A 56,235-nucleotide genomic window follows, 5' to 3' on the forward strand; every position below is an offset into this window, starting at 1 on the left:
GCCACACGCACCACCCGCGCCCCGGCCTGATAGGCATTTTTCAGGTCGTGCAGAGTTCCGATACCAGGGAGCAGTAAAGTGGCGATTTTCGCCCGGCTGACCGACTCCGCCGCCGCTTCAATCCACTGCAGATCGCTGTAGGCGCCGAAGCCGTAATTGAAGCTCGAACCTTGCAGGCCGTCGCCGTGGGCCACCTCAATAGAATCCACTCCTGCGCTATCCAGCGCCTGGGCAATCTGGCGCACATTGTCGAGCGAGTATTGATGGCGAATCGCGTGCATCCCGTCGCGCAGGGTCACGTCTGAGATATAGATTTTTTTGCCGTTCATGCTGCTTCTCCCGCCGCGTCGTTCATTGACTGGGCCATTTTTTCCGCCGTCGCCAGCGCAGCCGAGGTCATAATATCGAGGTTACCCGCGTAGGCAGGCAGATAGTGCGCCGCCCCTTCAACCTCGAGGTAAACCGCCGTTTTCAGACCGGAGAAGCGGCCAATGCCCGGCAGGTTGACCGGCTTATCTTCGGGAATCACCTCAAACTGCACCTGCTGTTTCAGGCGATATCCCGGGACATAGGCCTGCACCGCGGCCGCCATCTCCGCAATCGACGCGGCAATTTCCTGCTGCGACGCCGCTTCGCTCAGGAGATATACAGTATCGCGCATCATCAGCGGCGGCTCCGCCGGGTTCAGTACGATAATCGCTTTACCTTTTGCCGCGCCGCCGACTTTCTCTATAGCCTGCGAGGTGGTTTCAGTGAATTCGTCGATGTTAGCGCGTGTTCCCGGACCGGCAGATTTACTGGCAATCGAGGCGACGATTTCCGCATAGTGCACTTTGGCCACCCGCGATACCGCCGCCACCATCGGGATAGTCGCCTGGCCGCCGCAGGTCACCATATTGACATTACCCTCGGCAAGATTGGCCTCAAGATTGACCACCGGCACGCAGTACGGGCCGATGGCCGCCGGCGTCAGGTCGATCATGCGGATCTCCGGTTTGGCTTCCCGCAACGCGGCGTCGTTTTTCACGTGCGCCCCGGCGCTGGTGGCGTCAAATACAATATCGATATCGGCAAACTCCGCCATCTGCATCAGGCCGCCGACGCCCTCATGAGTGGTGGCGACGCCCATGCGCCGGGCGCGGGCCAGACCGTCGGATTCAGGGTCGATACCGACCATCACCGCCATCTCCAGATGTTGGCCGTGGCGCAGAATTTTGATCATTAAATCGGTGCCGATATTACCGGAGCCGATAATGGCGACTTTGCGTTTACTCATCACTGCTTCCCTCTTCGGCGGCAAACGTTGCCGCTACTGAACCTAAACCATCAATGTGGGCGGCAAAGCGATCGCCGGCGTTAATCGCCACCATCGGGCCTAACGCCCCGGTCAGCACAATATCGCCCGCCCGCAGCGGCTCGCCGAGGCTGGCCATTTTGCGCGCCAGCCACACCGCCGCATTGAGCGGATGGCCAAGACATTCGCTGCCGTGCCCGCTGGACACCTCTTCTTCGTTACGGGTCATACGCATAGCGCAATTTTTCAGATCCAGTCCGGCCGGACGCCGCGCCGGACTGCCCAGGACATAAACGCCGCAGGAGGCGTTATCGGCGACCGTATCGACAAAACCAATCGACCAGTCGCGGATACGGCTGCCGACCACTTCCAGCGCGGGCAACACCCAGTCGATAGCGGCGTACAGCTCATCAAAGGTGGTATCGGCATGCGGCAGGTCGTGTTTAAGCACCAGGGCGATTTCGGCTTCCACTTTCGGCTGCAGCACCCGGGAGAACGGCACAGCGGCGTTATCGCCGTAGCACATGTCGGCAAACAGGGTGCCGAAGTCCGGCTGGTCAACGCCCAGCTGCTGCTGCACTTTAGGATGGGTCAGCCCCACCTTGCGCCCCACCACCCGCCGTCCGTTCGCCACGTGGTGCTGGACGTTAATCCGCTGGATGGCGTAGGCTGCCTCCGCATTATCGGTGCCGAGGAGATCGCGCAGCGGTTCAATGGCCCGCCCCTGGACTTCGGCATCGCGCAGTCGTTGCGCCAGCTGTTCGAGAGATAGCGTTGTCATCACGGCTCCTTATTTGCGCGCCAGAAAATCCAGCACCAGCTGGTTGAAATTGTCGGCATGTTCCCACTGCGCCCAATGGCCGCAGTCACGATAGATATGCAGTTCAGAACCGTTAATTCCGGCCAGCAGGCGCAGGCCGGCGTCCATCGGGACAAAGCGGTCGTTGCGCCCCCAGACGATCAGGGTTTGGGCGCGGATTTCGCCGAGACGCGGGCTAAAATCCGGGAACTGCTTCGGGTTGGCTTCCAGACTTTTGACGAAATTATCCAGATGTTCCCGGCGCGACAGCATATTGTTGAGACGCGCGTCGAACAGGGCGTCGGTCAGATCGCGAGTATCGAAAACAAAGATGTTCATCATCTTTTTCAGGTTTTCGATGGTCGGTTCGCGATACAGGCCGTTCAGTAGCTTGATGCCTTCCGTCGGCATTGGCGTAAACAGACTCATGCCGCCGGTTCCGCCGCCCATCAGCACCAGCTTGCCCACCCGTTCCGGCCAGCTCAGGGTGAAGGCCACCGCACTGTGACCGCCCATGGAGTTGCCCAGCAGATGCACCTGGCTGATATCCAGCCGATCAATGACGCTTTTCAATACTCGGGCGTTCAGGTCGGAACGCGAGCCGCGATTGACAATCGAGTCGCTCTTCCCCCAGCCGGGGCAGTCCAGCAGAATCACCCGATAGCCCGCCTCAACCAGCGGATCGATATTGCGGCTAAAGTTGGCCCAGCCGGTGGCGCCGGGGCCGGAGCCGTGCAACAGGACCACGGTTTCATCTCCCTGGCCGCAGTCGTTAAAATGAATGCGTAGTGTTTCTCCGCCTTCTTCCACGTTGAGGAAACGGCTGGTGGCGGCTTCGGTTTGCGGTTGGTAGCTCATCATATTCTCCCGTTAATTCAGTTCTGCGCGGTGGCGCTCAGCGAGCCAAATCCGGCTATCCACTCGGGGATGGGTCGGTAATAGCGGCCTTCGCAGCGCCAGCTGCCAAATGCGGATAGCGCGGCAAAGGCGGCCACCCAGGTTTTAATTTCGTGCGTCGATTTGCCGGCCATTGCCGACAGCTCTTCGTTACTGACGGCATCCAGCTCCATCAGCCGTCCCTGCTCCAGCAGGCTCATAAAACGGTTGTCCCAGACGGGGTTGAGCGGATAGAGCGAGTTCTGGTCTTCGATAAACTGTTTCGCCGCGCTGATGACCCGCTGCTGGCGCAGTTCCCGCTCGACCGGCGGCAACTGTTTGCCGCTGCCCAGCAGCCGATCGCGCATATGGGCATCGGCCTTCGCCAGCTCCGGCACCGGAGGCTGATGCGACAGCCCGCCGGAGCCGAGGATTAATACTCGTTTGTTGAGGGTGGTCAGGAAGCGGCCGACGGCTTCGCCCAGCATGCGGGTGCGCTGAAAGCCCGGCAGCGGCGATGCGACACCGTTGATAAACACCGGCAGAACCGGCAGCGTATCCAGCCCGCCGAGCAGGAACTCCAGCGGTTGCGCAAAGCCGTGATCCACCTGCATGCAGTAAGAGACCGCCAGATCGATCCCCTCCTTCATCACCGCGTGGGCGCAGGCTTCCGCCAACGCCGTCGGCACCGGCAGGACGCCGCTGGCGCTGCTGAAATCACCGATAGAAGTCGCGCCGATGCCTAAACAGAACGGCGGCATCACATCGTAGAAAAAACCGTTGTAATGATCGGGGGCAAACAGCACCACCAGCTCCGGGGCGAAGGCGGCAATCCGCGCCCGGGCGTCGGCAATGGTGCCGTTAACCTCGTCCAGCACCGCCTGTGCCGGGTCAACATAGCCCACCAGCGGCGTATGCGAGAGACAATGAAGATACGCGTTCATATCAAGCCACCTGTTCAATCGTTGTTGTGGTCTGCACGGAGGCCAGCTGCATCTTGCTCGCCAGCGCGTCAAGCTTTTGACCCAGGGTTTGCGGGATTGCCACAGCGGCGACGAAGCGGTCCGGACGCACTACGGCAATCGCGGTATCGTGCTGCGCAAACCAGCTTTTCAGACGGTTTTGCGTATCGCCGACGCGGATAACGCCCGCAAAATTGTCCTGCTGGCGATGAATCTGTACCTCCGGCACGACCTGGATAAATCGCACGCCGACGGCGCGCCACTGGGCTATCTGCCCGGCATTCAGCCCCCATTGTGGGTTGCAGCCCCAGGCGAGAATGGCGACATTCGCGCCAATGACCTCATCAAGCAGCGTGACCGTACCGCTCTCCAGGGTGACTTTGGGCTGAATAAACATTTTCCCCACCGGCGAGTTTTTGCTTTCCCCCTCCAGCAGCAGGGCGCCGGCACGGTATTGCGGCATCGGCTTGAAACGCATCTCGAGGAAGTAGCGTTTGACCGGCGGCAGATAGTTGAGCAGCCACGAAATTCCGTCGCGCACCGCGCCATGCCAGCGTTTCGCCGGCGCCAGCACATTGCCGGCGGTGACCGAGAGATCGATCATCGCTTTAGCATGATCGCGCCGTTCCTGCTGGTAGCTGTCCAGCAGCGCCTCACCGGCTTTGCCGTTCACCACCAGCGCCAGTTTCCAGGCAAGGTTAAATGCATCGCGCATGCCGCTGTTGTACCCCTGCCCCTGCCAGACCGGCATGATGTGGGCGGCATCGCCCGCCAGCAGCACGCGATCGACGCGAAAGCGTTCGGCGATACGCGCGTTATGGGTATAGACGCGCTGGCGAATCAGCTCGACGTTGTCCGGATCCGGCAGCACCTTGCTCAATAGCTGGCGCATCTTGTGCGGCTCGCTGAGCTGGGCTTCGGTTTCGCCGGGCATCACCATAAATTCAAAACGCCTTACGCCGTGCGGCAACGCGGCGGAGACGTACGGACGCACCGGGTCGCAGCACAGATAGACGTGCGGCGTCGCCAGCGGATCATTGGCGATATCGATAACAATCCATTGATTCGGCGCGGTTTTACCTTCGAAGGGAATATTCAGCGTACGGCGAATAAAGCTGGCTCCGCCGTCGCAGGCGACCAGCCAGTCGGCCTGTAACGTTTCGCGTTCGCCCGCCGGTCCCTTCAGATGCAAGGTCACCGCATCCGAAGACTGGCTAAAGGCTTCAACTTCGCGAGAAAACAGGCAGCGCACATGGGGAAAACGCTGCAATCCTTCATACATGACGGCATCCACCTGCGGCTGAATAAACGCGTTACGCCGCGGCCAGCCAAACTCATCGGTCATCGGCTGGATATCGGCGAAACAGCGCCCTTTCGGCGTCAGAAAACGCATCGCGTGCCACGGCGTGGTATGCGGGAGAACATGGTCCACCAGCCCGATGCCCTGCATCGCGCGCAGCGATTCATCGTCGATGCCGATAGCCCGCGGGTAATCAATCAGCGCCTCGAGTTTTTCGACAACCAGTACGCTGACGCCCATCTGACCAAGGTAGTTGGCCATCATCAGGCCGACCGGGCCCGCGCCGGCGATCGCGACCTGGGCGGTATGCTGTACAGCGGGTTGAATATCCGGATTCGATGTTGTCATTTCAGAACCTCACGACTCAGACACCGTGCCTGCGTCGCAAACTGACGCCCGGCACTTTGTTAAATAGATGTAAATACATTTTTATAGTGAGGTCAGTATAGGGTCGGCCGGATGCGCTACAATCAAAACATCACCGGATGTGCACCAGGTGCACATCATTGTTTATCTGGATATTAATTGAGGAAATATGCGCGAAAGCAGGCAGGCAGATTACAAAACGGTCCGCGGATTGAGTCGGGGATTATTGTTACTTAATTTGTTAAATAAATTCGATGGCGGGGCCACGGTCGGCACGCTGGCTGAGTTTAGCGGCCTGCATCGCACCACCGTCAGACGACTGCTGGAGACCTTGCAGGAGGAGGGTTACGTTCGCCGCAGTCAATCCGATGACAGCTTTCGTTTAACCCTCAAAATCCGTCAGCTGAGTGAAGGATTTCGTGACGAACATTGGATTTCTGCCCTCGCCACCCCGCTACTGGGGGAGCTGTTGCGCGAAGTGCTGTGGCCGACGGATATCTCCACCCTGGATGTTGACGCCATGGTGGTCCGTGAAACCACGCACCGCTTCAGCCGCCTGTCGTTTCATCGCGCGATGGTCGGCCGTCGGCTCCCGCTGCTGCTGACCGCCTCGGGGCTCACCTGGCTGGCCTTCGCCCCAGATCATGAGCGCCAGGCGATGATCGAGATCCTCGCGGCGCGCCCGGAAGAGGAGTATCAGCTGGCGCGAGAGCCGGAAAAGCTGGCGGCAATACTTGAGCGCACACGACGTCAGGGCTACGGCGAAAACTTTCGCGGCTGGCAGCAGGAGGAGAAAATCGCCTCCATCGCCGTACCGATCCGCTGCCAGCAGCGGGTTATCGGCTGCCTGAACCTGGTTTATATGGCGAAGGCGATGAGTCTTGAGCAAGCGGCGCAGAAATATCTGGCACCGTTGCAAAAAGTCGCCGCGCAGATCGAGTCGCGAATGACCGAAGAAGCGGTTTTTTACGAGTAAACTTGTCCTGAATGGGTAGACCGGCCGGTAAGAATTGCTTCCGCTAACGCTATATATTTTAATATACGACGATTCTTCTCACCTAACCGAGTCCACTCATGTCAAAACGACCCCGTTTGTTACCGGGGCTGACGCTGGTCAGCGCCTGCCTGTTTGCCGGTCATGCTTTTGCCGACCGTACCGTCACCGACCAGCTTGGCCGCGAGGTGACGCTTCCTGACCACATTACCCGCGCCGTCGTTCTCCAGCATCAAACCCTAAACCTGCTGGTGCAGCTTAATGCCAATGACGAGATTGTTGGCGTGATGAGCAGCTGGAAAAAGCAGCTTGGCCCTGCTTTCGCCCGCTTTATGCCGGGGATTGAACAACTGCCAACGCCGGGAGATTTAACCCAGGTCAATATCGAGAGCCTGCTGGCGCTGCATCCGCAGGTGGTGTTTGTCGCCAACTATGCGCCGCAGGCGATGATTCAACAGATTCAGAACGCCGGGATCCCGGTGGTGGCTATTTCGTTACGCCAGGATGCCGCGGGTGAAAAAAACAAAATGAACCCGTCGATGGCCGATGAAGAGCAGGCCTATAACGAAGGGTTAAAGCAGGGTATTCGCCTGATTGGTGCGGTGGTCGATCGCAAAGATCAGGCGGAAACGCTCATTCGCACCGCCTTCGCCGCGCGCAAAGAGGCCAACGCGCCGGTCGCCGATATCCCCGACAATCAGCGGGTGCGCGTCTATATGGCCAATCCAGACCTCAATACCTACGGCTCCGGCAAATACACCGGCCTGATGATGAAACATGCCGGCGCGCTGAACGTCGCGGCGGCCACGGTCAAGGGCGCGCGTCAGGTTTCACTGGAGCAGGTTTTACAGTGGAATCCGCAGGTGATCTTTGTCCAGGACCGCTATCCGCAGGTGGTCAAACAGATCGAATCCGACCCGCAGTGGCAAGGGATTGACGCGGTAAAAAATCACCGCGTCTGGCTGATGCCAGAGTATGCCAAAGCCTGGGGTTACCCGATGCCGGAAGCGCTGGCCCTCGGCGAGCTGTGGATGGCCAAAAAGCTTTATCCTTCCCGCTATAACGGCGTGGATGTTGATAGCAAAGCGCAGGAGTACTACCAGCGGTTTTATCGCGTGAAGTGGACGCCGGATGCTCAGTAATCGTCACCCGGCGCTGTTGCAAGGCGGGCTGGCGCTGGCAACCTTGCTGATTGCTGTCGCCTCGCTGTGCGCCGGCCAGTATCACCTGAGCCTCAGCGACGTATTCAGCCAGCTGGGACATCTGTCGCCCGCAGACGGCGTGGCCGGGCAAATTGTCTGGTCGGTGCGCCTGCCGCGCGTCATCATGGCGCTGCTGGCCGGCGGCGCGCTCGGACTGTGCGGCGCCACGCTGCAGGGCGTGTTCCAGAACCCGCTGGTAGACCCCCATATCATTGGCGTCACCTCCGGTTCCGCGTTTGGCGGCACGCTGGCCATCCTGCTGGGGCTGGACACCGTACTGATGATGACCTCCACCTTCGGTTTCGGCCTGCTGGCCTTAATGCTGGTATACCTGATTGCCGCGCTGCAAGGGCGGGAAAACACGCTGGTGCTGATTCTTTCCGGGATTATTCTCAGCGGCTTTTTCGCCGCTCTCGTCAGCCTGATGCAATATCTGGCCGATACCGAAGAGACGCTGCCGAATATCGTCTTCTGGCTGCTGGGCAGCTTCGCCACCGCCAGCTGGCACAAAGTGGCGATCATGGCGCTGCCGATTCTCGTCAGCACCACGCTCCTGATCGCGCTGCGCTGGCGAATCAACCTGCTGGCGCTGGAGGAGAGAGACGCGCGCGGTCTCGGCGTCTCGGTCACCGGGCTGCGCCGCGGCGTGCTGCTATGCTGCGCGGTGCTGGTGGCCGCACAGGTGGCGGTCAGCGGCAGCATCGCCTGGGTGGGACTGGTGATCCCGCATCTGGCACGGCTGCTGGTCGGCGCCGACCACCGCCGTCTGCTGCCCACCGCCTTCTGGCTCGGCGGCGGATTAATGATCGTGGTCGACGATCTGGCCCGCTCGCTGACCCAGGCAGAGATACCCGTCGGGATCATTACCGCGTTGCTCGGCGCCCCGCTGTTTACCTGGCTACTGATCCACTCACGTCGTCGGGGGATGGTCTGATGAACATGTCGCTTCGGCTGGCGGAACTGCGCTACGGCCACCGTCAGCCGCTCTTCCGGCCGCTCAGCCTGCAGTGCCTGCCCGGTGAAATCTGGGCGGTGCTCGGTGCCAACGGGCGCGGGAAAAGCACCCTGCTCGACACCCTCACCGGCGTGCTGCCGCCGCTTGGCGGGAGTTTCCACAGTGAAGGCGGGATAGCGATTGTGCCGCAATCGTTCCGCCCGGCGTTCAACTGGCAAGTGCGGGAGGTGGTGTTGATGGGCCGCGCCCGGCAAGTCAGTCTGTTTGCCCAACCGGCCGTTGACGATGAACTCCGGGTTGAGGAGGCGTTACGCCAGCTGAGCATCGCCGACCTCGCGGGCCGCGCGTTTCGTTCGCTCTCCGGCGGCCAGCAGCAGCTGGTGCTGATTGCCCGCGCGCTGGTGGGTGCCAGCCAGAATATCCTTCTGGATGAGCCCTGCTCGGCGCTGGACCTGTCCAACCAGCAGGTGGTGCTGCAGCTCATCAGCGACCTGGCCCATCGCCAGTCGCGCACCGTGATCTTCACCACCCACGACCCCACCCATGCCCTGCAGGTCGCCAGCCATACGCTGCTGCTACTGCCGGACGGCGAGTGGCTGGCGGGACGCTCCGGGGAAGTGCTTAGCGAGCCGCATCTGCAGCGCGCCTACGGCCTGGCGGTGCGTAAAATTGATTACCCCGGCTCAGACTCACCGCTGCTGGCGCCGCAGTTTACGATTCGGCGTTAGCCGGTAAAAAACCCGCGGCCTGCAGATACTGCTGCCCTTCTGCGCCGAGGATAAAGCGGCACAGACGCTGCGCCCCGGCGCTCTCGTCGAGCGTCGTCAGCTGATAATCAGCCTGGATATTCCACGGCGCCGGAATCGTTACCGTCCGCAGATCGTCGGCCATCGTCATCTGGCTGGCGTAATGGGCATAGCCAATAAACAGGTCGGTTAACCCTTCGCGGATAAGCCAGGCTCCCGCCGTCTCGCCCGGCGGGACGCTGAGCGACTGCCGTCCCCCGACCAGCTGCTGCGCGCGGGCCATCATGGCGCTGCCGCAGCCAGGGAAGCGGGCTTCAATGCGCTCAAACAGCTGCCAGGTATAGTCGCCGGACGGGTCGCAGCCCGGCGTCGATGTCGCCAGACGCAGCTGCGGGTTAGTGAGGAGCGCCAGCCAGTCGGCGCGGTCATCGCAGGCGGCGCGACGGGCGGTCAGCATCAGCTGGTTGCGGGCGAACGAATAACATTCTCCCGCCCGCCCGGCCTGGCGCAGCGCCTGGGGATGCTGACGATTGGCAGAGGCGAATACCGAACACGCCGCCCCGCCTTCAATACGCTCGCGCAGTAAACCTGCAGGACCAAAATGGGCCTCGACCCGAATACCGCTTTGCTGATGGAAACCTGCCAGCAGCGGGATAAAAGCCCCTTTCAGGCTCCCCGCCGCCAGCAGAACGACTGCGTTGGTCATCATGATGGCTCGCTAAATGCCCGGAAACAGAGCGATATATTAACCGGGCCGCCAGCGATTCAGTAGCGAATTTCCGCCAGTTCGCGCAGCTGTTCCGGGGTCGCTACCGGCAGGTTGAAGAAACGCAGATAGGCCGGGATCATTTCAAACAACATGTCGGTACCGCGCTGAACCGGACAGTCGCGCGCCTGGGCGGCCTGCAGCAGCGGCGTAAAGGCCTGGGTCATCACCACTTCCCCTACCCAGGTACCGGGCGTCAACCGCTGAGGATCGAGCGGCAGCGGGTCCCCCGCCTTCATGCCCAGCGGCGTGGCGTTCACCACCAGATCGTGCCCCTGCGGGTCACGCTGCATCAGGCTGATATCCAGCAGCGGATAGTGTTGCAGCAGACGAAGCGCCAGCGCATGCGCAGCATCGGCGTGGCTATCGTAGAGCGTCAGGGCGCGTACCCCCGCCGCTGCCAGCGAAGCCGCGATCGCCGACCCCACGCCGCCGCAGCCGACCACCAGCGCCCGTGCCCCCTCTGGCTGAAAGCCTTTACGCCGGATACCGAGCACGAAACCATCGCCATCGAACATATCGCCGCTCAGAGTGCCGTCGGCCTCGCGGCGAATGGCGTTGCAGGCGCCGGCAATGGTCGCCGTGGGGCTGAGGCGATGCACCAGCCCGCAGGTGGCAATCTTGTGCGGCATCGTGACCAGCGCACCGATAATATTGGTCAGCGTAAACAGCGCCGGAACCACCGTCGCCAGCGCCTCCGGCTTCACGCCCGTGGGCACCACTTTGACATCCACCTGCTGTCGGTCGAACCACGGGTTGTAGATCATCGGCGCCTTAAAACCACCGGTCGGATAACCCAGATGCGCGATCAGCTGCGTATTACCACTAATTATCATCCCCTGCTCCTTTACTGCGATAGCTCGATGCGTTTGACATCGCCCAGAATAAACAGATACGCCACGACGCCGAGCAGCGCCGCGCCGCCGATATAGATCAGCGCATAGAAGAAGTCGCCGAAGGCCGCGACGATAAAGCCAATCACCAGCGGCGTGAGGATCCCCGCGAAATTAGCGCAGAAGTTAAACAGGCCGCCGGTCAGGCCGCCCAGCCCTTTCGGCGCGATATCGGAGATCAACGTCCAGCCCAGACCGACCATTCCCTGACCAAAGAAGGCGAATGACATCACCAGAATCACCGCCAGATCGCTGCTCAGCCAGTTGGCGGAAATAATGCTGCTGGCCATCAGCAGACCGGCAACGATCGGCAGCTTACGCGCGAGGTTGGCCGAGCCGGTGGCCTTCAGCAGTTTGTCGGAGATCCAGCCGCCGAACATCACGCCGCCGGCGGCGGCAAGGAACGGCAGAATGGCAAAGATCCCCACCTTCAACCACGGCATATGGCGCGCGGTGGCCAGATAGGTCGGGAACCAGGTGAGGAAAAACACCAGTACCGTATTCCCGGCAAACTGACCGATGCTGGCGCCGAGAATCTGCCGTTTCCCCAGCAGTTGACGCACCAGCGGCCAGCTGAAAGCCGTCTGCTGGTCGCTCGCCGTCACCAGACCGCCGCCGTTGACAATATGATCTCGCTCCTGCTGGCTGAGGCGTTTGTCTTCATGCGGTTCGCGGTAGCAGCGCCACCACACCAGCGCAAACAGCACCCCGACCGCGCCGACGCTGATAAACAGCGCTCGCCAGCCGAAACTGCCCATGATCCAGAACAGCAGCGGTGAGAAGCAGGCCAGCCCGAGGTACTCCCCGACGGTATAGACCGCCGTTGCCTTGGCCCTCTCCTGCTGCGGGAACCAGGCGCTGACCACCCGACTGTTCACCGGGAAACAGGGCGCCTCGCTGACCCCCAGCCCAAAGCGGCACAGCAACAGGGTTTTCAGCCCTATCGCCATGCCGTGAAACAACGTAAACAGCGACCACAGCGTCAGCGACAGGAAGTAAGTCACTTTATTGCCGAAACGGTCGAGGAACAGGCCGCCGGGAATTTGCGCCAGCGCGTAGGTCCAGGCGAAGGCGGAAAACACGATCCCCATGACCGCCGCATCAATCCCCAGTTCGGAAGTTAAACTGGGGGCCGCGATGCCCAACACCGTCCGATCGAGGTAGTTAATCATCGTGCCGATAGCCAGCAGCGTGAGGATCCCCATTCGCCGCCGGGAGCGCGGCACGGCGGTCGCGGCTTGCGCCGCTGCCGTGTGATTCTGGCTGTACGCGTTCATAGTCGTTTTCCTGTCATAGGGTGCAGATGAATGTTGTTATTGTATTGACGATGTTGTGCTCAACGAACCATTTGATACATCACTAGCTGTATTGCATTGCCGACAGGCGAACGGCGGCATTTGCCGCACCGTACAGGGCATAGCCATCGCGTCTTTCGGTCAATTCGAAGAAAAAGCGCCCTGCCGAGAACGGGCGGGTATAAAGGTGGAGGAACTCCCCGCCGCGCGGATCGCGGTCATAGAGAATGTGCAGACGTTGCAGCGTCGCGACATCCACCGCCTCGCCATAGCGCGCCAACAGGTCATCATAGTAATTAGCCGGAATCGGCAGCGCCTGACGGGAGACCTGCGGCAGGGCGTCGAGGGTCTCCGGCAGGTGATGGCAGGCAAACGCCGCGTGCTGCAAGCCCGCCCCCTGATAGCAGGCCACCGACCGGGCAATCTGGGTGGCGCGGCTCTGGGAGATATTCAAGGCCAGGCGAATATTGCCCTGCGGGCTGTGAACCGCCAGGCTGCGCACCAGACCATACGGATCCGGCAGCGTCTGTTCATGTTCGAGGGTGAAACCAAAGACGGTGCGGAAAAAGATAATCCAGTTATCGCGACTTTCCGCCTCCATTCCCAGCGCCAGATGATCGATGCCGCGGTAGTCATCGCGCAGCGCCGGCGCGTCATGCAGATGAAAATCGCGGGCGTAGATATCGTCACCGGCTTCGATTAAATAGATCAGGCTGCCGTCGGGGGCGCAAATCGCCGGAATCGGGCTTTCATTTGGCCCGGCATCCCCTTGCCAGGTGGCGTAACCATAGGCGCGGGCGCGCTCAACAATCGCCGCGCTGCGGCTGACGCGCAGCGCCATTGCACACAGCGAGACCCCGTGGCGCTGGTGAAAATGGTCGGCCCAGCTGTGCGGCTGGGAGTTGACAATCGCTCTTGCCCCGCCGTTACGCCACAGCGCCACCTGTTTCGAACGGTGGCTGCCTTCCTGACAGAACCCCAGCTGCGACAGGCGCTGGCCGAGAGCCTGCGCTTCCGCTGGGCTGGCGGCAAATTCGATAAATTCCAGGCCGAGATAGTCCGGCACTGTCGCAGCGTGAAACAGCGACGCATCGCTGTCCTCCAGCCGCCGGCGGGTCTGCTCTTCCAGCCATTGCAGCGAGCGGTAGCCATCTTTCGCCGTTGCGCCGTTCGGCGACGCGCGGAAGCCATCATTGAAAATTTCCAGCGACCACGGGCCGCGGTAGCCGCAGCGGGTCAGATCACAGGCAAAGTCCACCAGCGGCAGCTCACCCTGCCCCGGGAAACAGCGGAAATGGCGACTCCATTCGAGGACATCCATCTTCATCAGCGGCGCATCCGCCAACTGCAGGAAGGTGATTTTGTCCACCGGGACTTCAGGCAACCGCTGCAGGTTGTCGCCGCGGGCCAGAATATGAAAGCTGTCCAGAACGATCCCCAATGCCGGGCTGTTCACGCTTTTCACCCGTTCCCAGGCCTGATACCAGCGGTTGACGTGCGTTCCCCAGGCCAGTGCTTCATAGCCGATGACGATCTTTTCCTGCTCCGCCAGCGCCGCCAGCGCGGCGAGATCCGCCACCTGCAGCGCAACATCTGCGGAACAGTCCGGCTGCACATTGCTGCACAGGAGCAGTGTGTCGCAGCCCAGCTCATGCATCAGGGCGAATTTGCGCTTCGCCCGCGCCATATTCGCCGCAAACTGGCTGCGGCTGGCACCTTCAAAATCGCGAAAGGGTTGAAAAAGCGTGATTTTTAGCCCTAAATCAGCCGCCAGATTGCGAATATCCGCCGGCGTGCCGGTATAATAAAGCAGATCGTTTTCAAAGATTTCGACGCCTTGATAACCCGCAGCCGCAATAGCATGGAGCTTTTCGGGCAAGGTGCCGGAAATCGAAACGGTAGCAATAGAGCGCAGCATAGGTCCTCGTGTCATCAACAGACGTGAGTCCTGAATATGTATCATTTGGTTCATTTGCGCCATACACGGTTGCTAATTTGTGATCATTATGTGTATTTTTTGTCTCTCAGAAAAAAGGAGTGGTTATGTCTGTCGTGGCTCATGATGAAGCACAGTCCCTGAAGGAGCGGATTTTCACCGCCGCGATCGTCGTCTTTGCCGAACACGGGCTGTCCGGGGCGCGCATGGAACAAATTGCCACCGAGGCGCAGACAACTAAACGCATGGTGGTTTACTACTTTAAGACGAAGGAGCAGCTGTACCAGGAGGTACTGCAGCATGTCTACGCGCGCATTCGCGAGACTGAACAGCAGCTCGGGCTGGAACAGCTTCCGCCGGTCGAAGCGCTGGTTCAGCTGGTGCGCTGGAGCGTGCGTTATCACGCCACCCATGCGAACTTTATGCGGGTGATTTGTATGGAGAATATGCAGCGCGGGAAGTGGTTACAGTCGTCAGGGCAGCTTAAGCCGCTGAATCGAACCGCCCTGTCGATTCTGGAGGATATTCTGCAGCGCGGGCAGCAGCAGGGAATTTTTCAGGAGGGTCTGCAGGCGCGGGATGTCCATCGCCTGATCAGCAGCTTTAGCTTTTATCAGGTGTCGAACTTTTACACCTTCAACAGTCTCTTCCTCGACGACCCTTTGCCGGCTATCGACGATGAAGAGATGGTCGCCCACCACTGCGATATCGCGGTGAAAGCGGTCGTGCGTTTCGTGATTTCCTGAGCCTGCGCGATCCGCGCGCCGGGAAGGTTAATCGTGTCCGGATAAGGCGTGGATCACCTTCGCCATCGCTTCTTTGGTCAGTTCAGAACGGGCGATTTTCGGGTTAGCCAGCGAGGTCCGTACCACCCCGGCGATCACGATATGTTTTGGTTCCTGGCCGAGATCGCGCATTTCAAGCACCACTTTCCCTACCACCCGGCACATTTCCTGGTACAACTCGTCGTCTTTGGCTTTATTTCCCATTCTTGTCGACTCACAAATTATCATTATCAATCAAATTATTATTGATATGTTTTCGTGATAAATCAAACCAGCGCACTTTTTTTGCGCCAGTGCGCTGTTTCCAGCGGCTAACCGCGAGCAAATCCGCGAAATAGCGGCGTTGATTTTTGTCGGCTGGTGAAAAAATGTGTTGCGGAGAAGATTTAGATTAGTTTGAGTTTTGTTACATTTTTATGGGAAAGAATGAAACGTCGTTTTCATTTTCTTTTTTTGTTCCAGCGTCGTATAATGCCCACCGATTCTTTCTTGAATGGTTTCAGCACATTGGACTGCACAACTAAACGCATAAAATACTGCCTCTTTTCATGGGCTGAACCGCCAGCACACTTTCTTCTGCACGCTCTTTTGTTGTCACCTATTCTTAGAGCGTGGCATAGCAACTTTCGCAATACAGGTTTGACTCCACGGCCGTGCGCCCACGGAGCGAGATTTCCATATCCTTCACAACTTAAAGACTAAAACTTTCATGAAAAAGACCAAAATTGTTTGCACCATCGGTCCGAAAACCGAATCCGAAGAGATGCTGTCCAAAATGCTGGACGCGGGCATGAACGTCATGCGTCTGAACTTCTCTCACGGTGACTATGCTGAACACGGTCAACGCATCAAGAACCTGCGTAACGTGCTGAGCAAAACCGGTAAGACCGCGGCTATCCTGCTGGACACCAAAGGCCCGGAAATTCGCACCATCAAGCTGGAAGGCGGCAATGACGTCTCCCTGAAAGCCGGTCAGACTTTCACCTTCACTACCGATAAATCCGTCGTCGGCAACAACGAAATCGTCGCCGTGACCTATGAAGGTTTCACTACCGACCTGTCCGTCGGCAACACCGTTCTGGTCGACGATGGTCTGATCGGCATGGAAGTGACTGCCATTGAAGGTAAGAACGTCATCTGTAAAGTGCTGAACAACGGCGACCTGGGCGAAAACAAAGGCGTTAACCTGCCGGGTGTTTCTATTGCCCTGCCGGCGCTGGCGGAGAAAGATAAGCAGGACCTGATCTTCGGTTGCGAGCAAGGCGTTGATTTTGTTGCTGCTTCCTTTATCCGTAAGCGTTCTGACGTCGTCGAAATCCGCGAGCATCTGAAAGCGCACGGCGGCGAAAACATCCAGATCATCTCCAAAATTGAAAACCAGGAAGGCCTGAACAACTTCGACGAGATCCTCGAAGCGTCTGACGGCATCATGGTTGCTCGTGGCGACATGGGCGTTGAAATCCCGGTTGAAGAAGTTATCTTCGCCCAGAAAATGATCATCGAAAAATGTATCCGCGCGCGTAAAGTGGTTATCACCGCCACCCAGATGCTGGATTCCATGATCAAAAACCCGCGTCCGACCCGCGCAGAAGCCGGTGACGTTGCGAACGCCATCCTCGACGGTACCGATGCGGTTATGCTGTCTGGCGAATCCGCCAAAGGGAAATACCCGCTGGAAGCGGTCACCATCATGGCTACCATCTGCGAACGTACCGACCGCGTGATGACCAGCCGTCTGGAATTCAACAACGACAACCGTAAACTGCGCATCACCGAAGCCGTGTGCCGTGGTGCGGTAGAAACGGCAGAAAAACTGGAAGCTCCGCTGATTGTTGTCGCGACCCAGGGCGGTAAATCTGCGCGCGCCGTGCGTAAATACTTCCCGGACGCCACCATTCTGGCGCTGACCACCAACGAAACCACGGCTCGTCAGCTGGTGCTGACCAAAGGCGTGGTGCCGCAGCTGGTTGACCAGCTCTCCTCTACCGATGATTTCTACATCCTGGGTAAAGAACTGGCGCTGCAGAGCGGCCTGGCGCGTAAAGGCGACGTGGTTGTTATGGTCTCTGGTGCGCTGGTCCCGAGCGGAACCACCAATACAGCCTCCGTACACGTGCTGTAATAATTTACAGGTTAATTCGTTTTTTAAAGGCGCCTCTTCGAGGCGCTTTTTTTTTATTCAATCACTAGCTACTCTTAATAAAAATGCAAATCGGAATTTACTATTTAATAAGAGATTATCTAAGATGAATCCGATGGAAGCGTGCTGTTTTCACAAAGATTTTTAAACTAATCTGCCAAATTCGATGTTTCTTTGAGCGAACGATCAAAAATAAGCGTATTACCGTAAAAAAATATTCTCATCCCAAAAAAGTTTGTGTAATACTTGTAACGCTACATGGAGATTAACTCAATCTAGAGGGTATTAATAATGAATCGTACTAAACTGGTACTGGGCGCGGTAATCCTGGGTTCTACTCTGCTGGCTGGTTGCTCCAGCAATGCTAAAATCGATCAGCTGTCTTCTGACGTTCAGACTCTGAACGCTAAAGTTGACCAGCTGAGCAACGACGTGAACGCAATGCGTTCTGACGTCCAGGCTGCTAAAGACGACGCAGCACGCGCTAACCAGCGTCTGGACAACCAGGCTACTAAATACCGTAAGTAATAGTACCTGTGTAATAAAAATGGCGCACATTGTGCGCCATTTTTTTTGTCCTCTCTCCCCTTCCGCCTCGCGCTACTGCACTCTTTTCGCTTCGTCCATCGCGCCATTCTGCACAGACATCGTCGATAGCGCTGCGCCGCTCGCCGCCTCATTGCCCGTGGAGACGACCACCGGATAGCCCGCACGTCGGGACAGCGCTTTCTTAAGCTGCGCATCGTCTACGGTCTTATCTCCGGCAAACTGATGGAAGGCCGCTGGCAGCGTGTGCGGGATCGTACGGGTGTCGCCCGCTTCATCCTGCGTCAGAGGCCGATGCACTTCGACATAGCGTTTACCGTCCGGCTCAATCGCAAATTTCACCGGCTGGTTGATAACGCGAACCGGCGTCCCCGTTTTGACCTGACTAAACAGCGCCTGGATGTCCGCGGCGTTCATGCGCATACAGCCCGAGCTGACCCGCAGGCCAACGCTATCCGGCGCGCTGGTACCGTGGATAAGGTACTCGCCGTTGCCGTACGCCAGACGCAGCGCATAGCGCCCTAACGGGTTGTTCGGCCCGGCCGGCACCACGGGCGGCAGCTTGATGCCCTTCTCCAGCGAACGCGCGCGGATGCCCGCTGTCGGCGTCCAGGTCGGATTGGGGATCTTCTGCCCGACGCGCGTGGTCATCTCCGGCGTCTCCAGCCCTTGCTGACCAATACCCAGCGGATAAACCTGAACCTGGTTCTGTCCCGGCGGGAAGTAGTACAGCCGCAGTTCCGCCAGGTTCACAACGATACCTTCCCGGGGCACATCCGGCAGCAGCATCTGTGAAGGAATTAATACCTGAGTCCCGGGTTTCGGCTCCACCGGTGCGAGGGTGTCGTTAGCTTCGAGAATCAGCATCGCCGCCGTGTCGAAATGGCGGGCAATCGCCTGCAGATTGCGATCCCCTTCCTGTACCGTCCACCATTGATTCTGGCCAATGAGCCTACTGTTCGCCGGGGGAAGTGGGTAATCTACCGCCCAGGCGCCGTGTGAGACGCTAAGGGCTGTCAGAAGCGCTACGGTGATAAGAGATGCGCGTTTCATACTGAGATTCCTTCTTTCGCTGATAAAACGCCAGGATCTGCCGTCGGGCCGGCATCATCTCCGGCCTGACGTAACAGAATGAAATCTACCTGTTTATTCTAGCTAAGATTTGCGGCTTTCGCGCGAATTGCGCGAATCATGGCTTCCAGGCCCTGAGATCGCGAAGGGGTAAGATGCTGGGTCAGCGCCATTTTTTCAAACCACGGCCGTACGTCAAAGTCGGTGATATCCTTGGCCGTCATCTGGTCGTAGAGGATAAAGACCACGGCAATCAGCCCTTTGACAATCGCCGCATCGCTATCGCCGCGCAGCGACAGCCCTCCGTTTTCGCCTTGTTCTACCACGATCCACACCTGGCTCTGGCAGCCCTGAATGATGTTTTGCGCGGTATGCTCTTCGGCGCTCAGCGGCGCCAGCCGCTGGCCGAGTTCGATAATATAGAGGTACTTCTCTTCCCAGTTCGCGCAACGACTAAAGTTGCGCAGCAGTTTGTCTTTATCCGGTAATGCCGCCATGATTGCTTCCTTTAGCCCAATAGCGTGTGGATGCGCTGCAGTCCTGCGACCAGGCGATCCACCTCTTCCGTGGTATTGTACATCGCCAACGAAGCCCGACACATGGCCGGTACGTTGTAAAACGCCATTAGCGGCATCGCGCAATGGTGGCCGGTGCGGATGGCAATACCGTAATTATCCAGGAAGCTGCCCACGTCGTAGGCATGATGTGCGCCAAGGTTAAAAGCAATCACCCCCAGGCGCTCGTCAGGGCCATAGAGGGTCAAATCCGGCACCGCCTTCAGCGCCTGCAAAGCGTAGCGCATGAGCGTCTGTTCATATTCGCCAATGTGCGCCAGCCCCAGCGCGCTGACATACTCCAGCGCGGCGCCAAAGCCGATAATCCCGCCGGTATTGGGCGTGCCCGCCTCGAAGCGCCACGGCGCTTTCGCCCAGGTCGTCCCTTCGGTCAGACTGACGGTGGCAATCATCGACCCGCCCCCTTCCCACGGCGGCATCTCCTGCAGCAACGCCTCTTTGACATACAGAATGCCAATCCCGGTCGGGCCGTACAGCTTGTGGCCGGAGAAAACATAAAAATCGCAGTCCAGCGCCTGCACATCCACCGCGTGGTGCATCACCGCCTGCGCCCCGTCCACCAGCACTTTCGCTCCATACTGGCGGGCGAGCGGAATCAAGGCCGCCAGCGGGTTCTCCGTCCCCAGCACGTTGGAGACCTGGGTAATGGCCAGCAGGCGGGTCCGCTCATCAAACAGCGCCGGAATGGCATCCAGCTGCAGGGTGCCGTCCGGAGTGAGCGGGATAACCCGCAGCTCGGCGCCCACCCGGGCACAGAGCATCTGCCAGGGGACGATGTTCGCGTGGTGCTCCATGGCGCTGATGATGATGTTATCGCCGGCGCCGACGTTGGCGTTCCCCCAGCTATTGGCCACCAGATTGATCCCTTCGGTGGTCCCCCGGACGAAGACCAGCTCTTCCGCTGAGCGGGCATTCAGGAACCTCGCCGCCTGCTGACGTACCTGTTCCATCCGCGCCGTCGCCTCTGCGCTCAGCGTATGGATACCGCGATGGACGGCGGCATAGCCGTGGCGATAAAACTCCGCCTCGGCGCGAATCACCGCCTCTGGTTTTTGCGCGCTGGCGGCGCTGTCGAGATAGACCAGCGGCTGACCGTTGACCTCCCGGCTAAGCAACGGAAAATCCGCGCGTATCCGTTCAACAGAAAATGTCATGCTTTTTCTCCCGGTAGACGTTGGCCAATACGCGCCAGAATCTGCGCCCTGAGCGTCTCATCGCCAATCGCCTCCGTCAGCTCGGCGGCGAAAGCGTACAGGATCATATGCTGCGCCGCCCGGTAGGGAATGCCGCGAGAACGAAGATAGAACAGCTGTTCGTTGTCGATGCGCCCGATGGTGGCGCCGTGGCTACACTTGACGTCGTCGGCATAAATTTCCAGCTGCGGCCTGGTGTCCACTTCAGCCAGGCGCCCCAGCAGCAAATTATTGTTGGTCATCTGACCGTCGGTTTTAATTGCGTGCTTCGCGACATTAATCAGACCGTTAAACACCGCCCGCCCTTTATCGCTGACGATGGTCTTATGCAGCTGGCGGCTATTACAGTAGCCAACGCGATGATCGAGCCAGGTTCGGCTGTCGCAGACCTCATTGTTGACTGGCATCGCCAGGGAGTTGATCCGTAGGGTGCTGTTCTCCCCCAGCAGCTGGGTACTGGTGCGGTGATGCAATACCGCGCCGCCAAGCAGGAAGCTACTGCTGAAGGCCGAAGCGTCGCGGCCCAGCGCGAGATCGTTGTGGGCAAAGTGGTTGCTCTGCGCATTTTCGAACGCCAGTTTGATATGCTGCAGATGGGCATTATCCGCCACCGACATCGTCAGACGCGCGCCGGTAAAGTGGCGCTGTTCATCCAGGCTCAGATAGTGCTCGATAATCGTCGCCTCGGCGCCGCTCTCCAGCTCAAGATGATGGCGATAGTGCGCGGTGTTCAGGTCGTCGCCCGTTCCTCCACGCGTCACATGCATCAGCAGCAGCGGCTTAGCGGGCCGCTGATGGCGTTTTACGCGGATTCGCGTCACCGTCTGAGCAAGGCTCTCCGTGAGATGCAGGAACACTTCCGGCTGCACCGCGTCAGGCAATCCCTGACGATCGTCCGCCACGCTGACGTCGTAGCCGCTGCCGGCCAGGTTGTCGCTTAACGTCTCGCTGAACTGCCCGTCGATGAACACCAGCCGCCAGGCATCCACCGACAGCGCCCGTTGATCGCGCTCTGTTGCCGTTAAGGTACCCGGCGGAAGCGCGACAAATGTGCCTTTGTTCAGTGTATCCAGCGGCGTATATTTCCAGTCTTCATGTTTGCGCGTCGGCAAACCGAGGCGCAGGACCTGCTGGAGATGCCGACGGGCTTCAGGCGTTCGCCGTTCCCCCAGCGCCTCAAACAGATGATGCCACTGCTGCAGCGCGTTACTGCTGTTCGGTAAGCCAGCCATAGCCCTGCTCCTCCAGTTGTTTGACCAGGGTAAAATCGCCGGATTTGACGATTCTCCCCTGATAGAGCACGTGGACGTAATCAGGCTTGATATAGTCGAGAATACGCTGATAGTGGGTGACGATAATAAATGCGCGCTTGCCGTCGCGCAGCGCGTTGACGCCGTCAGAGACGATCTTCAGGGCGTCAATATCCAGCCCGGAATCCGATTCATCAAGAATGCACAGGTCCGGCTCCAGCACGGCCATTTGCAGGATATCGTTGCGCTTCTTTTCACCGCCGGAGAAGCCCACGTTCACCGAACGGGTCAGCAAATCCTCCGGCATCTTCAGCAGCTTAATTTTCTCTTCCATCAGATCCTGGAAATCGAAACGGTCTAACTCTTCCTGGCCGCGATAGTCGCGCACCGAATTCAGCGCGGTCTGCAGGAAGAACTGGTTGCTGACGCCGGGAATCTCTACCGGGTACTGGAAGGCCATAAAAATGCCTTCACCGGCGCGGTCTTCCGGCGCCAGGCTGAGCAAATCTTTGCCTTTGAACTCCACGCTACCGCCGACGACCTCATAGTCCTCGCGCCCGGCAAGCGTTGCAGAAAGCGTGCTTTTGCCGGAGCCGTTCGGCCCCATAATGGCGTGCACTTCGCCAGGGCGGATTTCCAGATTCAATCCGCGCAGGATCTCTTTGTCTTCAACGGCGACCTGCAAGTTTTTGATACTTAACATCTCATTTCCCTTAATTCGTAAAGCCTGGCGCTTAGCCGACGCTGTGTTCCAGACTGATAGCCAGCAGTTTTTGCGCTTCGACGGCAAACTCCAGCGGCAGCTCCGAGAAGACATCTTTACAGAAGCCGTTGACGATCATCGAGATGGCATTGTCTTCGCTGATGCCGCGCTGCAGGCAGTAGAACAACTGGTCTTCGCCGATCCGCGAAGTGGTGGCTTCGTGCTCCAGCTGCGCGCTGTCGTTGCGACACTCCACGTACGGGAAAGTGTGCGCCCCGCAGTCCGGCCCAATCAGCATCGAGTCACATTGGGTGAAGTTACGCGCGTTAGTAGCCGTCGGCATAATTTTGACCAGCCCACGGTAGCTGTTCTGGCTTTTCCCGGCGGAGATCCCTTTCGAGATAATCGTCGAGCGGGTGTTTTTGCCGATGTGGATCATCTTGGTGCCGGTGTCTGCCTGCTGGTGCCCGCTGGTCAGCGCCACGGAGAAAAATTCGCCGATGGAGTTATCGCCGCGCAGAATGCAGCTCGGATACTTCCAGGTGATGGCGGACCCCGTTTCTGACTGCGTCCATGACATCTTGCTGTTTTCACCTTCGCACAGCGCGCGTTTGGTGACGAAATTCAAAATCCCGCCGGTGTTGTTATCTCCGGGGAACCAGTTCTGCACCGTGGAATATTTCACTTCGGCATCTTTGTGAATAATCACCTCGACCACCGCCGCATGCAGCTGATAGCTGTCGCGCACCGGGGCAGAACACCCTTCGATATAGCTGACATAGCTGCCTTCATCGGCCACCAGAATGGTACGTTCGAACTGGCCGGTTTTTTCCGCATTAATGCGGAAATAGGTCGACAGCTCCATCGGGCAGCGCACTCCTTTTGGCACGTAGATAAAGGTACCGTCAGAAGCTACCGCCGCGTTGAGGGCGGCAAAAAAGTTGTCATTCCCCGGCACCACGGTGCCAAGATATTGCTTCACCAGCTCCGGGTGGTCGTGGATCGCTTCACCAAACGAACAGAAAATAATCCCCTGCTCCGCCAGTTTTTCCCGGTAGGTTGTCGCTACCGAGACGGAGTCGAAAATCGCATCAACCGCGACTTCACGCCCTTCGCGTACCGGCACGCCCAGCAGGTTAAAGGCCTCTTCGACTTCCTGAGTCAGATAGGCGCCGGGGCCGGTTTGCTGCACCGCACCAGGCTCAGAAGCGCAGGTGTCGTCGCAGTTACCGCAGGACGGCGCCGAGTAATAGCTGTAATCCTGGTAGTTGAGCTTTTCATAATGCGCTTTCAACCAGTGCGGCTCCTCCATCTCCAGCCAGGCGTGATATGCCTTTAGCCGGAATTCGAGCATCCACTCGGGCTCGTTGCGGCGGGCGGAAATGGCGCGCACCACCTCTTCGTTGATGCCTTTCGCCAGCTCATCGGTCTTTAAGCGGGTAAAAAAGCCTTCTTTATAATTGAGCGGCCCGTCGGACCAGGTTTTGACATCGTCAGTTGCTTCAGTATTACGAGACATAGTTACTCCGCCTGAACCCCAAAGCTTTCGCCGCAGCCACATTCGTGCTGTGCTTTCGGGTTATGAAACTTAAAGATTTCATTTAATCCTTCCCGAACATAATCCAGCTCCGTCCCATCGATAAACGGCATAGCCTGCAGCGGTGCCCAGAGTTTCGCCCCGTCGCGCTCAAACAGCAGGTCGTCTTCTGCCGGCTCGGCAATCAACTCGAGTACGTAACCAAACCCGGCGCAGCCGCTGGTTTTGATCCCCAGACGCAACCCCTGCTTATCGGGCTGTTGACTCACCAGATCGCGAATATGGGCGGCTGCCGTTGGGGTCATCATCAGACCCCGCCAGCTAAATTCATCGGGATTGAAGGTTCCTGTATCTAATTCCATCGCTCTACCTCATTGGTTAGCGCCATAAGGGCATACGACCATGTTAATGATAACGATTATCACTTCAACCCAGCCGGAGAAGGGATATTCCCCTTGCGAACCCTTTTATCTCGCTTTTTATAAGCATAGACCCTCCCCCGCAGGTTATCAGGTGACTATTTTGTAATTTAATATATTGATAAATAATAAGTTATTTAGTGTTTTGCGGAGGTATGGCGGGCAATGGGAAAGGTGCATCGGAAATACCTATTTTTGAAATCGAAAAGAGTCCATTCAGCATCCGTAGCACTTACTGTCAAATCAATAGCTTGTTATTTGTACCGGACGACGACAAGGCGCTATCGGATCTACCCCTTTAGCATTATCTATAACCATCCTTCTGGATGGCTATTTGTTATCCGGTAAAGCGAAGCGGTTATCATGTTAAATTCGGACAAAAACCAGGAATAAAGGTTTTTTCTCTACTGGTAAATTGATGTACAATTCCCGCCTAAATTTCCTACAGTTTTCGGCCCTGTGTCGGAGGCACTGCTTACCTGGAGTTTGTCCGTACAGGATGATAGATATCAGTATTATGTCGATGTGCATGGTGGTACTGCTGGTGATGAGCGTACTGCTGAACTAAGCCAGCCACAAACCCTGCCTGCCACGCCGGAGCTTCACATTCGTTATGAAATGAGGAGTTTTGGAGGATTCGCCCGCCGTGGGATTGTTCGTCAATGACCTTGCCTCTAAGATTCCAGCCACATTCCAACGAGGTAACGAAGATGAAAGGAACAATCATTGCTCTGTTAGCCACCGCGTCAATTGTCGCGGCCAGCGCATTTGCGGCAGATAAAAATGACGGCCCTGCTCCCGCCGGTAATAGTGCCGGACAGCCGGTGATGGACATGCCGCAAGGGCGTGGTCCAATGCCTATGCCTCTGCCGCCATTCCCGCCGAGAAAACCGGTATTATTCTCTGCAACGGTTGCCACCGATAACCCGGTTGAGACCATTAATAAACTGACCGCACTGATCCCGACAGGTAGCGCAAAACATTATGAAGTGCGCGTGGAAGTCGTTCCCGCTCCCGATATGCCCTGAGTTATCCTGGGGTCATATACCGGTAGCCTTGAGCGGCTGATGTCAGCCTCATAAAAAAAGCTGCCAGTGAACGTGGCAGCTTTTATTTTGCGTCTTCTTTCGTGCTCAATATCTATATCCTCACCACCGACGGCAATGAGGATGCGGGTATGATGACGGTATATTAACTCTTAATCTTTCTGTAGATAAACAGTACCACTAATGCACCAATTACCGCCACGACAAAGCTGCCAAAATTAAAGCCGTCGACCTTGCCGAAGCCAAAGAACGTACTGATCCAACCACCTACAACCGCACCAATGACACCCAGAACGATAGTGACGATAAACCCGCCGCCGTCTTTGCCTGGCATAATCCACTTAGCCAAAATACCGGCAATAAGACCAAAAATGATCCAGGAAATGATACCCATAGTTAACTCCGTCCTCTTGGTTACACATAAGTATTTCGTACTTAAAATAGTAGCATAAGTAGCGTGAACAATTCATGAATTATATTTTTAGCGCCGATAGCTTGCTGTATAAGCCGCGATGGTCTACATATCATGATGTCGATGCTAATGCACAAAGGAGTTAACAATGGGCTATTACGTTATTAAAAAATCCGAGAAAAGCGTTTCCCAGCCATGGTATTTCCTGCTAAAAGCGGATAACCATGAAACCATCGCCACCAGTGAAATGTATTCCTCGAAGGAGGCGGCGAAAAAAGGAATTGCCTCGGTGCAGAAGAATGGTCCCAGCGAAACGATTAAGGATGAAACACAATAAAATCTGCTGAATATATGGGGGAAATATATTCCCCCATATATTTGGACAAGTAGAATCTCAGCCCGCGGTAGCTATCTCAGACTACCGCCGTGGTCAGGCGCGAAGAGCAGCACAGGCGCCCCTGTTCATCGAAGATTTCAATCTGCCACACCTGATGGCGCGATCCGACATGCAGCGCTTTACAGACGCCTCTGACCCGGCCACCGCGCACCGAGCGAATGTGGTTGGCATTGACCTCCAGCCCTACCACCTTTTGCTCGCCTTCACTGCACAAATAGCCGGCAACCGAGCCCAGCGTTTCCGCCAGTACCACCGATGCTCCACCATGTAGCAGACCAAACGGCTGGTGCGTGCGGCTATCCACCGGCATGGTGGCTTCGATGGTCTCATCGGTGAAGCTATCAAAATGAATATCCAGCAGCCCGACCATATTGCCTTCGCCCATGCGGTTAAGCTGTTCCAGCGTTGTCTGACGTTTCCAAATCATCCAATAATCTCCAGCAGCGCCTGCAGCGGATGACGAACACCGCTGCCTTCAATGCGCTTCACCTGACTGCGACAGGAATATCCGGTCACCAGGCACCGGTTGCGCGGTAAACGCTGGATCGCCTGTTGCCAGGAAAGCGCGTAGATATCCAGCGAGTTGGCGTGGTTTTTTACCTCATGACCGTAGGTTCCGGCCATCCCACAACAGCCCACGCTGACGTTTTCCAGTTTCGCGCCAAAGCGCGCAAAAATCTCGGCCCACTGCTTCGGCGCCGCGGGCAGCGCCGTGACTTCCGTACAGTGACCAAACAGATACCACGCTTCGCCACCATTCTCCTGCTCGCGAGCTTCCGGCAACGCCTGTGGCAGCCACTCGTGCACCAGCATCACGCGGAAATCGCCGCGTTTGTCCCCCAGAACCTGGTTGTACTCATCGCGATAGCACAGCACCAGCGCCGGATCGACGCCAACCATCGGCATCCCCAGCTGCGCCACACGGTTGAGAAAATCTGCGGTTTTCTGCGCCGTACGCGCAAAGCGCGTGAGGAACCCTTTGATATGCTGCGCCTTGCCGTTTGGCGAGAACGGCAGCAGTACCGGCTGGTAGCCCACTTTTTCAACCAGGCGCACAAAATCGGCCACCACCTGCGCGTCGTAATAGCTGGTGAACGGATCCTGCACCACCAGCACCATTTTGACTTTCTGCTCAGCGCTGAGCGTTTCCAGCTGCTCCAGCGTCATGTTTGCCGAGCGATGTCCCACCATCCTCTGCTTCAGCGACGGCGTCGAGAGCAGCGGCAGATCCACCATCCCGATGTGCTTCTCTGACAGCTTGCGCATCCACGGCTGGTTAATAAAGAAGTTAAACGTCTTCGGCGCCTGAGCCATCAGCGGCGCATAGGATTCCACCGTTGCCACCAGATGATCGCGAACCGGCCGCAAATAGCGGCTGTGGTAAAGCTGCAGGAAGCGCGAGCGGAATTCCGGCACATCGATTTTAATCGGGCATTGGGTAGAGCACGCTTTACAGGCCAGACAGCCGGACATCGCCTCTTTGACCTCATGGGAGAAGTCATATTCCCCCTTGCGCGCGTGCCAGCTGTTGCGGGTCCGCGCCACCAGCGTACGCAGGCTGGCGCGTTTTTCCGGCAGATCTTTTTCCAGCTGATTGGGATCGATGCCGCGATCCGCCAGCAGGCGCAGCCACTCGCGCACCAGCGTTGCGCGCCCTTTCGGCGAGTGGATACGATGATTGCTGACCTTCATCGACGGGCACATCGGGCTTTTAACATCAAAGTTAAAGCACAGGCCGTTACCGTTACACTCCATCGCGCCACGCCATGCGCTGCGCACCGCAATCGGAATCTGCCGATCCCAGGTGCCGCGCTTCACGGCATCCACTTTCATCATCGGCGCATCTACGCCTTCCGGCGGACAGATTTTCCCCGGATTAAGACGGTTGTGCGGATCGAACGCCGCTTTGACTTTTCGCAGCTCGCCATAAAGTTCTTCGCCAAAGAATGCCGGACTGTACTCGGCGCGGAAGCCTTTGCCGTGTTCCCCCCACAGCAGGCCGCCATATTTGGCGGTCAGCGCCACGACCTCGTCGGAAATTTGTTTCATCAGCACTTCTTGCTGCGGATCGCACATATCCAGCGCCGGACGCACGTGCAGAACGCCGGCGTCTACGTGGCCAAACATGCCGTAGCTCAGGCCGTGGCTGTCGAGCAGCGCACGAAACTCAACGATGTAATCGGCCAGATGTTCCGGCGGCACGCAGGTATCTTCCGCAAAGGGAATCGGCTTGGCGGCACCTTTGGCATTCCCCAGCAGCCCCACCGCTTTTTTACGCATCGCGTAGATGCGCTCAACGCCGTCCAGTTCGTTACAGACCTGCCAACCGATGACGCCCGCTTCGCTGGCGGCAATCAGCTCATCAAGGCGCTGACACAGCGTGGTCACCTGGTTGTCGATAAGCGCCGCGTCATCGCCGGCAAATTCGACGATATTCAGCCCCAGCATCTCTTTATCCGGGACATCGGTAATCAGCTCACTGACCGAATGCCAGACGATATCTTCGCGCGCCAGGTTAAGGACTTTTGAATCGACGGTTTCCACCGACAGCGCTTTCGCCTCGACCATAAACGGCGCGTTGCGCAGCGCGGAATCAAACGAATCGTATTTGATATTCACCAGACGGCGAACTTTCGGCAGACGGGTAATATCGAGACGCGCTTCGGTGATAAAGGCCAGCGTCCCTTCCGAACCGGTGAGAATACGGGTCAGATCGAACTCGCTCATGTCATCATTAAAGACGTGGCGCAGATCATATCCGGTCAGGAAGCGGTTAAGTTTTGGAAATTTATCGATAATGAGCTGACGTTGCGCTTTGCAACGCTGATATACCGTTCGGTAAATCCGCCCAATCGCCGACTGTTCCCGGCTCAGTGTCTCCGCCAGAGCGACGGGCATCGCCTGGGTATCGAGAATATCGCCGCCCATCAGCACCGAACGAACGCCGAGAACATGGTCTGAAGTTTTGCCATAAACCAATGACCCCTGGCCGGAGGCATCGGTATTGATCATCCCGCCCAGAGTGGCGCGGTTGCTGGTGGAAAGCTCCGGGGCAAAAAAGTAACCGTACGGCTTAAGATACTGGTTCAGCTGATCTTTAATTACGCCTGCTTCGACACGAACCCATCCCTCTTCCGGGTTGATTTCGAGTATGCGGTTCATATGGCGGGACATATCGACGATGATTCCCGCATTCAGCGACTGGCCGTTGGTGCCGGTGCCGCCCCCGCGCGGGGTAAAGACCAGCGATTTGAAGCGATCTTCGGCGGCAAGCCGCGCCAGCAGGACGACATCGGCCGTCGAGCGGGGAAATAAAATGGCATCCGGCAACAGTTGATAAACGCTGTTATCTGTCGCCATCGTTAGCCTGTCGGCATAGCTAGTGGCGGTATCGCCGGTAAATCCTTGTTGCTCCAGTACCTGCAAAAAAGTCAATACCAGTTGAACGACGCCTGGTGCTTGAGAAATTTGTGGGATCATAATGCTTGACCCTGCCTGACTATGTTGTGTTGTAGTGATGTCATCCTTCAGACTGCCTCTTGTTGGCGCATTTGCTGCCGAATCCTTGCGTGAAGCTGACCCTTGCGGGCAATGTAAACCACGTCCACCACGGCGGGCAAAAATAGCCTGAGAGCCGGGAGTCTGTCGCCGACTCGATGCATCCGGATGATTTTGTCTATGGATAACTAAACGATTGCGTGGCGCAGTCAACTTTTTATCACATTTTTTTCATATGCGCCCACGAGATTTATGTGCAAAATCAGGCCCGTGAAATTATTGATATTATTATCAGTATATGGATTTACGCGGCGTCAGCATTTTGACGCGACTGGAAAGGTAAAATTTCTCTATGATTAACGATCGCCAACCCCGGGATATACCGCAAATACTGCTGTCGGTACTGTTCTTATCCCTGATAATTATCTCCTGCCTGTGGGTGGTGCAACCCTTTATTCTGTCCTTCGCCTGGGCTGGCACCGTCGTCATCGCCACCTGGCCCGTTCTGCTGCGTCTGCAGCGTTTGCTGTTCGGTAAACGCGCCCTCGCCGTGCTGGTCATGACCGTGCTGCTGTTTTTACTGTTCGTCATCCCGATTGCGCTGCTGGTGAATAGCCTGGTAGATAACAGCATTCCGCTGATAAAACTTATCTCCACCGGGAATGTCACGCTGCCGGATTTCGCCTGGCTCAATAGCGTTCCGCTGATTGGCGACAAGCTCTACGCGGCCTGGCACGGTCTGCTGGATATGGGCGGTGCGGCCATTATGGCCAAAATCCGTCCCTATATCGGCACCACCACGACCTGGTTCGTCGGTCAGGCGGCGCATATCGGCAAACTGCTGGTCTATTGCGGGCTGATGCTGTTGTTCAGCGCCCTGCTGTACTGGCAGGGTGAGAAAGTCGCCTACGGATTCCGTTACTTCGCAACGCGTCTGGCGGCAAAACGCGGCGATGCGGCGGTCCTGCTGGCCGGTCAGGCCATTCGCGCCGTGGCGCTGGGCGTGGTGGTGACTGCGCTGGTTCAGGCGGTGTTCGGAGGGATTGGTCTGGCGATTAGCGGCGTCCCTTACGCCGCGCTGCTGACCGTGGTCATGATCTTCACCTGTCTGGTACAGCTGGGGCCATTGCTTGTCTTGATCCCCTCGATTATCTGGCTCTACTGGAGCGGAGATACCACCTGGGGCACGGTGCTGCTGGTATGGAGCTGCGTGGTGGGGACCATGGATAACGTTATCCGCCCGGTGCTGATTCGTATGGGCGCCGACCTGCCGATGATCCTGATTCTCTCCGGCGTTATCGGCGGGCTGATCGCCTTCGGAATGATTGGCCTGTTTATCGGCCCGGTGCTGCTCGCCGTCTCCTGGCGCCTGTTTGATGCCTGGCTGCAGGAGGTGCCGCCGCCGCCGAAAGATCCCGCTCAGGTACTGGCGGAACTTGAAGCGTTAAACGTCAGTAATATCAACAGCGAAAAGTAAAAAATTAAGGCGGGGAAACCCGCCTTAATCATAAGAAAAACTGATAAAAATAATACCGTTCTCCCCCACTATTCCCTCTCTCATGTTACGCAATCGACATATTCTTCACAGCTGTTTAACTATTGAGATGAATCCGATCGACGCCAAAAAAGGCTGTGTCTACTATTAGGGCACGGTTATAGATCAACACCTTGATTTATAAGCATGGAAATCCCCTGAGTGAAACAACGAATTGCTGTGTGTAGTCTTTGCCCATCTCCCACGATGGGCTTTTTTTTTTACCTGGTTCCGCTAGCTGCCCGCTATTTTTTCTTGTTTGCCCATACGGCTGTCAATAGCGGTCGCCAGACGCTGAAAATAAAAAAATCCCCGCCATTGCTGACGGGGATTGGGGGAATGTAAAGCGAGGGCTTACTTATTCAGTTCAGCCAGACCAAGCCAGGTCTGCACCACGGTATCCGGGTTCAGAGACAGACTATCAATCCCTTCTTCCATCAGCCATGCGGCAAAATCTTCGTGGTCAGAAGGCCCCTGGCCGCAAATACCGACGTATTTACCCTGCTTCTTCGCCGCGCGAATCGCCATCGACAGCAGCGCTTTCACCGCGTCATTACGTTCATCAAACAGCTCAGAAACCACGCCGGAGTCACGATCGAGGCCAAGCGTCAGCTGAGTCATATCGTTTGAACCGATAGAGAAGCCGTCAAAGTACTCGAGGAACTGTTCGGCCAGCAGCGCATTCGATGGAATTTCACACATCATAATGATTTTCAGACCTTTTTCGCCACGCTTGAGTCCCTGGCGCGCCAGCTCTTCTACCACCGCTTTCGCCTGGGCGACGGTGCGGACAAACGGCACCATGATTTCGACGTTGCTCAGCCCCATCTCATTGCGCACGCGCTTCACCGCTTCGCACTCCAGCGCGAAGCAATCGCGGAAGCTGTCTGAGACGTAGCGACCGGCACCGCGGAAGCCGAGCATCGGGTTCTCCTCTTCCGGCTCATAACGCTCGCCGCCCACCAGGTTGGCGTATTCGTTAGATTTGAAGTCGGACAGACGCACGATTACCCGCTTCGGATAGAACGCCGCGCCGAGAGTCGCAATCCCTTCGGTCAGACGACCGACGTAAAACTCTCTCGGGGAATCGTAACCTTTCATCAACTCGCGGATTTCGTTCTGCAGCGCCGGCTCCTGGTCGTCAAACTCCAGCAGCGCGCGCGGGTGAACGCCAATCATACGGTTGATGATGAACTCCAGACGCGCCAGACCAACGCCTTCGTTCGGCAGACAAGCGAAATCAAATGCGCGATCCGGGTTACCGACGTTCATCATGATTTTCAGCGGCAGATCGGGCATTTCCCCCACGCTTGAGCTCTTAATGCTGAAATCCAGCAGCTCGGCGTAGACGTAGCCGGTATCGCCTTCGGCACAGGAGACGGTTACATTCTGGTTTTCCTGAATGCGATCGGTCGCGTCACCGCAGCCAACGACCGCCGGAATCCCCAGCTCGCGGGCAATAATCGCCGCGTGGCAGGTACGACCGCCGCGGTTGGTGACGATCGCCGAGGCTTTCTTCATGATCGGTTCCCAGTCCGGGTCGGTCATGTCGGTCACCAGGACATCGCCCGGCTCAATCCGGTTCATTTCACTGATATCGTGAATCACTTTTACCGGGCCAGCACCGATGCGATGACCGATAGCGCGGCCTTCAGCCACAATCTGTCCTTGCGCATGCAGGGTATAGCGTTCCATCACCTGGCCACGCGAGCGGACGGTCTCTGGACGGGCCTGGACGATGAACAGCTCACCGGTGTGGCCATCTTTCGCCCATTCGATATCCATCGGACGGCCGTAGTGCTTCTCAATCTGTACCGCCTGCTTCGCCAGCTCCTGCACTTCCTCGTTGGTTAACGAGAAAATATCGCGCTGCGCCTGCGGAACGTCTTCGATACGCACCTGCTTGCCGTGTTCCTGGGTCGGGGCATAAATCATGCGGATCTTCTTCGACCCCATGGTGCGACGCACGATGGCCGGACGACCCGCCGCCAGCGTCGGTTTATGCACATAGAACTCATCCGGGTTAACCGCGCCCTGCACCACCATTTCCCCGAGGCCCCAGGCGGAGGTAATAAATACCACCTGGTCAAAGCCGGACTCGGTATCAATGGAGAACATGACGCCGGATGAGGCAAGGTCGGAACGCACCATCCTTTGTACCCCGGCGGATAGCGCCACGCCGCGGTGGTCATAACCCTGATGCACGCGATAGGAGATCGCGCGATCGTTAAACAGCGAAGCAAACACGTGCTTCACCGCGACGAGCACGGCATCGAAGCCCTGCACGTTGAGGAATGTCTCTTGCTGCCCGGCGAAGGAGGCATCCGGCATATCTTCCGCCGTGGCGGAGGAACGGACGGCAAAGGAGGCCTCGGCATTATCCGCGGACAGCTGTGTATAGGCATCACGAATGGCGTCTTCCAGTTCGCTCTGGAACGGCGTATCAATGATCCACTGACGGATCTGAGCGCCCGCTTTCGCTAATGCGGAAACGTCGTCAATGTCGGTTTCATCCAGCAGTTCATAAATGCGCTGGTTTACACCGCTTTGGTCCAGGAACTGATTGAAGGCATCAGCGGTGGTGGCAAAGCCGTTCGGTACGGAAACACCCATACCGGACAGATTCGTAATCATTTCACCAAGGGAGGCATTTTTGCCCCCAACTCTGTCTACATCATTCATGCCGAGTTGGTTATACCAAAGCACCAGCGGTGACGAGCCATTGTTGGACATCGAGACAATCCTTTTGTGATTTAATACCAGTGATAAAAAACTCACGATCAACTACGGGATTTATCCTGACATATTTATGCGGCTGAAAAAAACGGTGAATCGTTCAAGCAAATTATTTTTCATTTTTTAGGATACTTTTCCCGATATAGCTAACCCAATGATTCTGCTGAAATCTGCTGCAATAAGATACAAAATGCCGGCAAAATCGAAAACTGAACCGACCTTTTCATTAAAAATAAAAATACCGTTTCATTTTAAAAGTGAGACAAAGCCTAAAGGGATATGCTTAAATTTAATTTCTGCTTTCAGATAATTAAACTCATTATACCGGATGGTCAAAATGGAAAGTGCTGTAGATCGCCACGTATTTTATATTTCTGACGGTACCGCCATTACGGCCGAAGTACTGGGGCATGCGGTGATGTCGCAATTCCCGGTCGCGATCAGCAGTTTTACGCTGCCGTTCGTCGAAAATATCAGCCGCGCGCGGGCAGTAAAGGAACAAATTGACGCCATCTATCAGCAGACCGGCATCCGCCCGCTGGTGTTCTACTCCATCGTTATCCCTGAAATTCGCGATATTATTTTGCAAAGTGAGGGGTTTTGTCAGGATATCGTGCAGGCTCTGGTGGCTCCGCTTCAGCAGGAACTGCGGCTCGACCCGACGCCCATCGCGCACCGCACCCACGGCCTGACGCCGGGTAACCTCAACAAATACGATGCACGTATTGCGGCGATTGATTACACCCTCGCCCATGACGACGGGATCTCGCTGCGTAATCTCGATCAGGCACAGGTCATTTTGCTGGGCGTCTCGCGCTGCGGCAAAACCCCGACCAGTCTTTACCTGGCGATGCAGTACGGTATCCGCGCGGCAAACTACCCGTTTATCGCCGACGATATGGACAACCTGATCCTCCCGGCTTCGCTTAAACCCTTACAACATAAGCTGTTCGGTTTAACCATTAATCCGGAACGGCTGGCCGCGATCCGCGAAGAACGCCGTGAAAACAGCCGCTATGCATCGATGCGCCAGTGTCGCATGGAGGTGACCGAGGTGGAGGCCCTGTATCGCAAGAATAAAATTCCGTGCCTGAATAGCACCAATTATTCTGTTGAAGAAATTGCGACTAAAATCATGGACATCATGGGGCTGAATCGAAGAATGTACTAACGAACTAGTGCATTGGAGAAAATTTGTTTATGCTATCGCCCGTGGCCTATACAGGATCATGACCTGCCCTTGCAATAAGCAGAGATTGGTTTATCGTGATGCGCATCACTTCCCGGCATTTTCGCCGCGGAAGAAACAGATTTTTTGAGACTCCAATGAATAAAACAGACGAATTGCGTACCGCGCGCATTGAAAGCCTGGTGACGCCCGCGGAACTGGCGCAGCGGCATCCCGTGTCTGCCGACGTTGCGGCGCACGTTGCCGCTTCCCGCCGCCGGATTGAAAAGATCCTCAACGGTGAAGATCGCCGCCTGCTGGTGATTATCGGACCGTGCTCCATTCATGATACCGACGCGGCGATGGACTACGCGCGCCGCCTGCAGGGGATGCGTGAACGCTACCAGCCGCAGCTGGAAATCGTCATGCGTACCTACTTTGAAAAACCGCGTACCGTTGTTGGCTGGAAAGGGTTAATTTCGGATCCTGACCTTAACGGCAGCTATCGAGTGAATCACGGTCTTGAGCTGGCACGTCGGCTGCTGCTGCAGGTCAACGAGCTGGGGGTCCCCACCGCCACCGAATTTCTCGATATGGTGACCGGACAGTTTATTGCCGACCTGATAAGCTGGGGCGCTATCGGCGCGCGTACCACCGAAAGCCAGATCCACCGGGAAATGGCCTCCGCGCTCTCCTGTCCGGTCGGCTTCAAAAACGGTACCGATGGTAATACCCGTATTGCCGTCGATGCCATCCGTGCCTCCCGCGCCAGCCATATGTTCCTGTCGCCGGATAAACAGGGGCAGATGACCATCTATCAGACCAGCGGCAACCCGTACGGCCATATCATCATGCGCGGCGGTAAACAGCCGAATTATCATGCTGAAGATATCGCCGCCGCCTGCGATGCGCTGCGTGAATTTGATCTGCCGGAACAGCTGGTGGTTGATTTCAGCCACGGCAACTGCCAGAAGCAGCACCGTCGTCAGCTGGAGGTGTGTGCCGATATCTGCCAGCAGATTCGCGCCGGCTCCACTTCGATTGCCGGCATCATGGCCGAAAGCTTCCTGCAGGAAGGCACGCAGAAGGTGGTTGCCGGGCAGCCGCTGACGCGGGGCCAGTCCATTACCGATCCTTGCCTGAGCTGGGAAGACAGCGAACGTTTGCTGGCCGAACTGGCCGCGGCAACCGCAACCCGCCTGTAGTCCCTGCCCCCGCCACGTCGTGGTGGGGGAGATTCTTTCCGCGCAGTCTGGCGCAGCCTCCCCCCAAAAAACAGGGTTTTCGCAAATAACGCTTGCCGTGAAAATTAACATTATTGATAATGATTATCATTGTTTCTTTTATTTTTATTTGGTGCTATGACGCGTATGGATAACACTGCCACAGCAGAAAAAACAAAAGACAATGCCCCTTACCCCATTCCCACGGACCGTAAGATCAACAGCCGCACCTTACTCGGCGCTGAAGGCCGGGTGGTGATTGAGCATGGTGGCCAGCGCTATTTACTGCGCCAGACCCATGCGGGGAAACTGATTCTGACTAAATAGACCTTCTCCGCCCGCGAGCACAGAGAAGGTCCGGGGTAACATCAGCTGGAGCAACTCACTTCCAGACGCCTTCCCCAGTCGGGCGGACGATTGATATACTCATCGTCCCGGTCTGCAAACGGCTGGCTTAATACCTCATGCAGACGCGCCAGTTCGCTCATATCCCCTTGCTCCGCCTGCTCAATGGCCCGCTGTGCCAGCCAGTTTCGTAACACCAGCGCCGGGTTGACGCTCTGCATCTGTTGCTGGCGTTGCGCATCGTCGATCGGCTCATCGCGCAGGCGCGCGCGATAGCCTGCAAACCAGCTATCGAAGGCCGCGCGATCGATGAACTCATCGCGCAGCGGCGATGCCGCGCTGTGTTGTTCACTCACGCTCAGCATCCGGAAAGTCCGGGTGTAATCGCTGCCTTCCCGTATCATCAGCGCGAACAGCCCATCCAGCAGGTCGTTATCACCTTTCTGCTGGGTGAACAGACCCAGCTTATCGCGCATCCGGCGGCCGTATACCGTCAGCAAAGCATGCTGGTAGTCATCCAGCGCGGCATTAAGCGCATCCACCGCAATAAACGGCGACAGCGACTGAGCGAGACGTTGTAAATTCCACAGGCCAACCGCCGGCTGGTTTTCAAAGCTGTAGCGGCCCTGATAATCGGAGTGGTTGCAGATAAAATCGGGTTTGAAGTCGTCCAGGAAGCCGTAGGGGCCGTAGTCCATCGTCAGCCCAAGAATCGACATGTTATCGGTATTCATCACCCCATGGGCGAAGCCAACCGTCTGCCAGCTGGCGATCAGCGTCGCCGTCCGCGTGACAACGTCACGGAACCATAGAACATATTTATCAGCGTCATCAACCAGCTCCGGCCAATGATGACGAATCACGTAGTCGGCCAGCTGCTGTACCTTTTCCGGCTCACGGCGATAATAAAAATGTTCGAAATGGCCAAAGCGCACGTGGCTTTCGGCCAGACGCATCAACATCGCGCCGCTTTCCAGCGTTTCGCGTTGCACGGGGGTATCGCTGGTGACCATGGCGAGCGCGCGCGTCGTCGGGATCCCCAGCGCATGCATGGCCTCCGAGGCCAGACTTTCGCGGATCGTGGAACGTAGCACCGCCCGCCCGTCGCCCATTCGCGAATAGGGCGTCAGTCCGGCGCCTTTAAGATGCCAGTCGAGACGACGGCCGTCCGACAGCTGCTGTTCAGCAAGCAAAATCCCCCGGCCATCGCCAAGCTGGCCGGCCCAGGCGCCAAACTGATGGCCGCTGTAGACCTGCGCCAGCGGCGACATGCCCGGCAGCAGCGTTTCGCCTCCCCACACGCCGGCGCCCTGCGCCGGATGAAACAGCGCCTCGGGAATGCCCAGGGTTTGCGCCAGCGGCGCATTGTGCCAGATAAGTCGGGCATTTTTCAGCGGAGTGGGCGCTAAAGGGGTATAGAAATCCGGCAGTTCATCACGCCAGTGGGTAGTAAAAGACAGGGTCATGGTTCCTCCTCTCTCCAGTGTAGTGCCTTCAACAAGGTATTAACACGGGAGAAACGCAGGGTTATCGACATAAAAAAAGGGAAGCCAGTGCTTCCCCTTCGCCACGACGTCCGTCGCTATATCCTGCGGGCCTGCCAGAACTTCTTATTCCAGTAGACGTTATCCAGGGAGGAACGCGTCACGCCCTGGCTGGTCGATGCATGGATAAACTGATTGTCGGTATCGTAGATGCCCACATGCAGACCGCTGTCGCCGGACCCGGTTTTGAAAAAGACCAGATCCCCCGGCAACAACTCACTTTTATCAATTTTAGTGCCAATCTCTGCCTGATCGCGAGTTTCACGCGGCAGCTGTAGGGCAAACTTATCGCGGAAGGTCATGAGGACAAATCCGGAACAATCGACCCCGCGCGGAGACATACCGCCATAGCGATACGGCGCGCCCCGCCAGTTACGCAGCTGTTCGTTCAGGTTCGCGATAACGGTAATGGAATCTGCAAGCCGCGGATTCGGCGGCGGCGCCCGGTGGCTGCTGCAGCCAGCCAGAAATAGCGCCGTCAATAAAATGAACCACAAACGCATCTCAGACGATTCCTCTGTTCCTTATCAATTCGTCAGGATAATTTAGCTGGTTTATCAATGCACTGGCAAGGGTGCTTCGTGCTACTGTGACGCAACGAGCATAAAATGACCGGCAACCGCGATGCGCTGAAAAGGAATCGCATAGGCCGCGGTTAAGTTTTCTTCGGTTAACACTGCCGATGTCTCACCGCAGGCAATGGCCTGCCCCCGGCAGATAAGCCAGGATTGATGGGCGTGTCGCAGGGTATGGTTAAGATCGTGACTGCTCATCACTACCGCCACGCCCGCCTCGCACAGTTCACCCAGAACGCGATCTAGCGCCGCCTGCTGCGCCACGTCCAGACTGTTCATCGGTTCATCCAGCACCAGCAGCTGCCCCGCCGGATTCGCCAGCGGATGAACCTGCAGAATGACCGCCGCCAGGCGTACGCGCTGCCACTCGCCGCCAGAAATATGATTCACCTGGCGCCCGAGCTTATCGCTCAGGCCCAGCTTATCGGCAACGCTGGCGAGCAGTTCGCTTTGCCCACCATTTTGCAGATGCAACGACAGATAGTGCCATACCGGCATGGCAAAAGGCGGCATCTGGTGCTGGCTCAGGTAGGCCCGGTGACGCGCCAGCTCCTGTGCCGACCACTGGCCCAGTTTACGTTCGTTAAGAATAACGTCTCCGGGCCCCGCAGTCAGACCGGCCATTCGCATCAGCAGCGTGCTTTTGCCTGCGCCGTTTGGCCCTACCAGATGGACCATTTCACCCGGACGCACCTGGGCGCTAAACGGCGCCAGACGCCCCGCTTCTTTGACATTCCGCAGCTGCATCAGAAACGGCATTATTTCGCTAACGCCCCTTTAATGGCGGCAACCAGCAGCGGATCGTCCGGGGTCATATCCGGCGAGAAGCGCTGGATAACCTGGCCATCTTTGCCCAGCAGGAATTTTTCGAAATTCCACAAAATGTCGCCGACGTTGGCCGGCGCACGGCCTTTGCTTGCCATACGCTCGTAGAAACCGCTGCCTTCTGGCGCCACGGCCTGCGGCGCGGCCTCAACCAGTTTCTGGTACAGCGGATGACGATGTTCACCGTTGACGTCTACCTTGCTGAACAGCGGGAAAGTGACGCCATAGGTCGTACTACAAAACGTCTTAATCTCCTCTTCGCTCCCAGGCTCCTGGCCCAGGAACTGGTTGCAAGGGAAGCCAAGCACGGTAAGCCCATCGTGCCCGAGATCTTTTTGCAATGTCTCCAGCTGCTCATACTGCGGCGTGAGACCACATTTTGAGGCCACGTTCACAATCAGCAGAACGCGACCCGCATAGTCCGCCAGCGTCGTTTTTTGACCATCAATCGTGGTGACTTCAGTATTCAGAATATCGTGTTGCATAGCCTTCCCTCCGTCCATAAAACGGGTTTCTGATTTAAGGTGATCCCTATCTACTGTAGCGGATTCACGGGCGCTCATTGTACGTCTAATCGGCGGCCAGGAATACCGCACCGTACGCGCCGCTAACATGAATTCCTCTCAATATGGTCAGCAGACAATTCAGTGTACAGTGTTAAATGGATGTAATAGCCTTTTGTTATGGACTAATTTGAGAGAGTTTTTATAGATGAAAAAGTTGTTAAGCTCAGTGTTAATCGCCACATCGGTAGTATTGTTATCGGCCTGCTCTCCTGACGATAACAACAAAGTTAAGGTGGCGATTAACACCGGACCGGATGAAGCCATCTGGAAAGTGGTTGAGCAGGTGGCGAAGGATAAATACAACCTCGACGTTGAGGTTATCTCTTTCAATGACTACGTACTGCCAAATGAAGCGTTAAATAATAAAGACGTCGATGCTAACGCCTTCCAGACGCTGCCCTATCTCGAGGCGCAGTCCAAAGAGCGCGGCTACAATTTTGCCATCGTTGGCAAAACGTTCGTCTTCCCGATTGCCGCTTATTCACGCAAAATTAAACATATCAACGAGCTGCCGGACGGCGCAACGGTATCTATCTCTAACGAAACCACGACCTTAGGCCGCAGCCTGCTCCTGCTGCAGGCGCAGGGCTTAATCAAACTGAAAGAGGGCGTGGGCTATCTGCCGACGTCGCTGGATATTATCGACAACCCGAAACATTTGAAAATTGTTGAAGTCGATACGCCGCAGCTGACCCGTACTCTCGACGATCCGAACGTCGCGCTGTCGATTATTAACACCAACTTCTCCGCGCAGGCAGGTCTTTCCGCGGCCCGCGATGGTTTATTTATGGAAGGACCGGACTCTCCGTATGTGAATGCCATCGTTTCACGTGAAGAGAATAAAGACAGTAAAAAGATTCAGCAGTTGAAAGAGGCCTTCCAGACCAAAGAAGTCGCCGATAAAGCCATGGAAGTATACAAAGGCGATGCGATCAAAGGCTGGTAAGCTCCAGCGTCCCGCCCCTGGCGCAGCGATCATGGCTGCGCCAGCCCACCGCTTATTGCGAATGCACGGATTTCAGCAGTAGCCAGATGAAGACCGGCGCGCCCAGCGTCGCGGTGACCACGCCGATCGGTAATTCCGCCGCCGACAGCGCCAGGCGGGCAATGATATCGGCGCCGAGCAGCGCACTGGCGCCGGCAAGCACGCAGGCCGGAAGCAGCACCCGATGATCGCTCAAGCCGCACAGGCGAAGAATATGCGGTATCACCAGCCCAATAAATCCAATTGCCCCAGCCAGCGCCACGCTCACGCCAACCAGCCAGCCTGTCGCCACCACCAGCAGCCTGCGCCATAGCCAGAGAGGCAGCCCCAGCTGACGAGCGGACACCTCTCCCAGCGCCAGGAGATTCAGCGGCTGTGATTGCAGACACGCCCAGATAAGTACCGGCAACAGCGCCAGCATCAGCCACAGCTGCTGCCAGTCCACGCCGCCAAACCCGCCCATCATCCAGTACATGAGTTGACGCAAATCGAAAGAGGTGGAGAAATAGACCGCCCAGGTCATCAACGCGCTACAGATAATGCCGAGCGCGACGCCCGCCAGCAGCAGACGACTGGTTGACAGATGCCGCCGGGCAAAACGCAGCAGAATAAAAGTAATCACCAGCGCACCGGCAATCGCGCACAGCCCCAGCACCCATCCCGGCAGATAGCCTTTGCCCAGCAACACCGCAGCAATTAACCCCACGCCAGCGCCGTTAGAAACGCCCAGCAGCCCCGGTTCCGCCAGCGGGTTTTCGAATAATGCCTGCATGATCGCCCCGGAGAGTGCCAGCGCGGCGCCCACCAGCAGAACGGCCAACGTCCGCGGCAGACGAATCTGCCAGATAAACAGCTGCCCTTTGGCGCTGAACCACTCCTGCGGACCAATCCACTGGTCTCCGGCGCAGAGACTGACGGTCAACATGGCGAGCAGCAGCAGCAGGAGTGCAATAAGCCAGCGCCGGCTGCGGCGCTGTTGAGTTTGGACAAAGGTCAGCATAATTTCCGTCATGCCAGAAAGAGATGCCGTTGATTTTACGGTGGCGATAGAGGTGAGAAAAGCAAAACCTCCCGCAGGGGAAGAGATAACCTGATGATCCAATGGCCACAACGGCGGGACATCGGCCCCGCCGCGCTGAGCAGAAAGGTCTCTTACACCAGCACCTGAAACAGCAGAGCGAAGAGAATAATGTTAGCAATCACGATAGCCCAGCCGTTATAGAGCATGTACTTGAGATGGGTCGACTGCGCCAGCCCCATCTGCCCGAACATGTCCGAAGAGGGGAACGGGCCAAACCAGTCCACCTGCGATGAAGCCAGCAGAACCGCAGTGGTTCCCTGCGGCGGGACGCCGGCAGCCATCAACATCGGGCCAAAAATCTTGTGGGTAAAGGTCATCTGCGCCACCGCCGCGCCGGGAACATGGCCAATGATATTGAAGGCGAAAATACAAAAGCACAGCCAGGCCGGGGAGATCCCTTCCAACAGCGGCTGGGTGTAGTCCAGCAGCCCCTGATAGGCATGGAGCCCATCCATCAGTTCAAGAATCGGGTTATAGAGCCAGTAGAGGATAAACATCCACACCAGACGGCCGCAGCCGTGATACAGCGCCTGTAAAATCTGCGTGGGCCGTAGGCCGCCGACCAGTCCGGTGATCAACGCCACCAGCAGCATCACAATAATCGCGAAGCTAAAGCCGGCTTTTATCACTACCCCAACCACCGCCATCACGATAATCGTTGCCGCAAACGCCAGCGCGCTGAGCTTTTTGCGCCTTGAAACGGCGGCACTGGCTTGCTCCTGCGTTTTTTCAGACAGGTCGACCTCATACCGCAGCTTCCCTTCGGTCATCTTCTGAATGCGCCCCGCCATCACCCAGCCGGCCAGCAGAGTCACCGCACTCATTGGCAACCCGACATACAGCAAATAGTCCGGATAGCTGAGGCCGCCGAGCTTGAGAATCGTCACGGTACTCGGCGTAAACGGCCCGGTAAAAAGTCCGATGGAGCCGGCGGTCATCATCAGCGCGGCCACCGTCGGCGGCGTCAGTCTGACCGCCGCGGCAACCGGAATAATTACCGCCACGATGATCGCATTTCCCCCGGCCATGGTCCCCAGGGAGCCGCAGATGAGAATCGACGAAATGACAATACCCAGTTTAACCCGGGTCTGACTCGACAGCCCGATACGATGAACCACAAATTTCACCAGCTCCACCGCGGCGCCGGTACGAGTCGCCACTTCTCCGACACCGGCACCGAGCATAATGATTAACCCGACGGTGGCAATAAAAGAGCCGGTCGATTTTGCCAGCATTGTTCCCATTTCAGGCAAGCTGGTCGAGGTCATAATCATCGCAATAATAATGGATGAGATCACCGCCAGCACAATATCTACCCCGACGAGCGAGAGGATGGCGAGGGCGACAAGCGGTGTAAAACTCAGCAAGCCGAGTTCGTCTGCGGGGTGTCCATGGCACCAAAATGCCGTCGCTAAAAACAGCCCTAATAACAGGCCAATAATAATATTTTTTCTGGTGATATTCTGTCTGGCTAGCGGGTTGCCAGAGAGCGTTGAGTCACTCATATAACTCCTTGATGCCAATAAAACCGGCCGCTATTGGGACGCGGTGTATTCGGGCCTGCTCAGAAAATATCCCCCTCGTTATAATGTGTTGGCTTGGTTGCCTGAGGGTGTATGTAGGGACAACAGGTATTGTTCTGAGAATCGGATTATCCGCCGGAAGGCGGCGCAGTCAGCGCGATAAGTAAACAGCTCGCTGATTGCGGATTAAATTTATGTTAACTTAATGTTATTGGAAAATGACTTTTTATCTGGCCTCTATAACCCTGAGTTAACTCCTCATGAAACTGCGTCACCTGGAAATCTTCCACGCCGTGATGACTTGCGGCACGCTTTCCCGAGCAGCGGAATCGCTCAATATCTCTCAACCCGCCGCCAGCAAAGCGCTAAAAAACGCCGAGCAGAAGCTCGGTTTTAAACTTTTTCAGCGGGTACGCGGTAAACTGCTGCCCAGTAGCGAAGCGCTGATGCTGTTTGAAAAAGCTCAGAATATTTATCAGGATCTGGATAACCTCCGCCTGCTCGCCGATAACCTGGCCCGCGACCCCCGGGCCAAAATGAGCCTCGGTTGTCTGCCGAGCCTTGGGTTGAGTCTGGTCCCGGAACTGGTCACCGATTTCTATCAACAAAATGCCAATCTGGTGATGACACTCACCACCGAACACACTGAGACATTGGTCAAAAAACTGGATCTGCGCGAGATCGATCTGGCCCTGACGCTACAGCCCGTCCAGCAAGGGGAGATCACCAGCACCGCTATCGCTGAGGTCCCGCTGGTATACATTGACCGCGACTATCGCCAGGGAGAAGTGGCGATTGAGGAGATTGACCAGCAGCGGTGGATCTCGCCAGGACCACACTCCCTCTCCGCGGCCATTGCGACCCGCCGCGATTTTTCGACCACCCGTCTGAACGTGCAGACCTACTACATGGCCACCGAATTTGTGAAACGCGGCATGGGATGCAGCATTACCGATATTTTTTCCGCCCGGCATAACCTGGCGCCGGCGATGATTCATCCGATCGCGCCGCCGATGATGATCACCCTGTGTTTACTGCGTCGGGCAGACGTTTCACTCAGCCCGATCAGCCAGAAGTTTGTCGATTTTCTCTGCACCCGGCTCCGCCAGCAGCTGCAGGAGATTAACCTGGAGTTATACCCTGAAAATAAAAAGTCAATTGCGCCGCAGAGGCAAATGCTTTGACATAAAGCCCATGCATTTATCAGCGGTGGGTTTATCAGGTTATGAAAAAGCGCATTGTCATTATCGGCGGCGGTGTTATCGGGCTGGCAACAGCTTATGAGTTAATCAAGAGCGGTCATCAGGTCCAGTTGCTGGAACGTCAGGCGAAGCCAGGTCTGGCAACCAGCTTTGCCAACGGCGGGCAGCTTAGCTACCGGTATGTGGCCCCCCTGGCCGATCGTGGCGTTCCCCTGCAGGGGATGAAATGGATGGGTAAAGCCGACTCGCCTCTCAATATGCGTTTGAAAATGTCGGCGGATCAATGGCGCTGGCTGCTGCAGTTTCTCCGCGCCTGTAATAGCCAGACGAATAAGCTCAACGGCGATCATATATTGCGCTTGTCGCTGCTCAGCCGTCAGGTGATGCAGGAGTGGCTGACGGCGGATAATCTGCACGACTTTCACTGGCGGCGTTCCGGGAAATTGATCGTTCATCGCCGGACATATGATTTTAATAAAGCCGCCAAAGGTATCAGCCCGCAATATCAGCAAGCGTTGAATGCCGACGAGTGTATTCAACTTGAACCGGCGCTGAAATATATTCACCCTTCGCTGCAGGGCGGTATTTATTCGCCCGGCGATGAGACCGCCGACTGTCAAAAATTCTGCCAGGCGCTGCTGGAGAAGCTGCATGCCAGCGCCAGCTTTACTCTGACCAGCGATTGTGAGGTGCTGCGCCTGAATAAAAAAGGCGCCCGCATTGATTCTGTCGATACCCGTCAGGGAACGATGGTCGGCGATGAGTACATCGTGGCGGCAGGAAACGGCAGCGGTCCCCTGCTGGCCGGTACCGGTATTCGCGTGCCGCTGTGCGCTCTGAAAGGCTACAGCCTGACGCTCCCCTACCCCACAAAGCCCGGGATTGCGCCTGATATCAGCGTAACGGATTATGGCCATAAAGTGGTCTACGCCCGGCTGGGCGATCGGCTGCGCATTGCCGCCATGGTCGATATTGGCTACGACGGCGATGAACTGCGCCCCGAGCGTATCCAGGCGCTAAAAAAGATCGTCACCCGCAGCTTCCCTGAGTTGCAGGGCGTTGAGGATGCAGAGGCCTGGTGCGGTATGCGCCCTTCAACCCCCGCGGGTCCCCCTCTGCTTGGTCGTGCCGGGTATCAGAACCTGTGGATGAACCTCGGTCAGGGTAGCCTCGGCTTTACTCTGGCCGCCGGCAGCGCGGTGGTGCTCAGCGCGCTACTCAACGGCGCAAGTACCGCCATTTCTTTAGAAGGTCTGACATGGGAACACTCAGCATGAAAATAGAACGTCATCATTCGCAGCCCCGCCTTTCCGCCAGCGTCGGGTACGGCGATCTGATCTTTTTATCAGGGCAAACCCCGGCAAGCAGCGATGACGATATCCGCCAGCAAACCCGGGAGGTTTTAGCAAAAATTGACGCACTGCTGGCCGAAGCCGGCAGTGATAATCGTCATATTCTGTCTGCTCAGGTGTGGCTGAAGACGATGGCACGTGATTTTGCCGGGTTTAACGAGGTCTGGGTCGCCTGGATGCCGGAAGGTCACAGCCCGGCACGCGCGGCCGTCCAGGCGGAAATGGCACGCCCTGATATCCTCGTCGAGGTGATGGTTACTGCCGTAAGAAGTTGATTTACGCCACAAAAGAAAAAGGCCGCATCAGCGGCCTTTTTAGTTAGTTCAGATTATTTGTCTCTGGGCGAAGCGTTTTCGACACGGCTTTTAAGTTTCTGACCGGGTCTGAAGGTCACCACACGCCGGGCTGTAATGGGAATATCTTCCCCCGTTTTCGGGTTACGACCCGGGCGTTGGTTTTTATCCCGCAAATCGAAGTTGCCGAACCCGGAGAGTTTTACCTGTTCTCCGTTTTCCAGAGCACGACGCACCTCTTCGAAAAACAACTCTACCAGCTCTTTGGCATCCCGCTTGCTAAGCCCAAGCTTATCAAACAGATATTCTGACATTTCAGCTTTTGTAAGCGCCATAGGTTCAATCCCTCAATGATGCCTGGAATCGCTCTTTTAATGCCTCTACACATCTGGCAACGGTAGCGGCAATCTCCTCTTCTTCGAGTGTACGGCTGGTATCCTGCAGGATGAGGCTAATCGCAAGGCTCTTACTGCCTTCCGCCACCCCTTTACCACGGTACACGTCAAATAAGTTTACGCCAACTACCTGATTTACGCCAACTTTCTTACACTCTGTCAAAACATCGGCTGCAGGTACGTTTTCCGCGACGACAACGGCGATATCACGACGGTTCGCCGGGAAACGAGAAATCTCGCGCGCCTGAGGCACCACGCGGTCTGCAAGCTTGTTCCACTCCAGCTCGAACGCTAAAGTCCGGCCGTTCAGATCCAGTTTACGTTCCAGTTCAGGATGAACAACCCCAATGAAACCAATACGTTCACCTTTCAGATAAATCGCGGCTGACTGCCCCGGATGCAGTGCGCTGTTCGCTTCTGCGCGGAATTCGATATCCGCTAATTTGCCGGTCAGGTCGAGAATGGACTCCAGATCGCCTTTCAGATCGTAGAAATCAACGGTCTCTTTTGCCAGATTCCAGTGCTCTTCGTAGCGGTTGCCGCAAATCACACCGGCCAGCATCACGTCCTGACGAATGCCCAGCGGAGCCTGGGTATCCGGAACAAAGCGCAAACCGCTTTCAAAAATGCGGACGCGGCTTTGCTGACGGTTCTGGTTGTACACCACCGTACCCAGCAGACCGGTCAGCAGCGACAGACGCATCGCCGACATTTCGCTGGAGATAGGGCTCGGCAGAATCAGGGCTTCTTCACCCGGGTGAATCAGCTGCTGCACTTTCGGGTCAACAAAGCTGTAGGTGATGACTTCCTGGTAGCCCTTGTCGTTAAGCAGCGTTTTTACACGTTTCAGCGACAGATTAGCTTCGCGGTGGGTGCCCATAATCAGCCCCGCCTGCACCGGCCGATCCGGAATATTGTTATACCCGTAAACGCGGGCCACCTCTTCGACCAGGTCCTCTTCGATGGCAATATCGAAGCGCCAGCTCGGTGCAACGGCCTGCCACTCACCATCGCCGACGGTCACCTCACAGCCCAGGCGAGTCAGAATATCGCTCACCTGCGCATCATCAATATGATGGCCAATCAGACGATCCAGTTTGCTACGACGCAGGGTAATGGTCGCCGCCTTCGGCAACGCAGCTTCGTTGGTCGCATCGATAACCGGGCCCGCTTCGCCGCCGCAGATATCGATCAGCAGGCGGGTTGCACGTTCCATCGCTTTATACTGCAGCGCTGAATCCACGCCGCGCTCATAGCGATGAGACGCATCGGTGTGCAGACCGTGGCGACGCGCGCGGCCAGTGATCGACAGTGGGCTGAAGAATGCGCATTCCAGCAGCACGTTCTGCGTTTCGTCATTGACGCCAGAGTGTTCACCGCCAAAGATGCCGCCCATAGCCAGCGCTTTGTGATGGTCGGCAATAACCAGGGTATCGGTATCCAGTTTGGCTTCGGTCCCGTCCAGCAGAACCAGTTTCTCACCCTCTTTCGCCATTCGGACCACGATCCCACCGTCAATGCGGTCGCAATCGAACGCATGCATCGGTTGACCCAGCTCGAGCAGCACGTAGTTGGTGACGTCAACGACCGCATCGATGGAGCGAATCCCGCAGCGACGCAGCTTCTCTTTCATCCACAGCGGGGTTGGCGCTTTAACATTGATACCCTTCACCACGCGGCCCAGGTAGCGAGGACAGGCCTCCGGCGCTTCAACGGTGACAGGCAGAGTATCGGTAATGGTGGCGGCAACGGGGGTAATCTCCGGTGCGTTCAGCGGTTCTTTATTCAGAACGGCCACATCGCGGGCGACGCCGATGATACCTAAGCAGTCCGCACGGTTCGGCGTGACGCTGATTTCTATCGTGTTATCGTCCAGCTGCAGATATTCACGGATATCGGTGCCAATCGGCGCATCCGCCGGCAGTTCGATAATTCCGCTATGATCGTCGGACACGCCCAGCTCAGAAAACGAGCACAGCATCCCTTCGGAAGGTTCACCGCGCAGCTTCGCGGCCTTAATTTTGAAGTCGCCCGGCAGCACGGCGCCGATGGTTGCTACGGCAACCTTTAGCCCCTGACGGCAGTTTGGCGCCCCGCAGACGATGTCCAGCAGACGTTCGCCGCCGACGTTAACTTTCGTGACGCGCAGTTTGTCGGCATTCGGGTGCTGACCGCACTCAACCACTTCACCGACAACAACGCCGTTGAAGCTACCGGCTACCGGCTCAACGCCGTCCACTTCGAGGCCCGCCATGGTGATCTGGTTAGCCAGCGCTTCGCTGTCGATCGCCGGGTTAACCCACTCGCGTAACCACAGTTCACTGAATTTCATTATTCTGTCCTGCCCTTATTTAAACTGTTTGAGGAAACGCAAATCGTTTTCGAAGAACGCGCGTAAATCGGTCACGCCGTAGCGCAGCATCGTCAGACGCTCCATCCCCATGCCGAAGGCGAAGCCGGAATAGATTTCCGGATCGATGCCAACGTTGCGCAGAACGTTCGGATGCACCATTCCGCAGCCGAGGACCTCCAGCCACTTGCCGTTTTTACCCATAACGTCAACTTCCGCGGAAGGTTCGGTAAACGGGAAGTAGGACGGACGGAAACGAATCTGCAGGTCTTCCTCGAAGAAGTTATTCAGGAAGTCATGCAGCGTCCCTTTCAGGTTGGTGAAGTTGATATTGGTATCAACAATCAGACCTTCCATCTGGTGGAACATCGGCGTATGGGTCTGGTCGTAGTCGTTACGGTAAACGCGGCCCGGCGCAATAATGCGGATCGGCGGCTGCTGGTTTTCCATAGTACGAATTTGCACGCCGGAGGTTTGGGTACGCAGCAGACGCGTCGCATCAAACCAGAAGGTATCGTGATCGGCACGGGCCGGGTGGTGGCCCGGAATGTTCAACGCATCAAAGTTGTGGTAGTCATCTTCGATTTCCGGACCGGTCGCGACGGTGAAGCCAAGCTCACCGAAGAAGTGCTCGATACGGTCGATGGTGCGTGTCACCGGATGCAGCCCGCCGTTCTCGATCCGACGACCGGGCAGAGAGACATCGATAGTCTCTGCGGCCAGACGCGCATTCAGCGCTGCGCCTTCCAGATCCGCTTTACGCGCGTTAAGCGCCTGCTGAACCTGCTCTTTCGCTTCGTTGATGACCGCACCAGCCGCCGGACGCTCTTCTGGCGGCAGTTCACGCAGGGTTGTCATCTGAAGGGTCAGATGCCCTTTCTTCCCCAGGTATTCCACGCGGACGTTGTCCAGCGCGGCAACATCTGATGCCTCATTAATGGCTGCCTTCGCACTGGCAACCAGCTCTGCGAGATGTGACATGGTTTTCCTCATTATGTCGGTGCAGACACCGGTTATGATCATTATTTTATTCTGACTATTTCGAGTCACAGGCGGCGTCGGGCCGCATGGCACTTAGCACAGAAAAATCGCTGTCGCCGGATGCGCACTCAGCCCGCGCACCTGCAGCTTGAAATAGAATGAACACGTTCATATACGAAAAAAGCCTCCACAGTGGGAGGCTTTCTGGCGCTGTTTTCCGTTTCTTCTTTCACGCGCTAGCCTCCTGAGTTCAGGTGCTAAAGTAAAAAAAGAAGCGGAAAATAGCAGCATTCATGCTTGCATTACCTTGTCTGGTACGAAACGTAAGACCTGTATTGAAAAGCTTACGGCAATAAAAGTCAATGTATTGATGGTGTTGAAACGAAAAGAGGGAGACAAGCTCCCTCTTTCAACTGGCTTATGCCAGAGCTGCTTTCGCTTTTTCGACCAGCGCGGTGAACGCTAATTTGTCGAATACGGCGATGTCAGCCAGGATCTTACGGTCGATTTCAACAGAGGCTTTTTTCAGGCCGTTGATGAATTTGCTGTAAGAAATACCGTTCTGACGTGCTGCTGCGTTGATACGCGCAATCCACAGTTGACGGAACTGACGCTTTTTCTGACGACGGTCACGATAAGCGTACTGACCAGCTTTGATAACAGCCTGGAAGGCAACGCGGTATACGCGAGAACGCGCACCGTAGTAGCCTTTAGCTTGTTTCAAAATTTTCTTGTGACGTGCACGGGCAACTACACCACGTTTTACGCGAGCCATATGTGCTCTCCTGTATCTATTCTAATTAAAAAGTTTAAAAGGGTTAACGACTTATGCGTACGGCAGGCACGCGATTACCAGGCCCAGATCGCCTTTGGAAACCATGGCTTTCGGACGCAGGTGACGTTTACGCTTGGTAGCTTTTTTAGTCAGAATGTGACGCAGGTTAGCGTGCTTGTGCTTAAAACCACCTTTACCGGTTTTTTTGAAGCGCTTAGCAGCACCGCGTACGGTCTTAATTTTTGGCATTTTAATAACTTCCACTTCGCATTGTTAATAAACGAAACATAGGCGAACAACGCCTGCGAAGCCTGATGGCTCCACAGGAGTTGCTACTTGAAGGCCTTACTGTTTCTTCTTAGGAGCGAGCACCATGATCATCTGGCGGCCTTCGATCTTCGACGGGAAGGATTCGACCACTGCCAGTTCACTCAGATCGTCACGGACGCGGTTAAGCACTTCCATACCGATCTGCTGGTGAGCCATCTCACGACCGCGGAAACGCAGCGTGATCTTAGCTTTATCACCCTCTTCCAGAAAGCGAACCAGGCTGCGGAGTTTTACCTGGTAGTCGCCATCATCGGTGCCAGGACGGAATTTGATTTCCTTAACCTGGATAACTTTTTGCTTTTTCTTCTGTTCCTTAGAAGACTTGCTCTTTTCATAGAGGAATTTGCCGTAATCCATAATACGACAAACCGGCGGCTCGGCGTTAGGGCTGATTTCGACTAAGTCTACTCCGGCTTCTTCAGCTTTTTCCAGAGCTTCTCTCAGACTCACAATACCAAGCTGCTCGCCTTCCAGACCTGTTAAGCGAACTTCTTGCGCGCGAATTTCGCCATTAATACGATTCGGACGCGCCGTTTGAACTCGTTTTCCGCCTTTAATACCTTATTCCTCCAGTTGTTGAAGACTGCGGCTGCGAATCTCTTGTTGCAGCTTTTCGATCACTTCATTTACGTCCATGCTGCCGAGGTCTTTACCACGACGGGTACGCACGGCCACTTTGCCGGCTTCGACTTCTTTGTCGCCACAGACCAACATATACGGGACACGACGTAAAGTGTGCTCGCGGATTTTAAAGCCAATCTTCTCATTTCTCAAGTCCGCTTTTACCCGAATGCCCGCATTTTGTAGTTTACGAGTCAATTCGTTAACGTATTCAGACTGAGAATCGGTAATATTCATCACCACGACCTGCACCGGCGCAAGCCAGGTTGGGAAGAAGCCGGCAAACTCTTCGGTCAGGATGCCAATGAAGCGCTCCATAGACCCCAGAATTGCGCGGTGAATCATTACCGGTACCTGACGCTCGTTATTTTCGCCCACATAAGAAGCGCTTAAACGCTGCGGCAGAGAGAAGTCCAGCTGTACCGTTCCGCACTGCCATGCACGATCGAGGCAGTCATACAGAGTAAATTCAATTTTCGGACCGTAGAACGCGCCTTCACCCAGTTGATATTCAAACGGGATATTGTTTTCTTCCAGCGCGACCGCCAGATCCGCCTCAGCACGATCCCAGGTCTCGTCGCTTCCGATACGTTTTTCCGGACGAGTTGAGAGTTTGACGACGATTTTCTCGAAGCCAAAGGTGCTGTACATATCGTAGACCATACGAATACAGGCGTTCACTTCCTCACGGACCTGCTCTTCTGTACAGAAGATGTGCGCATCATCCTGAGTAAAGCCACGTACGCGCATCAGACCATGCAGCGCGCCCGAAGGCTCGTTACGATGGCAGCTACCGAACTCCGCCATACGCAGCGGCAGATCGCGGTACGATTTCAGACCCTGATTAAAGATCTGCACGTGACCCGGACAGTTCATCGGCTTGATGCAGTATTCACGGTTCTCAGAAGAGGTGGTGAACATCGCATCTTTGTAGTTGTCCCAGTGCCCGGTTTTTTCCCACAGCACGCGGTCCATCATGAACGGACCTTTTACTTCCTGGTACTGGTACTCTTTCAGCTTGGAGCGAACGAACACTTCCAGCTCGCGGAAGATTGTCCAGCCGTCGTTATGCCAGAAGACCATACCCGGCGCCTCTTCCTGCATATGATACAGGTCGAGCTGCTTGCCAATCTTGCGGTGGTCACGCTTGGACGCTTCTTCCAGACGCAGCAGATGCGCGTTAAGCGCTTTTTTATCTGCCCATGCGGTACCGTAAATACGCTGCAACATCTTGTTGTTGCTGTCGCCGCGCCAGTACGCGCCTGCGGTTTTCATCAGTTTAAAGTGATGACAAAAACGCATATTCGGCACGTGCGGTCCACGGCACATGTCGACGTACTCTTCATGATGATACAAGCCAGGCTTGTCATCATGGGCGATATTTTCATCAAGAATGGAAACTTTATAAGTCTCGCCACGCTTCACAAAGGTTTCACGCGCTTCGTGCCAGCTGACTTTCTTCTTGATGACGTCATAATTCTTCTCGGCGAGCTCATGCATACGTTTTTCGAGCGCGTCGATATCTTCCTGGGTCAGCGTATGATCGAGGTCGACGTCATAATAGAAGCCGTTATCGATAACCGGGCCGATAGCCATCTTGGTGTTTGGCCACAGCTGCTTAATCGCATGACCGAGCAGATGCGCGCAGGAGTGACGAATGATTTCCAGGCCGTCTTCATCTTTTGCAGTAATGATGGAGAGGGTTGCATCGTTTTCGATGAGGTCGCTGGCATCGACCAGCTCACCATTCACTCGTCCCGCGATCGTGGCTTTCGCCAGGCCTGGACCGATATCCAGAGCAACATCCAGCGGGCTAACGGCGTGGTCAAAATGGCGTTGGCTGCCATCAGGAAGCGTAATTACAGGCATTTTATGTCCTTATTTGCAGTGGTGCCCCACACGAAAGAGCACATACAAAACAATATAATAATAATTATCAACAAGTTATAGCTCAGTTCCCGCTTCACTCTGCGAAATATGAGGACGATCGTTTACCGAGTCGTTCCCACCTGCAGCCGCCTGCTGATAACACCGACCCTTAGTTTACACATCATTAGTGCGTGTTAAAAGTCAGAACAAGATAAATGGTGGCGGTTATGGATAAAACAAGGGGAACAGAATCATATGCTGGATATTCAGCCACAGAAACAACGTGGCGGGACGGCGGACGAAAAAAGAAAAACAGCTCGTGCCACAATAGGTAATGACAAGAAATAGCAAAGTGGAAGAATCAGTGTTGACCACCATTCAGGAAATAAACCGGTACATCTCTACCCGGCTTTATATTCCCTGAAACGTCATCATATTATCTACAGATGAAAATCAGGACCACTCGCCGGCAACAAGAGTATGGACATTAAATGCATCATCCATAGAGTGACCGGTTGATTGTGAACCGGGAGCAATATTCGATCCGGCTTCAACATCGGTCGCTTTCGCAATACCAACCTGCGTATGGTCGGTGTTGCCTGGCTGCGGGACCGGGTTCGCGGCGAATGCGCCAAAAGACAGGGTGCACAGCATCACAGCCGCAGTTGCGATTTTGCTATTTTTCATGATGGTGATTCTCTTATTTACTGAAGGTTGTCCGGCAAAGATCTCATCTTCGTCGATAGTCAACAGTATAGATCCCGATCACACTTTTGTCCGACTAAATATTTAGCTATTTGTGTCAAATTATCTGCAGAGTTGTCAGGAAAAAATGAATTATGAGGAAATTGTGGAGTTATTTTCTTTTTATAAAAAATAAAACGAATGACCAAAAATAATAATGCCGATGGTTGCTAATTTTAAAACAATCAGGCCGGTTTCCCGGCCTGAAATACATTACATCTTATAACCCAGAGACAGCGTCGTGCGGCGATCGGTATGATTCGGCGCCGATGACGGCGGCTCGGAGTTCCAGGTCAGGTTGTAGGCAACCCGCAGTGCAAAATGCGCATTGATGGCGACATTCAACGCACTTTCCGAGTTCAGCGTAGTGTCCTGGGCACCGAACACCGACACCCCCTGGGTGAACTTGGTGTTATCGGTCATCTGCCAGGCCCAGGTACCGGAAGCATAGCCCAGCGGCTGAGTATCATTATCGCCATCGGTATACTCGTCATAGCGCACGCCCGGACCAAATTCAAAGCGCAGGCTGTGAACCGGACCGTTCAGGATCTGACGACCATAACCAGCGGTTAAAACGTCGCGTTGTTGATAGCCATTATAGCGATCGGTCAACCAGCTGGCCTGGCCAAACACGTAGTTGCTGTCGGTCAGGTTGTAGCGACTACGGCCACCAACCGCGTATTTTTCGGAGGAGCGCTGATCGTTGGATGACGTGTTGCTGGCATTACCCCACAGCGACCATGCCGTCGTATCGCCGTACCAGGTCAACGTAGAATCCGCGGTCATTGAAGAACTTTTCGTATTTCCGGACTGCGCCAGATAACCGGCGTTAACCGCACCTTCGAAAGGTTTTTTGGCAGTGGAAGGGTCATCCATAACAGTAAAAACGGAATCATCGGCCAATGCGTGCGCAGACGCAAAGAGCCCCCCCGCCAGCAATGCCGCTGCGGGTACTGTCTTCAAAAGCTTCATTTAATTTAGAGTCCGTACAACAAAAAGAGAGACCCAGCTGGTCCCGGAAACTTTCGCAAGGATCGCTATACGCGTCATCCTTCAGGCTACTTCTTTGTTGGCGTCACTAAGACATCCCCCACACAGCATGAACTGTGCTTTCGTGGGATGGCTTCCCTCGCCGCCTCGACGCATCTTGAATGATTTTTGTATCTTGCAGGTCCAATGAAAGGCAAAGAATTATAAAAAAGCACGATTAACATAGCAATCAATTACTATTTCATTTTTTGAATAAGACAGCTCTTAGAACA

At 56.1% G+C, this 56,235-nt stretch carries 56 protein-coding genes, 1 other RNA gene and 1 other annotated feature (1 of these 58 running past the window's edge); of the genes, 19 read left to right on the top strand and 38 right to left on the bottom strand.

The annotated features are described in order from the left end of the window. The 6 genes in view from mhpE to ROR01S_RS19320 are tightly spaced (at most 17 nt apart) and all read right to left on the bottom strand, a layout consistent with a single transcriptional unit that may run on beyond the window. On the bottom strand, nt 1-329 hold the beginning of the coding sequence (mhpE, locus tag ROR01S_RS19295; RefSeq protein ID WP_064359800.1) for a 4-hydroxy-2-oxovalerate aldolase. Its footprint begins 688 nt before the window's first position; 329 of the gene's 1,017 nt are visible here — the first part of the coding sequence; it begins with the start codon at nt 327-329; its stop codon lies off the left edge, out of view. Beyond that, nucleotides 326-1,276: an acetaldehyde dehydrogenase gene (gene mhpF, locus ROR01S_RS19300; RefSeq protein WP_004863147.1), complete on the bottom strand. Its 951-nt coding sequence runs from the start codon at nt 1,274-1,276 to the stop codon at nt 326-328. The genes mhpE and mhpF overlap by 4 nt, the downstream gene beginning before the upstream one ends. Then, nucleotides 1,269-2,075: a 2-keto-4-pentenoate hydratase gene (gene mhpD, locus ROR01S_RS19305; protein ID WP_004863149.1), complete on the bottom strand. Its 807-nt coding sequence runs from the start codon at nt 2,073-2,075 to the stop codon at nt 1,269-1,271. The genes mhpF and mhpD overlap by 8 nt, the downstream gene beginning before the upstream one ends. Before the next feature lie 9 nt (nt 2,076-2,084). After that, complete coding sequence (gene mhpC / locus ROR01S_RS19310; protein WP_004863152.1) at nt 2,085-2,951, bottom strand: 2-hydroxy-6-oxonona-2,4-dienedioate hydrolase; 867 nt, start codon at nt 2,949-2,951, stop codon at nt 2,085-2,087. 17 nt (nt 2,952-2,968) lie between these two features. Further along, entirely contained in the window at nt 2,969-3,913 is a 945-nt protein-coding gene (mhpB, locus tag ROR01S_RS19315; protein WP_004863155.1) for a 2,3-dihydroxyphenylpropionate/2,3-dihydroxicinnamic acid 1,2-dioxygenase, read from the bottom strand. 1 nt (nt 3,914) lies between these two features. After that, nucleotides 3,915-5,579 (bottom strand): bifunctional 3-(3-hydroxy-phenyl)propionate/3-hydroxycinnamic acid hydroxylase, encoded by a 1,665-nt coding sequence (locus ROR01S_RS19320; RefSeq protein WP_004863158.1) that lies wholly within the window; start codon nt 5,577-5,579, stop codon nt 3,915-3,917. 187 nt (nt 5,580-5,766) lie between these two features. Between ROR01S_RS19320 and ROR01S_RS19325 the strand changes: the two genes are divergently transcribed. The 4 genes from ROR01S_RS19325 (at nt 5,767) to ROR01S_RS19340 (ending at nt 9,476) form a co-directional block, all read left to right on the top strand. Next, nucleotides 5,767-6,573 (top strand): DNA-binding transcriptional regulator, encoded by an 807-nt coding sequence (locus ROR01S_RS19325; protein ID WP_064359801.1) that lies wholly within the window; start codon nt 5,767-5,769, stop codon nt 6,571-6,573. A 98-nt stretch (nt 6,574-6,671) separates the two neighbouring features. Next, nucleotides 6,672-7,733 carry an ABC transporter substrate-binding protein gene (locus tag ROR01S_RS19330; RefSeq protein ID WP_064359802.1) on the top strand — a complete coding sequence of 354 codons (1,062 nt, stop codon included), beginning with the start codon at nt 6,672-6,674 and terminating at the stop codon, nt 7,731-7,733. Further along, complete coding sequence (locus ROR01S_RS19335; RefSeq protein ID WP_064359803.1) at nt 7,723-8,727, top strand: FecCD family ABC transporter permease; 1,005 nt, start codon at nt 7,723-7,725, stop codon at nt 8,725-8,727. The genes ROR01S_RS19330 and ROR01S_RS19335 overlap by 11 nt, the downstream gene beginning before the upstream one ends. Beyond that, the gene (locus ROR01S_RS19340; protein ID WP_064359804.1) at nt 8,727-9,476 is read left to right on the top strand and encodes an ABC transporter ATP-binding protein; all 750 of its coding nucleotides are present in this window, start codon (nt 8,727-8,729) and stop codon (nt 9,474-9,476) included. The genes ROR01S_RS19335 and ROR01S_RS19340 overlap by 1 nt, the downstream gene beginning before the upstream one ends. Here the strand turns inward: ROR01S_RS19340 and ROR01S_RS19345 are convergent. The 4 genes from ROR01S_RS19345 to ROR01S_RS19360 form a co-directional block, all read right to left on the bottom strand. After that, on the bottom strand, nt 9,460-10,200 hold the full coding sequence (locus ROR01S_RS19345; protein ID WP_015584119.1) for a substrate-binding domain-containing protein: 741 nt from the start codon (nt 10,198-10,200) through the stop codon (nt 9,460-9,462). The two genes, ROR01S_RS19340 and ROR01S_RS19345, sit on opposite strands and share 17 nt — an antisense overlap. A 59-nt stretch (nt 10,201-10,259) precedes the next feature. After that, the gene (locus ROR01S_RS19350; protein WP_004863178.1) at nt 10,260-11,096 is read right to left on the bottom strand and encodes a shikimate dehydrogenase family protein; all 837 of its coding nucleotides are present in this window, start codon (nt 11,094-11,096) and stop codon (nt 10,260-10,262) included. Between the two features lie 11 nt (nt 11,097-11,107). Next, nucleotides 11,108-12,430, bottom strand: coding sequence for an MFS transporter (locus ROR01S_RS19355; protein WP_015584118.1), 1,323 nt, complete (start codon nt 12,428-12,430; stop codon nt 11,108-11,110). A gap of 82 nt (nt 12,431-12,512) precedes the next feature. Next, nucleotides 12,513-14,366, bottom strand: coding sequence for a bifunctional sugar phosphate isomerase/epimerase/4-hydroxyphenylpyruvate dioxygenase family protein (locus ROR01S_RS19360; protein ID WP_064359805.1), 1,854 nt, complete (start codon nt 14,364-14,366; stop codon nt 12,513-12,515). Between the two features lie 125 nt (nt 14,367-14,491). Between ROR01S_RS19360 and ROR01S_RS19365 the strand changes: the two genes are divergently transcribed. Then, on the top strand, nt 14,492-15,130 hold the full coding sequence (locus ROR01S_RS19365; protein WP_004863188.1) for a TetR/AcrR family transcriptional regulator: 639 nt from the start codon (nt 14,492-14,494) through the stop codon (nt 15,128-15,130). 27 nt (nt 15,131-15,157) lie between these two features. Here ROR01S_RS19365 and fumD read toward each other — a convergent pair whose 3' ends face one another. Beyond that, a complete protein-coding gene (fumD, locus tag ROR01S_RS19370; protein WP_015584115.1) occupies nt 15,158-15,373 on the bottom strand; it encodes a fumarate hydratase FumD in 216 nt (71 codons plus the stop codon). Between the two features lie 267 nt (nt 15,374-15,640). On the opposite strand from fumD, the gene ynhH reads away from it, so the two are divergent. The 3 genes from ynhH to lpp all read left to right on the top strand — a co-directional run bounded on the left by ynhH (nt 15,641) and on the right by lpp (nt 17,837). Beyond that, on the top strand, nt 15,641-15,871 hold the full coding sequence (ynhH, locus tag ROR01S_RS27770; RefSeq protein WP_418325376.1) for a protein YnhH: 231 nt from the start codon (nt 15,641-15,643) through the stop codon (nt 15,869-15,871). Between the two features lie 7 nt (nt 15,872-15,878). Further along, complete coding sequence (pykF, locus tag ROR01S_RS19375) at nt 15,879-17,291, top strand: pyruvate kinase PykF (protein ID WP_015584114.1); 1,413 nt, start codon at nt 15,879-15,881, stop codon at nt 17,289-17,291. Nucleotides 17,292-17,600: 309 nt separating this feature from the next. After that, the gene (lpp, locus tag ROR01S_RS19380) at nt 17,601-17,837 is read left to right on the top strand and encodes a murein lipoprotein Lpp (protein WP_001082307.1); all 237 of its coding nucleotides are present in this window, start codon (nt 17,601-17,603) and stop codon (nt 17,835-17,837) included. Nucleotides 17,838-17,909: 72 nt separating this feature from the next. On the opposite strand, the gene ldtE is transcribed toward lpp, so the two are convergent. From ldtE to sufA, 7 genes are all read right to left on the bottom strand, one after another. Continuing rightward, nucleotides 17,910-18,908 carry a L,D-transpeptidase LdtE gene (ldtE, locus tag ROR01S_RS19385; protein WP_048024815.1) on the bottom strand — a complete coding sequence of 333 codons (999 nt, stop codon included), beginning with the start codon at nt 18,906-18,908 and terminating at the stop codon, nt 17,910-17,912. A gap of 98 nt (nt 18,909-19,006) precedes the next feature. Further along, complete coding sequence (gene sufE, locus ROR01S_RS19390; protein ID WP_004863272.1) at nt 19,007-19,423, bottom strand: cysteine desulfuration protein SufE; 417 nt, start codon at nt 19,421-19,423, stop codon at nt 19,007-19,009. An 11-nt stretch (nt 19,424-19,434) separates the two neighbouring features. Next, nucleotides 19,435-20,655 carry a cysteine desulfurase SufS gene (gene sufS, locus ROR01S_RS19395; protein WP_004863275.1) on the bottom strand — a complete coding sequence of 407 codons (1,221 nt, stop codon included), beginning with the start codon at nt 20,653-20,655 and terminating at the stop codon, nt 19,435-19,437. Next, a complete protein-coding gene (gene sufD / locus ROR01S_RS19400) occupies nt 20,652-21,926 on the bottom strand; it encodes a Fe-S cluster assembly protein SufD (RefSeq protein WP_004863278.1) in 1,275 nt (424 codons plus the stop codon). The genes sufS and sufD overlap by 4 nt, the downstream gene beginning before the upstream one ends. After that, on the bottom strand, nt 21,901-22,647 hold the full coding sequence (gene sufC, locus ROR01S_RS19405) for a Fe-S cluster assembly ATPase SufC (protein WP_004863281.1): 747 nt from the start codon (nt 22,645-22,647) through the stop codon (nt 21,901-21,903). Before sufC ends, sufD begins: the two co-directional genes overlap by 26 nt. Before the next feature lie 31 nt (nt 22,648-22,678). After that, on the bottom strand, nt 22,679-24,166 hold the full coding sequence (gene sufB, locus ROR01S_RS19410; RefSeq protein WP_015584111.1) for a Fe-S cluster assembly protein SufB: 1,488 nt from the start codon (nt 24,164-24,166) through the stop codon (nt 22,679-22,681). Between the two features lie 2 nt (nt 24,167-24,168). Continuing rightward, nucleotides 24,169-24,546 (bottom strand): Fe-S cluster assembly scaffold SufA, encoded by a 378-nt coding sequence (gene sufA, locus ROR01S_RS19415; RefSeq protein WP_064359806.1) that lies wholly within the window; start codon nt 24,544-24,546, stop codon nt 24,169-24,171. Between the two features lie 767 nt (nt 24,547-25,313). On the opposite strand from sufA, the gene ROR01S_RS19420 reads away from it, so the two are divergent. After that, nucleotides 25,314-25,631, top strand: coding sequence for a hypothetical protein (locus tag ROR01S_RS19420; RefSeq protein WP_044351870.1), 318 nt, complete (start codon nt 25,314-25,316; stop codon nt 25,629-25,631). A gap of 163 nt (nt 25,632-25,794) precedes the next feature. Here ROR01S_RS19420 and ROR01S_RS19425 read toward each other — a convergent pair whose 3' ends face one another. Next, nucleotides 25,795-26,043 carry a GlsB/YeaQ/YmgE family stress response membrane protein gene (locus ROR01S_RS19425; RefSeq protein ID WP_004863295.1) on the bottom strand — a complete coding sequence of 83 codons (249 nt, stop codon included), beginning with the start codon at nt 26,041-26,043 and terminating at the stop codon, nt 25,795-25,797. A 166-nt stretch (nt 26,044-26,209) separates the two neighbouring features. Here ROR01S_RS19425 and ROR01S_RS19430 point away from each other — a divergent pair, with 166 nt between their 5' ends. Next, nucleotides 26,210-26,398, top strand: a complete 189-nt coding sequence (locus ROR01S_RS19430; RefSeq protein ID WP_004863298.1) for a YegP family protein — start codon at nt 26,210-26,212, stop codon at nt 26,396-26,398. Between the two features lie 76 nt (nt 26,399-26,474). Here the strand turns inward: ROR01S_RS19430 and menI are convergent, their stop codons facing one another. Both menI and ydiJ read right to left on the bottom strand, forming a co-directional pair. After that, entirely contained in the window at nt 26,475-26,885 is a 411-nt protein-coding gene (gene menI, locus ROR01S_RS19435) for a 1,4-dihydroxy-2-naphthoyl-CoA hydrolase (protein WP_004863303.1), read from the bottom strand. Then, entirely contained in the window at nt 26,882-29,938 is a 3,057-nt protein-coding gene (gene ydiJ, locus ROR01S_RS19440) for a D-2-hydroxyglutarate dehydrogenase YdiJ (RefSeq protein ID WP_064359807.1), read from the bottom strand. Before ydiJ ends, menI begins: the two co-directional genes overlap by 4 nt. A 370-nt stretch (nt 29,939-30,308) precedes the next feature. Here ydiJ and ydiK point away from each other — a divergent pair, with 370 nt between their 5' ends. Together ydiK and rprA are read left to right on the top strand one after the other, a co-directional pair. Next, nucleotides 30,309-31,433, top strand: coding sequence for an AI-2E family transporter YdiK (gene ydiK, locus ROR01S_RS19445; RefSeq protein ID WP_064359808.1), 1,125 nt, complete (start codon nt 30,309-30,311; stop codon nt 31,431-31,433). Between the two features lie 172 nt (nt 31,434-31,605). Next, nucleotides 31,606-31,713, top strand: an RNA gene (gene rprA / locus ROR01S_RS19450) — antisense sRNA RprA. A gap of 131 nt (nt 31,714-31,844) precedes the next feature. Here the strand turns inward: rprA and ppsA are convergent. Further along, nucleotides 31,845-34,223, bottom strand: a complete 2,379-nt coding sequence (gene ppsA / locus ROR01S_RS19455) for a phosphoenolpyruvate synthase (RefSeq protein ID WP_064359809.1) — start codon at nt 34,221-34,223, stop codon at nt 31,845-31,847. A gap of 340 nt (nt 34,224-34,563) precedes the next feature. Here ppsA and ppsR point away from each other — a divergent pair, with 340 nt between their 5' ends. From ppsR to hemP, 3 genes are all read left to right on the top strand, one after another. Further along, the gene (gene ppsR / locus ROR01S_RS19460; protein WP_004863318.1) at nt 34,564-35,397 is read left to right on the top strand and encodes a posphoenolpyruvate synthetase regulatory kinase/phosphorylase PpsR; all 834 of its coding nucleotides are present in this window, start codon (nt 34,564-34,566) and stop codon (nt 35,395-35,397) included. 155 nt (nt 35,398-35,552) lie between these two features. Continuing rightward, nucleotides 35,553-36,599: a 3-deoxy-7-phosphoheptulonate synthase AroH gene (gene aroH / locus ROR01S_RS19465; protein ID WP_004863320.1), complete on the top strand. Its 1,047-nt coding sequence runs from the start codon at nt 35,553-35,555 to the stop codon at nt 36,597-36,599. Nucleotides 36,600-36,764: 165 nt separating this feature from the next. Further along, on the top strand, nt 36,765-36,944 hold the full coding sequence (gene hemP, locus ROR01S_RS19470; RefSeq protein WP_046852335.1) for a hemin uptake protein HemP: 180 nt from the start codon (nt 36,765-36,767) through the stop codon (nt 36,942-36,944). 41 nt (nt 36,945-36,985) lie between these two features. Here hemP and selO read toward each other — a convergent pair whose 3' ends face one another. The 4 genes from selO to ROR01S_RS19490 all read right to left on the bottom strand — a co-directional run bounded on the left by selO (nt 36,986) and on the right by ROR01S_RS19490 (nt 40,391). Beyond that, nucleotides 36,986-38,428: a protein adenylyltransferase SelO gene (selO, locus tag ROR01S_RS19475; protein ID WP_015584107.1), complete on the bottom strand. Its 1,443-nt coding sequence runs from the start codon at nt 38,426-38,428 to the stop codon at nt 36,986-36,988. Between the two features lie 116 nt (nt 38,429-38,544). After that, entirely contained in the window at nt 38,545-39,009 is a 465-nt protein-coding gene (locus ROR01S_RS19480) for an NlpC/P60 family protein (protein WP_004863328.1), read from the bottom strand. A gap of 81 nt (nt 39,010-39,090) precedes the next feature. Then, the gene (gene btuD, locus ROR01S_RS19485) at nt 39,091-39,840 is read right to left on the bottom strand and encodes a vitamin B12 ABC transporter ATP-binding protein BtuD (RefSeq protein ID WP_004863331.1); all 750 of its coding nucleotides are present in this window, start codon (nt 39,838-39,840) and stop codon (nt 39,091-39,093) included. Next, on the bottom strand, nt 39,840-40,391 hold the full coding sequence (locus tag ROR01S_RS19490) for a glutathione peroxidase (RefSeq protein ID WP_004863334.1): 552 nt from the start codon (nt 40,389-40,391) through the stop codon (nt 39,840-39,842). The genes btuD and ROR01S_RS19490 overlap by 1 nt, the downstream gene beginning before the upstream one ends. 226 nt (nt 40,392-40,617) lie before the next feature. Here ROR01S_RS19490 and ROR01S_RS19495 point away from each other — a divergent pair, with 226 nt between their 5' ends. Beyond that, on the top strand, nt 40,618-41,418 hold the full coding sequence (locus ROR01S_RS19495) for a MetQ/NlpA family ABC transporter substrate-binding protein (protein WP_064359810.1): 801 nt from the start codon (nt 40,618-40,620) through the stop codon (nt 41,416-41,418). A gap of 52 nt (nt 41,419-41,470) precedes the next feature. Here ROR01S_RS19495 and btuC read toward each other — a convergent pair whose 3' ends face one another. Continuing rightward, entirely contained in the window at nt 41,471-42,457 is a 987-nt protein-coding gene (gene btuC / locus ROR01S_RS19500) for a vitamin B12 ABC transporter permease BtuC (protein WP_064359817.1), read from the bottom strand. 152 nt (nt 42,458-42,609) lie between these two features. Further along, on the bottom strand, nt 42,610-44,043 hold the full coding sequence (locus tag ROR01S_RS19505; RefSeq protein ID WP_064359811.1) for a hypothetical protein: 1,434 nt from the start codon (nt 44,041-44,043) through the stop codon (nt 42,610-42,612). Between the two features lie 278 nt (nt 44,044-44,321). Here ROR01S_RS19505 and admX point away from each other — a divergent pair, with 278 nt between their 5' ends. Genes admX through ROR01S_RS19520 form a run of 3 tightly spaced genes read left to right on the top strand, consistent with a single transcriptional unit; the run spans nt 44,322 to nt 46,890 of the window. After that, the gene (gene admX / locus ROR01S_RS19510; protein ID WP_004863346.1) at nt 44,322-45,245 is read left to right on the top strand and encodes an HTH-type transcriptional regulator AdmX; all 924 of its coding nucleotides are present in this window, start codon (nt 44,322-44,324) and stop codon (nt 45,243-45,245) included. Between the two features lie 14 nt (nt 45,246-45,259). Further along, on the top strand, nt 45,260-46,540 hold the full coding sequence (locus ROR01S_RS19515; protein ID WP_227699808.1) for a D-amino acid dehydrogenase: 1,281 nt from the start codon (nt 45,260-45,262) through the stop codon (nt 46,538-46,540). Beyond that, complete coding sequence (locus tag ROR01S_RS19520; RefSeq protein ID WP_004863350.1) at nt 46,537-46,890, top strand: RidA family protein; 354 nt, start codon at nt 46,537-46,539, stop codon at nt 46,888-46,890. The genes ROR01S_RS19515 and ROR01S_RS19520 overlap by 4 nt, the downstream gene beginning before the upstream one ends. Nucleotides 46,891-46,943: 53 nt before the next feature. On the opposite strand, the gene ihfA is transcribed toward ROR01S_RS19520, so the two are convergent. From ihfA to ROR01S_RS19565, 10 genes are all read right to left on the bottom strand, one after another. Beyond that, nucleotides 46,944-47,243 carry an integration host factor subunit alpha gene (gene ihfA / locus ROR01S_RS19525; RefSeq protein ID WP_004102960.1) on the bottom strand — a complete coding sequence of 100 codons (300 nt, stop codon included), beginning with the start codon at nt 47,241-47,243 and terminating at the stop codon, nt 46,944-46,946. A gap of 4 nt (nt 47,244-47,247) precedes the next feature. Continuing rightward, the gene (pheT, locus tag ROR01S_RS19530; protein WP_004863353.1) at nt 47,248-49,635 is read right to left on the bottom strand and encodes a phenylalanine--tRNA ligase subunit beta; all 2,388 of its coding nucleotides are present in this window, start codon (nt 49,633-49,635) and stop codon (nt 47,248-47,250) included. Between the two features lie 15 nt (nt 49,636-49,650). Next, a complete protein-coding gene (gene pheS / locus ROR01S_RS19535; RefSeq protein ID WP_004863355.1) occupies nt 49,651-50,634 on the bottom strand; it encodes a phenylalanine--tRNA ligase subunit alpha in 984 nt (327 codons plus the stop codon). A 174-nt stretch (nt 50,635-50,808) separates the two neighbouring features. Further along, nucleotides 50,809-50,934, bottom strand: a sequence feature (Phe leader region). Further along, nucleotides 50,885-50,929 (bottom strand): pheST operon leader peptide PheM, encoded by a 45-nt coding sequence (pheM, locus tag ROR01S_RS27145; protein WP_001386830.1) that lies wholly within the window; start codon nt 50,927-50,929, stop codon nt 50,885-50,887. Its footprint overlaps the feature before it by 45 nt. Nucleotides 50,935-51,052: 118 nt before the next feature. Beyond that, a complete protein-coding gene (gene rplT, locus ROR01S_RS19540; protein WP_004102963.1) occupies nt 51,053-51,409 on the bottom strand; it encodes a 50S ribosomal protein L20 in 357 nt (118 codons plus the stop codon). 51 nt (nt 51,410-51,460) lie between these two features. Beyond that, nucleotides 51,461-51,658, bottom strand: coding sequence for a 50S ribosomal protein L35 (rpmI, locus tag ROR01S_RS19545; RefSeq protein WP_001124225.1), 198 nt, complete (start codon nt 51,656-51,658; stop codon nt 51,461-51,463). Nucleotides 51,659-51,754: 96 nt separating this feature from the next. Next, nucleotides 51,755-52,297, bottom strand: coding sequence for a translation initiation factor IF-3 (gene infC / locus ROR01S_RS19550; RefSeq protein ID WP_049267827.1), 543 nt, complete (start codon nt 52,295-52,297; stop codon nt 51,755-51,757). 3 nt (nt 52,298-52,300) lie between these two features. Beyond that, the gene (gene thrS, locus ROR01S_RS19555) at nt 52,301-54,229 is read right to left on the bottom strand and encodes a threonine--tRNA ligase (protein WP_015584103.1); all 1,929 of its coding nucleotides are present in this window, start codon (nt 54,227-54,229) and stop codon (nt 52,301-52,303) included. A gap of 453 nt (nt 54,230-54,682) precedes the next feature. Next, nucleotides 54,683-54,916: a YdgH/BhsA/McbA family protein gene (locus ROR01S_RS19560; RefSeq protein WP_015584102.1), complete on the bottom strand. Its 234-nt coding sequence runs from the start codon at nt 54,914-54,916 to the stop codon at nt 54,683-54,685. Nucleotides 54,917-55,186: 270 nt separating this feature from the next. Further along, nucleotides 55,187-55,945, bottom strand: coding sequence for a DUF481 domain-containing protein (locus ROR01S_RS19565; protein ID WP_004863367.1), 759 nt, complete (start codon nt 55,943-55,945; stop codon nt 55,187-55,189). Nucleotides 55,946-56,235: the final 290 nt, after the last annotated feature.

The organism is Klebsiella ornithinolytica NBRC 105727 = ATCC 31898, assembly GCF_001598295.1.
Classification (GTDB): Bacteria; Pseudomonadota; Gammaproteobacteria; order Enterobacterales; family Enterobacteriaceae; genus Klebsiella; species Klebsiella ornithinolytica.

Coding starts and splice junctions, on each gene's coding strand:
- mhpF (WP_004863147.1), bottom strand. CDS start 1,276: ATGAGTAAACGCAAAGTCGCCATTATCGGCTCCGGTAATATCGGCACC.
- mhpD (WP_004863149.1), bottom strand. CDS start 2,075: ATGACAACGCTATCTCTCGAACAGCTGGCGCAACGACTGCGCGATGCC.
- mhpC (WP_004863152.1), bottom strand. CDS start 2,951: ATGAGCTACCAACCGCAAACCGAAGCCGCCACCAGCCGTTTCCTCAAC.
- mhpB (WP_004863155.1), bottom strand. CDS start 3,913: ATGAACGCGTATCTTCATTGTCTCTCGCATACGCCGCTGGTGGGCTAT.
- ROR01S_RS19320 (WP_004863158.1), bottom strand. CDS start 5,579: ATGACAACATCGAATCCGGATATTCAACCCGCTGTACAGCATACCGCC.
- ROR01S_RS19325 (WP_064359801.1), top strand. CDS start 5,767: ATGCGCGAAAGCAGGCAGGCAGATTACAAAACGGTCCGCGGATTGAGT.
- ROR01S_RS19330 (WP_064359802.1), top strand. CDS start 6,672: ATGTCAAAACGACCCCGTTTGTTACCGGGGCTGACGCTGGTCAGCGCC.
- ROR01S_RS19335 (WP_064359803.1), top strand. CDS start 7,723: ATGCTCAGTAATCGTCACCCGGCGCTGTTGCAAGGCGGGCTGGCGCTG.
- ROR01S_RS19340 (WP_064359804.1), top strand. CDS start 8,727: ATGAACATGTCGCTTCGGCTGGCGGAACTGCGCTACGGCCACCGTCAG.
- ROR01S_RS19345 (WP_015584119.1), bottom strand. CDS start 10,200: ATGACCAACGCAGTCGTTCTGCTGGCGGCGGGGAGCCTGAAAGGGGCT.
- ROR01S_RS19350 (WP_004863178.1), bottom strand. CDS start 11,096: ATGATAATTAGTGGTAATACGCAGCTGATCGCGCATCTGGGTTATCCG.
- ROR01S_RS19355 (WP_015584118.1), bottom strand. CDS start 12,430: ATGAACGCGTACAGCCAGAATCACACGGCAGCGGCGCAAGCCGCGACC.
- ROR01S_RS19360 (WP_064359805.1), bottom strand. CDS start 14,366: ATGCTGCGCTCTATTGCTACCGTTTCGATTTCCGGCACCTTGCCCGAA.
- ROR01S_RS19365 (WP_004863188.1), top strand. CDS start 14,492: ATGTCTGTCGTGGCTCATGATGAAGCACAGTCCCTGAAGGAGCGGATT.
- fumD (WP_015584115.1), bottom strand. CDS start 15,373: ATGGGAAATAAAGCCAAAGACGACGAGTTGTACCAGGAAATGTGCCGG.
- ynhH (WP_418325376.1), top strand. CDS start 15,641: ATGCCCACCGATTCTTTCTTGAATGGTTTCAGCACATTGGACTGCACA.
- pykF (WP_015584114.1), top strand. CDS start 15,879: ATGAAAAAGACCAAAATTGTTTGCACCATCGGTCCGAAAACCGAATCC.
- lpp (WP_001082307.1), top strand. CDS start 17,601: ATGAATCGTACTAAACTGGTACTGGGCGCGGTAATCCTGGGTTCTACT.
- ldtE (WP_048024815.1), bottom strand. CDS start 18,908: ATGAAACGCGCATCTCTTATCACCGTAGCGCTTCTGACAGCCCTTAGC.
- sufE (WP_004863272.1), bottom strand. CDS start 19,423: ATGGCGGCATTACCGGATAAAGACAAACTGCTGCGCAACTTTAGTCGT.
- sufS (WP_004863275.1), bottom strand. CDS start 20,655: ATGACATTTTCTGTTGAACGGATACGCGCGGATTTTCCGTTGCTTAGC.
- sufD (WP_004863278.1), bottom strand. CDS start 21,926: ATGGCTGGCTTACCGAACAGCAGTAACGCGCTGCAGCAGTGGCATCAT.
- sufC (WP_004863281.1), bottom strand. CDS start 22,647: ATGTTAAGTATCAAAAACTTGCAGGTCGCCGTTGAAGACAAAGAGATC.
- sufB (WP_015584111.1), bottom strand. CDS start 24,166: ATGTCTCGTAATACTGAAGCAACTGACGATGTCAAAACCTGGTCCGAC.
- sufA (WP_064359806.1), bottom strand. CDS start 24,546: ATGGAATTAGATACAGGAACCTTCAATCCCGATGAATTTAGCTGGCGG.
- ROR01S_RS19420 (WP_044351870.1), top strand. CDS start 25,314: ATGAAAGGAACAATCATTGCTCTGTTAGCCACCGCGTCAATTGTCGCG.
- ROR01S_RS19425 (WP_004863295.1), bottom strand. CDS start 26,043: ATGGGTATCATTTCCTGGATCATTTTTGGTCTTATTGCCGGTATTTTG.
- ROR01S_RS19430 (WP_004863298.1), top strand. CDS start 26,210: ATGGGCTATTACGTTATTAAAAAATCCGAGAAAAGCGTTTCCCAGCCA.
- menI (WP_004863303.1), bottom strand. CDS start 26,885: ATGATTTGGAAACGTCAGACAACGCTGGAACAGCTTAACCGCATGGGC.
- ydiJ (WP_064359807.1), bottom strand. CDS start 29,938: ATGATCCCACAAATTTCTCAAGCACCAGGCGTCGTTCAACTGGTATTG.
- ydiK (WP_064359808.1), top strand. CDS start 30,309: ATGATTAACGATCGCCAACCCCGGGATATACCGCAAATACTGCTGTCG.
- ppsA (WP_064359809.1), bottom strand. CDS start 34,223: ATGTCCAACAATGGCTCGTCACCGCTGGTGCTTTGGTATAACCAACTC.
- ppsR (WP_004863318.1), top strand. CDS start 34,564: ATGGAAAGTGCTGTAGATCGCCACGTATTTTATATTTCTGACGGTACC.
- aroH (WP_004863320.1), top strand. CDS start 35,553: ATGAATAAAACAGACGAATTGCGTACCGCGCGCATTGAAAGCCTGGTG.
- hemP (WP_046852335.1), top strand. CDS start 36,765: ATGGATAACACTGCCACAGCAGAAAAAACAAAAGACAATGCCCCTTAC.
- selO (WP_015584107.1), bottom strand. CDS start 38,428: ATGACCCTGTCTTTTACTACCCACTGGCGTGATGAACTGCCGGATTTC.
- ROR01S_RS19480 (WP_004863328.1), bottom strand. CDS start 39,009: ATGCGTTTGTGGTTCATTTTATTGACGGCGCTATTTCTGGCTGGCTGC.
- btuD (WP_004863331.1), bottom strand. CDS start 39,840: ATGCCGTTTCTGATGCAGCTGCGGAATGTCAAAGAAGCGGGGCGTCTG.
- ROR01S_RS19490 (WP_004863334.1), bottom strand. CDS start 40,391: ATGCAACACGATATTCTGAATACTGAAGTCACCACGATTGATGGTCAA.
- ROR01S_RS19495 (WP_064359810.1), top strand. CDS start 40,618: ATGAAAAAGTTGTTAAGCTCAGTGTTAATCGCCACATCGGTAGTATTG.
- btuC (WP_064359817.1), bottom strand. CDS start 42,457: ATGCTGACCTTTGTCCAAACTCAACAGCGCCGCAGCCGGCGCTGGCTT.
- ROR01S_RS19505 (WP_064359811.1), bottom strand. CDS start 44,043: ATGAGTGACTCAACGCTCTCTGGCAACCCGCTAGCCAGACAGAATATC.
- admX (WP_004863346.1), top strand. CDS start 44,322: ATGAAACTGCGTCACCTGGAAATCTTCCACGCCGTGATGACTTGCGGC.
- ROR01S_RS19520 (WP_004863350.1), top strand. CDS start 46,537: ATGAAAATAGAACGTCATCATTCGCAGCCCCGCCTTTCCGCCAGCGTC.
- ihfA (WP_004102960.1), bottom strand. CDS start 47,243: ATGGCGCTTACAAAAGCTGAAATGTCAGAATATCTGTTTGATAAGCTT.
- pheT (WP_004863353.1), bottom strand. CDS start 49,635: ATGAAATTCAGTGAACTGTGGTTACGCGAGTGGGTTAACCCGGCGATC.
- pheS (WP_004863355.1), bottom strand. CDS start 50,634: ATGTCACATCTCGCAGAGCTGGTTGCCAGTGCGAAGGCAGCCATTAAT.
- rplT (WP_004102963.1), bottom strand. CDS start 51,409: ATGGCTCGCGTAAAACGTGGTGTAGTTGCCCGTGCACGTCACAAGAAA.
- rpmI (WP_001124225.1), bottom strand. CDS start 51,658: ATGCCAAAAATTAAGACCGTACGCGGTGCTGCTAAGCGCTTCAAAAAA.
- thrS (WP_015584103.1), bottom strand. CDS start 54,229: ATGCCTGTAATTACGCTTCCTGATGGCAGCCAACGCCATTTTGACCAC.
- ROR01S_RS19560 (WP_015584102.1), bottom strand. CDS start 54,916: ATGAAAAATAGCAAAATCGCAACTGCGGCTGTGATGCTGTGCACCCTG.
- ROR01S_RS19565 (WP_004863367.1), bottom strand. CDS start 55,945: ATGAAGCTTTTGAAGACAGTACCCGCAGCGGCATTGCTGGCGGGGGGG.